Source organism: Nitrospirillum guaranorum, from assembly GCF_034653275.1.
In the GTDB taxonomy this organism is placed as follows: domain Bacteria; phylum Pseudomonadota; class Alphaproteobacteria; order Azospirillales; family Azospirillaceae; genus Nitrospirillum.
Map to the genome: position 1 here is coordinate 733884 of NZ_JAYEES010000003.1, position 56480 is coordinate 790363.

A 56480-nucleotide genomic window follows, 5' to 3' on the forward strand; every position below is an offset into this window, starting at 1 on the left:
CCTTCTCCGACATCGCCAACGGGGTCAGCCGCGACTACGGCTTCTGGCTGGACGACGCCTTCGCCTCGGGCGGTTCGGCTGGGTACGACCATAAGAAGATGGGCATCACCGCGCGCGGCGCGTGGGAGGCGGTGAAGCGCCACTTCCGTGAGCTGGGCCGCGATTGCCAGACCCAGGACTTCACCGTCGTGGGCGTGGGCGACATGTCGGGCGACGTGTTCGGCAACGGCATGCTGCTGTCCAAACACATCCGCCTGGTGGCCGCCTTCGACCACCGCCACATCTTCCTGGACCCCAACCCGGATGCCGCCAGCAGCTGGGAAGAGCGCAAGCGCATGTTCGACCTGCCGCGCTCCTCCTGGGCGGACTATGACAAGTCCAAGCTGTCCCAGGGCGGTGGCATCTTCGAGCGCGGGGCCAAGTCCGTCCCGCTGTCGCCCGAGGTGCGCGCGGCCCTGGGCATCACGGCCGAGCGCCTGACCCCGGCCGAGCTGATGCAGGCCATCCTGAAGGCGGACGTGGATCTGCTGTGGCTGGGCGGCATCGGCACCTATGTGAAGGCCGGGGGCGAGAGCAACGCCGAGGTGGGTGACAAGGCCAACGACGCCCTGCGCATCGATGGCCGCCAAGTCCGCGCCAAGGTGGTGGGCGAGGGGGCCAACCTGGGCTTCACCCAGCGCGGCCGCATCGAGGCGGCGCAGGCCGGCGTCCGCCTCAACACAGACGCCATCGACAACTCCGCCGGCGTCGACACCTCGGACCACGAGGTCAACATCAAGATCCTGCTGCGCGACGTGATGGACAAGGGCAGCATGACCCTGCCCCAGCGCGACGCGCTGCTGGCCACCATGACCGACGACGTGGCGGAGCTGGTGCTCGCCGACAACTACCAGCAGACCCAGGCCCTCTCCATCGACGAGGCGGTGGCGCCGGACACGCTGGACGACCTGGCCCGCTTCATGCGGCTGATGGAAAAGGCGGGCAAGCTGAACCGCGCTATCGAGTTCCTGCCGACGGATGAGGAGGTATCGCTGCGCGCCCAGGCCCGCCGGGGCCTGACGCGGCCGGAAACGGCGGTGCTGTTGGCCTATGCCAAGATCGACCTGTACGACAAGCTGCTGAACTCCGACCTGCCGGACGATGCCAAGATGGCGGCCGACCTGGTGGAATACTTCCCGGAAAGCCTGCAGCGGCAATATCCCCAGGCCGTGGCCGGTCACCAGCTGCGCCGCGAGATCATCGCCACCGTGGCGACCAACAGCATGGTGAACCGCGTCGGTCCCAGCTTTGTGGCCGAGATGGTGGAGCAGACGGGCCTGGGCGAGGCCGACGTGGCCCGCGCCTATCACATCGCCCGCGACGCCTATGGCCTGCCGGCGGTGTGGAAGGCCATCGACGCCCTGGACAACCAGGTCCCGGCGGCCACCCAGGCGGCCATGGGCCTGGCCACGCGCCGCCTGCTGCGCCGCGCCGTGCCGTGGACCCTGCTGAACAGCACCCACCCCCTGGACATGGCGGCCGGCATCGCCCGCTTGGGCCCGGCGGTGAAGGTGTTGTCCAAGGCGCTGGCCGACATCCTGTCGCCCGACGCCGCCGCCGACCTGGCCGCCAAGAAGGACGAGCTGGAGCAGGCGGGCGTGCCGGCCGAGTTGGCCCATCATGTGGCGGCCCTGTCCGCCCTGGGGGCCGCCACCGACATCAGCCAGATCGCGGTGGAAACCAACCGGGGGGTGGAGACGGTCGCGGCTGTCCACTTCGCGCTGGGCGAACGGCTGGGCTTCGACTGGCTGCGCGGCCGGGCGGAGGCGGTGAAGACCACCACCCACTGGCAGCGCCAGGCCCTGGGGGCCATCATCGACGACCTCTACGGCCTGCAGGGCCGCCTGGCGGCCCGCGTGCTGGCGGGTGAGGGCGACGACGTCACGGCCCTGATCGACGGCTGGCTGGCCGCCAAGTCCGGCCCGGTGGACCGGATCCAGTCCCTGCTGGCCGAACTGCGCGGCGTGGCGCACCTGGACGTGGCCATGCTGGCGGTCGCCACCCGCCAGCTGCGCGGCCTGACGGCGGGCTGAGACTTACTCCGGCGTGAAATCCAAGGGCATGAGGCTGCGCCTCGTGCCCTTGGGTGCCCCCGCCCGGAGATTGAGGGCGTGGCGGCGCCACTTTCTTCGTGAATTTCAACCCCGATTCTCCGTCGCCTGCACTGTGGGCGGCGGTGTCGAACTGTCGCTTGCGCAAAGCGTGGCGACTCCATATTTATTGATTTCACATCACCTGTCCGTGCATTGCGAAGATTGTCCGGCTCGTGGTCTCGTTTCCCTGATATCCCTTGGGGAAACCGCTTCCATAGGTGAGCTTTGTCCGTGACGTCGGATTACAGGGTCCTTGAGGGCAAGCGCCTGCTGCTGGTCATTTCCGGCGGCATCGCGGCGTACAAATGCCTGGAACTGATCCGCCGGCTGAAGGAACGCGGCGTCCGCGTCCGCGCCGTTTTGACCGAGGGCGCGCAGCACTTCGTGACGCCCCTGTCCGTGGCCGCCTTGTCGGAGGAGAAGGTCTACACCGACCTGTTCTCCCTGACCGACGAGTCGGAGATGGGGCACATCCGCCTGTCGCGCGAGGCCGATCTGGTGGTGGTGGCCCCGGCCAGCGCCGACATCCTGGCGCGCATGGCGGCCGGCATGGCCAATGACCTGGCGACCACGGCGCTGCTGGCCACCGACAAGCCGGTGATGGTGGTGCCGGCCATGAACGTCATGATGTGGACGAACCCGGCCACCCAGGCCAACGTCCGCACGCTGGAGGGGCGCGGCATCCGCCGCCTGGGCCCCGCCGCTGGCGACATGGCCTGCGGCGAGGTCGGCTCCGGCCGCATGGTGGAGCCCATGGAGATCGTGGCCGGCATCGCCGCCTTCTTCGCCGAACAGAGCGCCCCCAGGCCTTTGGCCGGCCGCCGTGCCGTGGTGACCAGCGGTCCCACCCACGAACCCATCGACCCCGTGCGCTACATCGCCAACCGCTCGTCGGGCAAGCAGGGCCACGCCGTGGCGGCGGCCCTGGCGGCGCTGGGCGCCGACGTGACCCTGGTCAGCGGCCCGGTCACCCTGGCCGACCCGCCGGGCGTGCGCGTGGTGCGGGTGGAAACGGCGGCGGAGATGCTGGCCGCGTCCCAGGCCGCGCTTCCGGCGGATATCGCCGTCTGCGCCGCCGCCGTGGCCGACTGGCGCGTGGCCGCCGCCGCGGGCGACAAGGTGAAGAAGGGCCCCGACGGCCCGCCCACCCTGGCCCTGGCCGAGAATCCCGACATCCTGGCCACCTTGTCCCAGGCTGGTCCCCAGCGCCCCCGCCTGGTGGTGGGCTTCGCCGCCGAGACGCGCGACGTGCTGGCCTATGCCGCGGCCAAGCTGGCCAGGAAGGGCTGCGACTGGATCGTCGCCAACGACGTGGCGACCGGCACCGGCACCTTCGGCGGCGATGACAACCAGGTGCATCTGCTGCGCCAAGGGGCCCAGCCCGAAACCCCTCTCGTTGAGACTTGGCCGCGCCTGAGCAAGGCCGAGGTTGCGGCGCGCCTGGCCCAGGCCGTCGCCGACGCACTGTCTCCCTCCATTGCCACCTCACCAAGCAACAACCGTCCGGAACCCGTTTGATGACCGAAGCCGTTACCGTCGCCGTCACCCGCCTGCCCCATGGCCGGGATTTGGATCTGCCCGCCTACGCCACCGCCCAGGCCGCCGGCCTGGACCTGATGGCGGCCGTGTCGGCCCCGGTGGTGATCCCGCCCCTGGGCCGCGCGCTGGTGCCCACGGGCCTGGCCATTTCTCTGCCGGTGGGCTTCGAGGCGCAGGTGCGCCCGCGTTCCGGCCTGGCGCTGAAGAACGGGGTCACAGTGCTGAACGCGCCGGGCACGGTGGATGCCGATTACCGGGGCGAGGTGGGCGTCATCCTGGTGAACCTGGGGGACCAGCCCTTCACCGTCGAACGCGGCATGCGCATCGCCCAGATGGTGATCGCCCGCCACGAGCGCGCCCAGTGGAACGAGGTGGACAGCCTGGATGAGACCGCCCGGGGCGCCGGTGGCTTCGGCTCCACCGGCGTCGCCGCGACCGCCACCGGCCGGGCGGGCTGATAAAAATGGGGGAAGGGATGCTGCGGATTTCCAAGAAGCTGATGTTCGCCATCGAGGTGGTGCTGGACATCGCCTACAACGCCGGTTCCGAACCCGTGCAGTCGGGCGAGATCACCGCGCGCCAAGGTATCCCCAAGCGCTACCTGGAACAGGTGCTGCAAGCCCTGGTGCGGGCCGGCATCCTGGCCGGCGTGCGCGGTCCGCGCGGCGGCTATCGCCTGGCGCGCGAACGCCGCCGCATCACGGTGGGTGAGATCGTGCGCATCGTCCGCGCCCTGGAACAGGCCACCGATCCCATTGAAGAGGCGGTGGGGGCCGAGCTGGGCCGGCAGGTGGTGCGCCCGCTGTGGGCCGAGCTGCAGGACGACTGCATGCGCCGCCTGGACCAGACCACCATCGAGGATTTGTGCCTGCGCGCCCATCGCGCCGGCATCGAAAGCGAAGCGACCCACAAGCTGGACTTCAGCATCTAAGGAAGGGATCGAACCATGTCTGACACCGTGCCCACCGCCGCCTTTCGCGGCCGCGTTTACGACAGCATCCTGGAAACCGTGGGCGCCACCCCCCTGGTGCGCCTGAAGCGCCTGGCCGCCGCCCATGGCGTGAAGGCCGACATCATCGGCAAGTGCGAGTTCTTCAACCCGCTGTCCAGCGTGAAGGACCGCATCGGCCTGGCCATGATCGAGGCCGCCGAGGCCGACGGCCGCATCTCCCCCGACCGCACCCTGCTGATCGAGCCCACCTCGGGCAACACCGGCATCGCGCTGGCCTTCGTGGCCGCGGCCAAGGGCTACCGCCTGATCCTGACCATGCCGGAAAGCATGTCGGTGGAACGCCGCCGCATGCTGAAGCTGCTGGGCGCCGAGATCGTGCTGACCCCGCCGGCCCAGGGCATGAAGGGCGCCATCGCCAGGGCGGAGGAACTGGCGGCCGAGGCCGGCGACGCCTACATCCTGCAGCAGTTCAAGAACCCGGCGAATCCGGAAATCCACCGCCGCACCACGGCCGAGGAAATCTGGGCCGATACCGCCGGCGGCGTTGATTTCCTGATCTCCGGCGTGGGCACCGGCGGCACGCTGACCGGTGTCGCCAGCGTGATCAAGGAGCGCAAGCCCAGCTTCAAGGCCGTGGCGGTGGAACCGGAGGACAGCCCCGTCCTGTCCGGCGGCCTGCCGGGCCCGCACAAGATCCAGGGCATCGGGGCCGGCTTCGTGCCCGACATCCTGGACACCCACCTGATCGACGAGGTGCTGCGCATCTCCAACCAGCGCGCCTTCGAGACGGCGCGCGAGGTGGCCAAGCTGGAAGGTGTCGCCGTCGGCATCAGCTCCGGCGCCGCCCTGGCCGCCGCCCTGGAACTGGGTGCCCGCCCGGGGAACGAGGGCAAGCAGATCGTCGTGATCCTACCCAGCTTCGCCGAACGCTACCTGTCCACCGGCCTGTTCGACGGCCTGGAGTGAGGGTCAAGGGGGCCGGTCACAGCGCCGGCCCCTTTTTGCCCGCTACTTTCCAGCCCGTTTCACCTAGGCCCCGACTGGGGCCGCCGGAGCAAGCACCGAAGGGCGGAGCGAGGACAAGCCAAGGGGCGGATGCCCCGCCGGCGTCTGAGGCAACTCAAAACTCCGGCGCCTGAGGCAAATATATGGACTTCAATAACTCACAGATCGAGCGCTACTCCCGCCACATCATCCTGAAGGAGGTGGGCGGGGAGGGGCAGGCCAGGCTGCTGGCCAGTTCCGTCCTGGTGGTGGGCGCCGGCGGCCTGGGCGCCCCCCTGCTGCTGTACCTGGCGGCGGCCGGGGTGGGACGCATCGGTATCGTCGACGACGACACGGTCGACCTGTCCAACCTGCAGCGCCAGGTGGTGCACGACATGGCCTCGCTGGGCCAGGCCAAGGTGGACAGCGCCGCCGCCCGCCTGCGCGCCATCAACCCCGACGTGGTGGTGGAGACGCACCGCATGCGCCTGGACCCCCACAATGTCCGGGACCTGATTCGGGCCTATGACATCGTGGCCGACGGGTCGGACAATTTCGCCACCCGTTTCCTGCTGAACGACGCCTGCTATTTTGAGCGCCGCACCCTGGTGTCGGCCGCCATGCTGCGCTTCGATGGCCAAATCTCCACGTTCAAAGCGTATCTGGATAAGGCCCACGAGGGCCATCCCCATCCCTGCTACCGCTGCGTCTTTCCCGAACCGCCGCCGCCGGGCCTGGTGCCCTCCTGCTCCGAGGCCGGGGTGCTGGGCGCCCTGGCCGGCACGGTGGGCTCCCTGCAGGCGCTGGAGGTTTTGAAGGAGCTGCTGGGCATCGGCGACAGCCTGTCCGGCCGCCTCATGCTCTATGACAGCCTGGGGGCTTCCTTCCGCACCGTGCGGGTGAAGCCCGACCCCGACTGCCCCCTGTGCGGCAGCCATCCCACCATCACCGCCCTACCGGGCGAGGCCACCATCACCGCCCTGCCTGGTGAAAAGGGGCCGGGGGAAGGGACGGCATGACGACCACGCAACCGGGGCTGTCCATCGTGCTGCGCTCGGGCGGCTTCGACCGGGTGCACTACGCCCTGGTCATGGCCACGGCGGCGGCGGCCATCGGCCGGCCCACCCTGCTGTTCGTCACCGGCCGCGCCCTGCGCCTGTTGCTGGCGGACGACGGCTGGACGGGCCTGGACCCGGCGGACGACGGCAGCACCGCCGTCGAGCGTGAGCGGCGGTTCGCCGAGACCAACGTCGCCACCCTGGCGGAGTTGACGGAGTCGCTGGACCCCCTGGGGGTGCGCGTCATGGCCTGTGAGATGGGCTGGCGCGTGCTGGGGCTGGACAAGCCGGCCCTGCGTCCCGATGTGACGGTGGAAACGGCGGGTGTGGTGACGCTGTTGCAGGCGACCCCGCCGGGCGCCCATCTTATCCACCTGTGATCCGCCCAGCCTGAGAGCGCCCCGCCATGCCTGAATTGCCCGAGGTCGAAACCGTGGCCCGGGGCCTGGCCCTGAAGATGGAGGGCCGCACGCTGGTGCGCGTGGCCCAGCACCGCCCCAACCTGCGCACACCCTTCCCGCCCGGCTTCGTCCAGCGCCTGACGGGCCGGCGCGTGGCCGGCATCGGCCGACGGGCCAAGTATGTGCTGGTGCGGCTGGACCCCGTTTCAGGCTCGGGGGAGGACACCCTGCTCATCCACCTGGGCATGTCGGGCAGCATGGTGGTCAGCCGGGGACCGGCGGGCGCGCCCGGGGCGCACGACCATGTGGTCATGGAAACGGACGACGGCGCCGTCGTCACCTTCAACGACCCCCGCCGCTTCGGCCTCATGGACCTGATCGCGGACGGGCAGGTGGACAGCCACCCCCTGCTGGCCAAGCTGGGGCCGGAACCCTTGGGCAACGCTTTCGACGCCGACACCCTGTCGGCCCGCCTGGCGGGCAAGATGACGCCCATCAAGGCGGCGCTGCTGGACCAGCGCGTGGTGGCCGGCCTGGGCAACATCTATGTCTGCGAGGCGCTGTTCCGCTCCGGCATCAGTCCGGAACGGTCGGCGGCCAGCGTGGCGGGCAAGGACGCCCAGCGGCTGGTGCCGGCCATCCGCGACGTGCTGACCGAGGCCATCGCGGCCGGCGGTTCCTCCCTGCGCGACTATGTCCAGTCGGACGGCGAGCTGGGCTACTTCCAGCACTCCTTCGCCGTTTATGGACGGGAGGGCGAGGCCTGCCCCGGTTGCGACTGCGACGTGGCCCGCACGGGTGGCGTGCGGCGGGTAGTGCAGGCCGGCCGGTCCAGCTTCTTCTGCGCGCGGCGGCAGCGCTGACGCATGCGGCCTTGGCCGTTGATGGGGGGCCCGCCATGCGTCACCTTACCGCCTAAGATCTCATTCCCGGCCCCTCTTGGCCGCCCCTGGCCCTCCGCGTGAGCCCTGAATGCGCCTTGCCCTCGCCGCCGCCGTTTCCATCACCCTGCTGCTGGCCCCCCTGCTGCTGGTGGCGGGCCCGGGGCGCGCGGGACCGGTGGAGCCGGGGTTCGTGCCGGGGGTGGAGGATTTGCCCCTGATGCCGGGCCTGACGGCGCCCGCCAACGCGGCTGTGGTCTTCGATCAACCGGAGGGCCGCATCGTCGAGTCGGCGGCCCAGGGCGACGTCAGCGCCGCCGCCATCACCGCCTTCTACGCCCAGACACTGCCGCAGCTGGGCTGGCACCCGGCCGGCGACGGCCGCTGGGCCCGCGAGGGCGAAAGGCTGGAGATCACGGCGACCCGCGACGGCATGGGCGGCCGGGGCGAAACCATGGTGCGCTTCACCTTGCGCCCACAGTAGGCCCGCTTTTGAAATGCGCCCCAAGGGAAAGGGTGTTTTTAAAGTAAAAGACCCACGATCTTGGGTGTTGACGATAGAATCGCCCATATCTGGTTTTAGACTCGTTGAATCCGGGGGGCGGGGATGCCCAAAGCAGGGGCGTGCTCGCCGGATTTTGGTCTAGTCTGGCTCGGTTTTTAGGGCCGTGCCGCTTGACGGTTTCGTGGGGAGGGGGTATAAGCCCGGCCTTCCACGGCAAGGGTCGTGTTCGAAAAGGGTTTGTCATGGCTAATCATAAGTCCGCTGAAAAGCGTATCCGTCAGACGGAAGTCCGTACCGAAGTGAACCGGGCCCGCGTGTCCCGTATCCGTACCTTCGTGAAGAAGGTTGAGCTGGCCCTGGAAGCCGGCGACAAGGCCGCCGCCGCCGAGGCGTTCAAGCTGGCCCAGCCGGAAATGATGCGTGGCGTCTCCAAGGGCGTGATGCACCGCAACACGGTGTCGCGCAAGATTTCCCGTCTGTCTCTCCGCATCAACGCTCTGGGCTGATAAGCCGGCCGCGCCGATCGCGCGGACCCTCGGGGGCCGGCGCATGAGGCGGGGTCCCAGCTCTTGACCGTGGATTGGATGGGGCCGCGTCCTGCCGGACACCGGCGGGGGCGCGGCCTTTTCCTTGTCCGCCCGTCGTTACTGCGTTCACCCTCACCTATTCTTCCAGAATAGTCCGAAGGGCCGGTGCCGGGCGGCGGGCGCGAGCATCATTCGGTCTTTTTTGCTTGTTCCCTTTTCGAGCCTATTGCGAGTCCCGGACGGCCCGACTAGCATCTGCGGATGTGCGGGGTCGTTCTCCTCGATGAAGTAATCAAGCGGCGGAAACGCCCGCGCAGACCGATGGCAGATATACTTTGATGATGACGCTTGGCGCTCTACATCACTCTGGCGTTGGTAGATTTCTGAATCTTTGAAGAAGATCATGCGTCTACGGGAGATTCTTTAAAACGAATCCCGTAAGGTGCGCGGTTTTGTTTGCGTGTATGGGTTTTGGTCTGCCTGGTATTTCAGCGGAATGGTGCCGGACGGGGCGGGGGCGATGCCTCAAACCCGGTGCCGGCAAACGTTCCGGTGGGAGGAAAGGCGGTCACGGAACCAGCCGGGACAGGGCCGACGACAGGGGCTGACGAAGCGGGGTTAGGGCGGCGTTGGAAAAGGCGGGACCTTGGGTGGTCCGCCGCCTTTGCCCATCATCGTCCGTCGTGCCGGCGTCCAACCGGCTCCCATGCCTTCGTTCGGCTCCAGGCTTGTCGCCCGGACCTCCGGCCTTCATGAGGCGCCTGTCGGGGTGATGCATCCCGGCATGACCTGCCTCATGGGGGAACCGGACTTTCCCGGCCCAAGGTTCCGGTCCGATTTGATCCGGTTGTCAGGCCGGCTGTCGTTGGCCGGTGTGGTCTTATTGATTTCCGGGTCCGGAAGGCGTTGGGGCAGGAGCGAAGCGGGAATGTCGGTTCAGGCATCTCTGGATCAGCAATGGGCGCGCATCAGCGGGCGCCTGAAGGACGAGGTGGGTGAAACCGCGTATCGCAGCTGGCTGAAGCCGCTGACCGTTGAGGATTTCATCGGCGGCCAGGTGCGCATCGTCGTGCCCACGCGCTTCATGCGCGACTGGATCCGCACCCACTACGCCGATCGTATCCGCGCCCTGTGGACGGGGGAAAATCCCGGCGTCCAGTCCGTGGAAATCGTTGTGGCCCCGCCGCGCAACGACGCCTCGCTGGGCGGCGCCCTGACCACCTCCCCGCGCGCCGTCGCCAACGCCACCGCCGATGCCGGGGCGCTGGCGGAGACCGGTATCGATCACCTGCCCACATATGACGAGGTCGAGGCCTCCGCGTCCCTGAACGGCGGCCTGAACGGGGCGGCCGAGGCGCCGGCCCTGCCCGCCTTCATCGCCGGCAACGGCCTGGGGGAGGAGCGGGATGACGTCTCGGCCCTGCTGGACCCGCGCTTCACCTTCGAGAATTTCGTGGTGGGCAAGCCCAACGAACTGGCCTTCGCCGCCGCCCGCCGCGTGGCCGACGCCAACGCCGTCACCTTCAACCCGCTGTTCCTGTACGGCGGCGTGGGCCTGGGCAAGACCCACCTGATGCACGCCATCGCTTGGCACATCCGCAAGAAGGACCCCGCCCGCCGGGTGATCTACCTGTCGGCGGAAAAGTTCATGTACCAGTTCATCCGGGCGCTTCGGTACAAGGACACCATGGCGTTCAAGGAGCAGTTCCGCTCCGTCGACGTGCTGATGATCGACGACGTGCAGTTCATCAGCGGCAAGGACAGCACCCAGGAAGAGTTCTTCCACACCTTCAACGCCCTGGTGGACCAGAACCGCCAGGTCATCATCTCCGCCGACAAGAGCCCATCGGACCTGGAAGGCATGGAGGAGCGCCTGCGCTCCCGCCTCGGCTGGGGGCTGGTGGCCGACATCCACCCGACGACGTATGAGCTGCGCTTGGGGATTCTGCAGTCCAAGGGCGAGCAGATGCGGGTGCAAATTCCGCAGAAGGTCCTGGAGTTCCTGGCCCACAAGATCACGTCCAACGTTCGTGAGCTGGAAGGCGCGCTGAACCGCATCGTGGCGCATGCCGAGCTGGTGGGCCGCGCCATCACCCTGGAAAGCAGCCAGGAAGTGCTGCACGACCTGCTGCGCGCCAGCAACCGCCGGGTGACCATCGAGGAAATCCAGAAGAAGGTGGCGGAGCACTACAACATCCGCCTGGCGGACATGAGCTCCGCCCGCCGCGCCCGCGCCGTCGCCCGCCCGCGCCAGGTGGCGATGTATCTGTCCAAGCAGCTGACCGCCCGCTCCCTGCCCGAGATCGGCCGCAAGTTCGGCGACCGCGACCACACCACCGTGATGCACGCCGTGCGCAAGGTGGAAGAGCTGTGCGCCACCGACCCGACCTTCTCCGAAGACGTGGAACTGCTGCGGCGCATGCTGGAAGGCTGACACCCCTTCCATTCCCGCCTGTCTCCGTCCCCTTGTCTTTGCCCCCCGTCTCCAGCCCCCCGGGCCCCCCTTTCGGACAGGGGCGACTCGGCCTTCCGGATGCCTCTGGAATCGGTCGAAAACGCTGTCGCCGCGCGGGGCTTGTGCTATGGTGACCACCCCTTTTTCCAGGCCCTGTGGGGGGGCCTCGGGGGGGATTCAAGGCAAACAATCGCCGCGCCTCACAGGGGCGACGGGTCAGCACAAGCGGAACGGCATGAAGATCACCATCGAACGCGCGGCTTTGCTCCGGTCTCTCGGTCATGTTCAGAGCGTGGTGGAGCGTCGGAACACCATTCCGATCCTGTCCAACGTCCTGCTGAAGGCGGAAAACGGTGAGCTGGCGCTGACCGCCACCGACATGGATCTGGAGATCGTGGAATCCGTGCCGGCCGACATCGCGCGCCCCGGTTCCGCCACCGCCCCCGCCCACACCCTGTACGACATCGCCCGCAAGCTGCCGGACGGCAGCCAGGTGGAACTGGACTTCACCGCCGACACGCTGACCCTGCGCTCCGGCCGGTCGCAGTTCCGCCTGGGCGCCCTGCCGGTGGAGGATTTCCCCGTCATGGCCGGCGGCGACACCGGGCACCGCTTCAGCCTGTCGGCCAACGACCTGAAGATGCTGGTGGATCGCACCAAGTTCGCCATCTCCACCGAGGAGACGCGCTACTACCTGAACGGCATCTACCTGCACGCTTCCAAGGCCAAGACCGGGGCCGCCGAAATCCCCGTGCTGCGCGCCGTGGCCACCGACGGCCATCGCCTGGCCCGGGTGGAGATGGCCCTGCCGGACGGCGCCGCCGGCATCCCCGGCGTGATCATCCCGCGCAAGACCGTGATCGAGGTGCGCAAGCTGCTGGACGAGGCGGCCGACCGCATCGAGGTGCAACTGTCCGACACCAAGGTGCGCTTCGCCTTCGACAGCATCGTGCTGACCAGCAAGCTGATCGACGGCACCTTCCCGGACTATGAGCGCGTCATTCCCACGGGCAACGACAAGGTGATGGAGGTCAACGCCGGCCAGTTCGCCGCCGCCGTCGACCGCGTCGCCACCATCTCCACGGAAAAGAGCCGCGCGGTGAAGCTCAGCCTGGACCGTGGCATCCTGACCCTGTCGGCCTCCAGCCCGGAAGCGGGCTCGGCCACGGAGGAGATCGAGGTCAGCTACGACAACACCGCGCTCGAAATCGGCTTCAACAGCCGCTACCTGCTGGACATCACCCAGCAGATCGAGGGCGAGGGCGTGCGCTTCACCCTGGCCGACGCCGGCTCGCCCACCGTGGTGCGCGACGTGGCCGACGGGTCGGCCCTTTACGTCCTCATGCCGATGCGCGTTTGAGGTCCTGGGGTCCCCGGGGCGGCGGTAGCGGTTGCTGGCCAATATGGGCGCCATGTCCACAGAAGAGCCGCCCCTGACGGGGGAGCCGGAGGGCACCCCTCATGAGCATGAGGGGGCGGCGCCCGCGGTCATCCCCGGGGCCGTGTCCACGCCGCCGGTGGCGGCGCTGGCGGTCACGCGGCTGACCGTCACCCGCTTCCGCTCCTACGCCCAGGCCCGCCTGACGCTGGACCGGCGGCCGGTGGCGCTGACCGGCCCCAACGGCGCCGGCAAGACCAACCTGCTGGAGGCGGTGAGCTTCCTCGCCCCCGGCCGTGGCCTGCGCCGCGCCAAGCTGGGGGATGTGGAACGGCTGCAGGCCCCGGGCGAAACCTGGGAGACGCCGGGCTGGGCCGTGGCGGCGGAGGTGTGCACACCGCTGGGCGTGGTGGAGATCGGCACCGGCCGCGACCCCGCCGGCGCGCCGGGCAGCGAGCGCCGCGTGGTGCACATCGACGGCCGGCCGGCCAAAAGCCAGATGGCGCTGGCGCAATATGTTTCCTGCGTTTGGCTGACGCCGCAGATGGACCGCCTGTTCGTCGAGGGGGCCGCCGGCCGCCGCCGCTTCATCGACCGGCTGGTGTTCGGCTTCCATCCCGAGCATGCCGGCCACCTCAGCCGCTTCGAACAGGCCATGCGCGACCGCATCCGCCTGTTGCGCGAGGGGGGGACCCCTCCTGGCTGACGGTGCTGGAGGACCAGATGGCCACCAACGGCATCGCCGTGGCCGCCGCCCGCCGCGACGTGACGGCCCGCCTGGGCGCCGCCTGCCGCCGGGGCGTGGGGCCCTTCCCGGCGCCCGGCCTGGCGCTGACCGGCACCCTGGACACATGGCTGGCCGACCGGCCGGCGGTGGAGGCGGAGGACGCGCTGCGCCGAGCCCTGGCGGAGGCGCGGCGGATCGACGCGCACGCCGGCACCACCACGGTGGGCCCGCACCGCAGCGACCTGGCCGTGACCTACCTGGCCAAGGGCATGCCGGCGGATCTGGGCTCCACCGGCGAGCAAAAGGCCCTGCTGATCGCCATCGTGCTGGCCAACGCCCGGTTGATGGCGGCCGAGGGCGGGGCGCCACCCCTTTTGCTGCTGGACGAGGTGGCCGCCCACCTGGATGCGGAGCGTCGCACCGCCCTGTTCCAGGAGGTGCTGGCCACCGGGTCGCAGGCGTGGATGACGGGCACCGACGCCGCCACCTTCGCCGAACTGGGGGCCGCCGCCAACCACGTCCGGGTGGTCCCGGACGACACCGGCGGCGGCGTGGTGGTGGGCGCCGGATAGGCCCCTGGCGCTTTCGAGAGTCCGCGGAATGGGGGGCAGCGATCCCCCTTGGTTATGACGGTTTTGCCCCTGGGCGACGCGATATCTGGTAGAGTGTATCCATGGCACAAGAAGCTCTGACGACCCCCGACTCCGCCGCCGAGGATTACGGCGCCAGCTCCATCAAAGTGCTGAAAGGCCTTGATGCGGTGCGCAAGCGTCCCGGCATGTACATCGGCGACACCGACGATGGTTCCGGCCTGCACCACATGGTGTACGAGGTCGTGGACAACGCCATCGACGAGGCGCTGGCCGGCTATTGCACCCGGGTGGACGTCATCCTGAATCCCGACGGTTCGTGCACCGTGCGCGACGATGGCCGTGGCATCCCTGTGGACATCCATGCGGAGGAAGGCGTGTCGGCGGCCGAGGTCATCATGACCCAGCTGCACGCCGGCGGTAAGTTCGACCAGAACAGCTACAAGGTCTCCGGCGGCCTGCACGGCGTGGGCGTGTCCGTCGTGAACGCCCTGTCGGAAATCCTGGACCTGCGCATCTGGCGCCAGGGCCGGGTGTGGGAGATGCGCTTCGCCCATGGCGAGGCGCAGGCGCCGCTGGCCAACACCGGCGCGGCACCGCTGAAGGCCGACGGCCGCCCCCTGTCGGGGACGGAGGTCACCTTCCTGCCGTCCAAGGCCACCTTCACCAAGACCGAGTTCGACTACCAGACGCTGGAACACCGCCTGCGCGAGCTGGCCTTCCTGAACTCCGGCGTCACCCTGTACCTGACCGACGCGCGGGGGGTGGAGCCGAAGTCCTGCGAGCTGCATTACGAGGGCGGGCTGGAGGCCTTCGTGCAGTGGCTGGACCGGTCGAAGACGCCGCTGCACAAGCCAGGCATCGCGCTCCGCGCCGAACGGCAGAGCGACCTGGGCGGCACCATCGGCGTGGAAGTGGCGCTGCAGTGGAACGACAGCTATCACGAGAGCACGCTGTGCTTCACCAACAACATCCCGCAGCGTGACGGCGGCACCCACCTGGCCGGTTTCCGCGCGGCGCTGACCCGCACGCTGAACAACTACGCGAACGAATCCGGCATCGCGAAGAAGGAGAAGGTGAACCTTTCCGGCGACGACATGCGCGAGGGCCTGACCTGCGTGCTGTCGGTGAAGGTGCCCGATCCCAAGTTCTCCAGCCAGACCAAGGACAAGCTGGTCTCCTCCGAGGTCCGCCCCGTGGTGGAGGCGGTGGTGGCCGACGCCCTGGCGACCTGGCTGGAAGAGCACCCGGGCGATGCCAAGCGCATCATCGGCAAGGTGGTCGAGGCCGCCGCCGCGCGTGAGGCCGCGCGCAAGGCGCGGGAACTGACCCGGCGCAAGGGCGCCCTGGACATGGCCTCGCTGCCCGGCAAGCTGGCCGACTGCCAGGAACGCGATCCGGCGCTCAGCGAACTGTTCCTGGTCGAGGGTGACTCGGCCGGCGGCTCCGCCAAGCAGGGCCGCTCGCGCCAGTTCCAGGCCATCCTGCCCCTGCGCGGCAAGATCCTGAACGTGGAGCGCGCGCGCTTCGACAAGATGCTGTCCTCGGCCGAGATCGGCACCCTGATCGCGGCGCTGGGCACCGGTATCGGGCGTGAGGAGTTCAACGCGGAAAAGGCGCGCTATCACAAGGTCATCATCATGACCGACGCCGACGTGGACGGCGCGCACATCCGCACCCTGCTGCTGACCTTCTTCTACCGCCAGATGCCCGAGCTGATCGAGCGCGGCTACCTCTACATCGCCCAGCCGCCGCTGTACCGTGTGAAACGCGGCACGGCCAAGGAACGGTACCTCAAGGACGACCGGGCCATGGACGATTACCTGATCGGCCAGGGGCTGGAAGACGTCGCCCTGGTGGGCGCGGCGGGTGTCCAGCGCGAGGGCGGTGAGCTGCGCGACGTGGTGGAGCAAGCGCGTTCCGCCCGCCACCAGCTGCAGGCCCTGACCCGCAAGGTGGGCAACGCCGCCGTGGTGGAACAGGCGGCCGTGGCCGGCGCCCTGTCCATGACCCTGCTGACCGATGACGCGCGCGCCGATGACCTGGCCCGCGTGGTGGCGGCACGCCTGAACCGCATCGAGGCCCAGGCCGCGCAGGCCGCCGGCAATGCCGGCGAGGGCGCCACCGTGGGCGTGGGCGCCTGGCAGGGCGAACGCGCGCGCGAGGGCGGCCTGATGCTGTTCCGCACCAGCCGCGGCGTCACCCACCGCCACATCCTGGACGCCGACGTGCTGAAAAGCGTGGAGGCCCGCCGCCTGGACGCTATGGCCGACTTCCTGAAGACGGTCTTCACCGACGCGGCCACCCTGACCTACCGCGGCCGCACCACCCGCACCATCGTCGGCCCCACCGGCCTGATGGACGCGGTGCTGGAACAGGGCCGCCAGGGCCTGTCCATCCAGCGCTACAAGGGCCTGGGCGAGATGAACCCGGACCAGCTGTGGGAAACCACGCTGGACCCCAAGATCCGCTCGCTGCTGCAGGTCAAGGTCACCCACGTCGATGAGGCGGAAGAGGTGTTCTCCACCCTCATGGGCGACATCGTCGAACCCCGCCGCGACTTCATCCAGGAAAACGCGCTGAAGGTGGCGAACCTGGACGTGTGAGGCGGCGTAAAAAAAGAAAATCAAACGTACCCCGTGGCGTGTGGGACCAACGTTCCGCCCCACGGGGGCCGGCATATGGGGCGTTTCATCAAGTAGCGGCTGTGTGAGGACCGGACGCCGGCGATGGCGTGTTCTGGCCGTTTTCCATGTGCGAAGGGCGTGGGACCGCGCACCGGGCCGCACCGACAAAGCCTGAGGGGGACCTGATGATCACGGGTGAGATCAAGCGCCAGATCGACGACATCTGGAACGACTTCTGGACCGGGGGCGTGTCCAACCCGCTGGCCGTGATGGAGCAGATCACCTACCTGCTGTTCGTCCGCCGCCTGGATGAGATGCAGATGGTGGAGGAGGCGAAGGCCGCCGCGCTGAAAAGGCCGGTGGAACGCCGCATCTTCCCCGAGGGCGCGGACGACGACGGCGTTGCCTATGACCGGATGCGCTGGTCGCGGTTCAAGTCGCTGGAGCCGCGGGCGATGTTCGACCTGGTGGACCGCCACGTATTCCCATTCCTGCGCACCTTGGGCGGCGACGCCTCCAGCTTCGCCACCCATATGAAGGACGCGCGCCTGGGCATCCCCACCCCGGCCCTGCTGGCCAAGGTGGTGGAAAAGCTGGACCGGGTGCCGATGGAGGACCGGGACACCAAGGGCGACGTCTACGAATACATGCTGGGCAAGATCGCCAGCGCCGGCCAGAACGGGCAGTTCCGCACCCCCCGGCACATCATCGCCACCATGGTGGAACTGATGGCGCCCACGCCGGACGACGTCATCTGCGACCCCGCCGCCGGCACCGCCGGCTTCCTGGTCCAGGCCGGGGAATATCTGCGGCGGGAGCATCAGGCCCTGTTCCGCGACCCGGCGACGCTGAGGCACTTCCATACCCACGCCTTCAACGGCTTCGACTTCGACCCCACCATGCTGCGCATCGCGTCCATGAACATGGTGCTGCATGGGGTGGAGGGGGCGACCATCGCCTATCGTGACAGCCTGGCGGAGGAACATGGGCAGGATGCGGGCGCCTATTCCCTGATCCTGGCCAACCCGCCCTTCGCCGGGTCGCTGGACTATGAGTCCTGCGCCAAGGACCTGCAACGCATCGTCAAGACCAAGAAGACGGAACTGCTGTTCATCGCCCTGTTCCTGCGCCTGCTGCGCACCGGCGGCCGGGCGGCGGTGATCGTGCCGGACGGCGTGCTGTTCGGGTCCAGCAAGGCGCATAAGGAGATGCGCCGCATGCTGGTGGAGGATCACAAGCTGGACGCGGTGATCAAGCTGCCGTCCGGCGTGTTCCGCCCCTATGCCGGTGTTTCCACCGCCATCCTGTGCTTCACCCGCACCGACAGCGGCGGCACCGACCAGGTCTGGTTCTACGACCTTCAGGCCGATGGCTTCACCCTGGACGACAAGCGCACGCCCCTGCTGGCGGAGGACCGCCAGGGCCCGGCGCCCGAACGCCCCCTGACGGCGGAGGAGTTCCAGAAGAACAACCTGCCCGACCTGGTCACCCGCTGGCAGGACCGCGACGGCGATGAGAAAAAGCGCCCGCGCACGGCCCAGAGCTTCTGCGTGCCCAAGGCGGAGATCGCGGCGGCCGGCTATGACCTGTCGCTGAACCGCTACAAGGAGGTGGCGCACGAAGCCGTGGACCACGCCAGCCCGGCGGAAATACTGTCGGACCTGAAGAAGCTGGAGGCCGAGATCGCGGAAGGGACCCGGCGGCTGGAGGAGATGCTGGGATGAGTGATTGGCTCCAGGAATCTTTCAGTGACTTGTTCGTTGATTTATCGAGCGGTCATCGAAAGTTGAAAACAGAAGAGTACTTAACTTCTGGTCGGGTTCCGATTGTAGATCAAGGGGCCAATTTTATATGTGGTTATTGTAACGAAGAAGAAGCCGTAGTCCAGGTGGAGAAACCCGTCATTGTCTTTGGGGATCATACCCGGCACTGGAAATATGTGGACTTTGATTTCTGCGTTGGAGCCGATGGCGTAAAAATATTCAAGCCTTGTGACCGACTTGACTCACGTTTTGCATACAGGGCGCTCTGTAACCTCGACATCGAAAGCGCTGGGTACAGTCGGCACACTAAGTTTTTGCGCCGTAAAGTCATTAACTTTCCGACCAATATGAAAGAGCAGCGGCGGATCGCGGCTATCCTTGACCAGGCCGACACACTTCGCCGTCAGCGCCGCGTTGCGCTGGAGCGGCTAGATGAACTGCCTCGCCACTTGTTTGCACACACCTTTGGTGACCCCGTTGCCAATAAGCAAGGCTGGCACCGCTTGCGCCTTGGTGACCTTCTGGAGGCCATCGACAGCGGGTGGAGTCCCAATTGTCTGGACAGGCCGGCGGAAGCGCATGAATGGGGAGTGCTTAAGCTTGGGGCAGTTACACGATGTATATTTGATGAGAACGAGCAGAAGGCACTTCCCTCTACCGAAAAGCCGCGACCAGACCTGGAAGTCAAAGCAGGTGACATTCTCTTTACGCGCAAGAACACTTATGACCTTGTCGCCGCTTGCGCTCTCGTTGGTGATGTGCGTCCGCACTTGATGCTGCCCGATCTCATTTTCCGGCTTCGCCCGAGGCAGGACGCACTAATCAATTCATTCTATATGCAACAGCTCCTTACCTATCCTACCAAACGGAAGGAAATACAGAAGCTTGCCGGCGGTGCAGCAGGTTCAATGCCGAACATTTCCAAAGGGCGCTTGCTGGCTGCGGAAATTGAGGTCCCCCCCTCGACCTCCAACGCGCCTTTGCCGAGCGCGTGCGGGCCATTGAGGTGCTGAAGGCCCGGCATCGCGCCCATCTGGCCCAACTCGACGCCCTGTTTGCCTCCCTGCAACACCGGGCGTTCCGGGGAGAGTTGTAAAGGCGCGCGTCGGTGTCGTGGCGGAACAGGCAGCGGTTTCGCGCAGTTGTGCGGTTGAACAAGTCTCAGACGTGCGCGTGTCCGTTTGCGGCATCTTTCGGATGGGGTAACCTGCGCGGGAGCAGGAGAGCCGCCGCATGTCCCACTTCGATTTCCTTCGTACCGAGTTCGCCGAGTTGCACGCCCTCGCGGCGCGGGCGGAGCGGCTGGTGCGCGCCGATGCCCGGGCGGCGTGCTTCTATGCCCGGCTGACGTTGGAGGGGATGGTCAAGTGGCTGTACCGGCATGACCGTGCGCTGCGTCCGCCCTATGACACCCACCTGGACGCGCTGCTGCACGCGCCGGAGTTCCAGGACCTGCTGGGCCAAGCCCTGCTGACCAAGGCCAAGACCGTCAAGCAACTGGGCAACAAGGCGGCGCATGATGCGCGGCCGGTGCCGCCGGACGCCGCCGTCGGCGCGGTGCGGGAACTGTTCCACCTGTGCTATTGGCTGGCGCGCAGCTATGGCCGCACGGGACGCCCGGCCCCGAACCTGGCCTTCGACGCCGCCGCCCTGCCGCGCCCGGCCGCACCCGGCGCCACGGTGTCCCTGGCCGAGCTTCAAGCCACCACCAAGCGGCTGGAGGAGGCCGAGCGGGCGCGGGAAGAGGCGGAGCGCGCCCGGCTGGCCTCCGAGGCGGAGCGGGAGAAGCTGAAGGCGGAGATCGCGGCGGCGCAGGCGGAGGTCGCCCGCGTCAAGGCCGCCAACATGGCCGTCCCCGACCCGCATGATTATGATGAGGAGGCGACGCGCGACACCTTCATCGACCTGCTGCTGCGCGAGGCGGGATGGGCGCTGGACCAGGCGCGCGACCGGGAATATCCCGTCACCGGCATGCCGAACGCCACCGGCCAGGGTTTCGTCGATTATGTCCTGTGGGGCGAGGACGGCAGGCCGCTGGCGGTGGTGGAGGCCAAGCGCACCCGCAAGGATGCCCGTGTGGGCCAGCAGCAGGCCAAGCTGTACGCCGATTGCCTGGAGGCGATGACTGGACAGCGCCCGGTGATCTTTTTCACCAGCGGCTATGAGCATTGGCTGTGGGACGACCGCCGCTATCCCCCGCGTGCCATCCAAGGTTTCCTGACGCGGGAGGAACTGGCGCTCGCCATCCAGCGGCGCACCGACTTGAAGCCGCTGGCGGAGGTGGAGATCGACCGGGCCATCGCCGGCCGCCCCTACCAGACCCGCGCCATCCGCCGCGTGGCGGAGGCGTTCGAGACGGACGGGCGCCGCCGTGCCCTGCTGGTCATGGCCACCGGGGCGGGTAAGACCCGTACGGTGATCGCGCTGGCTGACCTGCTGATGCGGGCCAACTGGGCCAAGCGGGTGCTGTTCCTGGCCGACCGGCAGGCGCTGGTGAAACAGGCGGTGAACGCCTTCAAGCGGTTCCTGCCCTCCGCAGCGCCGGTCAACCTGCTGGAGGACAAGGCGCAGGTCGGCCGCGTCTATGTCTCGACCTACCCCACGATGATGACCCTGATCGACCAGGCGATGGACTCGGCCAACCCCGGCCGCAAGCGCTTCGGCCCGGGCCATTTCGACCTGATCGTCATCGATGAGGCGCACCGCTCCGTCTACCGTAAGTACGGCGCCATCTTCGACTGGTTCGACGCCGCCCTGGTCGGGCTGACCGCCACGCCCAAGGATGAGGTGGACCGCGACACCTATCGCCTGTTCAGCCTGCAATCCGGCGTGCCCACCGACGCCTATGGGCTGGATGAAGCGGTGGCGGACCGTTACCTCGTCCCGCCCAAGGCCGTCTCCGTCCCCCTGCGGTTCCAGCGCGACGGCATCCGCTATGACGACTTGGCCGAGGAGGAGAAGGACGCCTGGGACGCCGTTGAGTGGGAGGAGGACGGCACCGTCCCGCGCGAGGTCGACCCCGCCGCCGTGAACAAATGGCTGTTCAACGCCGATACCGTGGACAAGGTGCTGCAACACCTGATGACCCACGGGCTGAAGGTCGCGAATGGGGACCGGCTGGGCAAGACCATCATCTTCGCCAAGAACCATCACCATGCCCGGTTCATCGTGGAGCGGTTCGATGCGAACTATCCCCACCTGCGCGGCAGCTTCTGCCGCGTCATCGACAACCAGGAGCCCTATGCCCAGACCTTGATCGACGATTTCAGCGCGCCGGGAAAGGCGCCGCACATCGCCGTTTCCGTGGACATGCTGGACACCGGCATCGACGTGCCGGAGGTGGTGAACCTGGTCTTCTTCAAGATCGTCCGGTCCAAGACCAAGTTCTGGCAGATGGTGGGCCGTGGCACGCGCCTCTGCCCCGACCTGTTCGGCCCTGACCGGGACAAGGACTCCTTCCTCATCTTCGACTTCTGCCAGAATCTGGAGTTCTTCAAACAGAACCCGGACATGGCCGATGGCGCCTTGGGCGAAAGTCTCGGTGGGCGGCTGTTCAATGCCCGGCTGGACCTGCTCGTGGAACTGGACCGGCGCCTGTCGGCGGAGGACGCGACGGGGGCGCCCATTGGCCTTGCCGAACCGGCGGTGCCGTTCATCCACCAGGGCGACCCGGCGCCGGACCAGGGGGAAAAGCTGGGGCGGCTGCGGACCGACACCGCTGATCGTCTGCGGTTGGAGGTGGCGGCCATGCCATTGGAAAACTTCATCGTCCGTCCGCATCGCCGCCTGGTTGAAATCTATGGTGGCGCTTGGGCCTGGGCCCGTTTGGGGCCGGAGGAGGTGCATGCGCTGCGGCCGCTGGCCGGCCTGCCTTCAGGCCACGAGGATGGGGAGCCGGAGGCACGGCAGTTCGACCTGCTGATCCTGCGGACCCAGTTGGCGCTTCTTCAAGCGGATCGGGGCTTCATCGCCCATCGGCGACGCATCACCGATATCGCCAGCCTGCTGGAGGAGTTGGCGAACGTTCCCATGGTGGCCGCCCATCTCGCCTTCATCCAGGAGATCCAATCCGATGACTGGTGGCAGGACGCCACCGCGCCGATGCTGGAGACTATCCGGCGCCGGCTGCGCGACCTGGTCAAGCTTATCGAGGTGAAGAAGCGCCCCATCATCTATACCGATTTCGAGGATGAGATCGGGACGGGGCAGGAGATCGAGCTACCGGGCGTGCCGGTTGGAACCGACATGGACCAGTTCCGCAAGAAAGCCCGCGGTTTCTTGCGCGCCCATCAGGACCATATCGCCATCGCCAAGCTGCGCCGCAACGAACCGCTGACGCCCACCGACCTGACGGAACTGGAACGCATGTTGATTGCGGAGGGGGCGGACACCGGCCGGTTGGATCGCATTCGCGCCGACGGGGGCCTGGGCCTTTTCGTACGCTCCCTGGTCGGGTTGGACCGCGAAGCGGCGAAGCAGGCTTTTGCCGCCTTCGAGGCCGGCAAGAACCTGACCGCCAATCAGCTGGAATTCCTGACCATGATCATCGACCACCTGACCGAGCGCGGGGTCATGGAGCCATCAGCGCTGTATGAAAGCCCCTTCACCGACATCAATCCGCTGGGGATAACCGGCATATTCGGTGAAAGCGGCGCGACCGAACTGATTTCCATCATCGAGTCGGTTCGCCAGCGTGCCGTCGCTTGATCGTCCCATCCCTGCCGCCCCGGGACGCGAATCCCGGGGCGCTTCTGTTGGCGCGGGGCGTCACGCCAGGCGCAGATCCACGTCGATGTTGCCACGCGTGGCCTTGGAGTAGGGGCACAGCTGGTGCGCCTGCTCGATCACCTGTTGCGCCACGGCGCGGTCCAGGCCCGGCAGGCTGATGCTCAGGCGGGCCTGCAGGAAGAAGGTGTCGCCGCCCTTGCCCAGGTCGACCTCCGCATCCACGGCGATCTCGGCCGGCAGGCTGACCTTCAGCACCTGGGCGGCGCGGTTCATGGCGCCGATGAAGCAGGCGGACCAGCCGGCGGCGAACAGCTGTTCCGGGTTGGTGCCGGGGCGGCCGGAACCCGGGGGCGACAGGGTGATGTCCAATTGGCCGTCGCTGCTGCGGGCATGGCCGTTGCGGCCGCCCCGGGTGTGGGTCTTGCCGGTGTACAGGACGGTGTCGATGGTGCTCATGGTTCGGGTTCCTTCAGGAAGGGCGGATGGGGGATTTTAAATCGTGCCCGATCTAATCGGATAATCGGAAGATGCTCCGAGTGATGGTCGTTGTCAACATGTCCGATTAGATCGGATACGATTTTCTTTAAAAGAAAAACACCCCTCCGAGGACAGGTGGTGAACCCGGCTCGAAGGGGCGCTGGTTAGAGACTGGAGGAAAGGGGGCTTCAGCCGTGACGGCGGGCGTAGGCCAGTTCCGCCGCCAGTTCGGCGACGATCTGGGCCGCCGGCAGGAAGCGGGCCAGCGGCGCGCCCTGGCCCGCCCACTGCGCGCCATAGCCGGTGTCCCCGGCGGCCTTGGCGGCGGTGTTCAGGGCCTTGCCGGCATCGTAGGTCACCGGATAGGCGGGTATCGCGTCCGGCGGCAGGCTTTCGCCCAGGCGCGTGAAGGCGTTGGCCAGGCTGCGCGCCGGACGGCCGGAAATGGCGCGGGTCATGGTGGTATGGTGGGCCGCCCCGCTCTTCAGCGCGGCGCGATAGCCGGCGTCGGCGGCCGATTCGTCGGCCCCGACGAAGGCGGTGCCCAACTGCGCCGCGCCGGCACCCAGGGCCAGGACGGCCGCGATACCGGCGCCGTCCATGATGCCGCCGGCGGCGATGACCGGCACGGCCAGATCTCGGGCCAGCAGGCGGGTGAGGGCGATGGTGCCCAGCCGGTCGTCGGGGGCGTCCGGATCGAACACGCCCCGATGGCCGCCGGCCTCATGGCCCTGGGCCACCACCGCGTCCATACCGGCCATGACCGCTTGTCGCGCCTCGTCCAGGTTGGTGGCGCTGGCGACCAGGGTGATGCCGGCGGCGCGCAGGGCGCGGACGCGGTCGGCGTCCGGCAGGCCGAAATGAAAGCTGACCACGGCCGGCCGTTCCTCCAGCAGCATGGCCAGCATGGCGTCATCACGGAGGAAGGTGGGGTAGATCTCCCGCAGTTCCGCCGGCGGGGTGGCACCGAAGCGGTCGAACAGCGGACGCAGATGGTCGACCCAGGCGGCCTCGCGGGCGGCATCGCGCCGGGCCGGCTGGTGGACGAACAGGTTGACGCCGAAGGGGCGGCTGGTCCGCTCCCGCACGGCGCGGATCATGCCGCGGGCCTGGTCCGGCGTGCTGGCGCCCAGGCCCAGGGAACCCAGGGCGCCCGCCCCCGACACCGCCGCCGCCATGGTGGGGGTGGACACGCCGGCCATGGGGGCCTGGATGAGCGGGATCTCGATCTTCAGCAGGTCCAGCAGGCGGCCTGCGGCGGCGGGGGTGGACATGGGATGTCTCCTATCCGGAACGGCTGCGGAAAAGATATACCGGGAATGCCTCATTTGACATTCCTGGTCGTGCCCTCAGGTCATGCTGTTAGATCGTGGGGATCAACCGATGGCCGCCTTGCGCCGCCGGTACTCGGGCACGGGCAGGCCGCCCCAGCCCCAGTTTTCCAGCGGCACCTCCTCGATGACGACGAAGGTGCTGTCCAGCGGCTTGCCCAGGATCTGCAGCATCAGCTCGCTGGCCCCCTTGATCAGGGCGGCCTTCTGCTCCGCCGTGGTGACGTCGGCGCCGGGCGCGGTGCCTTCGCGGGTGATCTGGATGGTGATGACCGGCATGATGGATCTCCCGTCTTCGGACGTCAGTGGCCGGCGCTCTGGCCGCCGTCGACATGCAGGATCTCGCCCGTGACGAAGGGGGCGCCGTCCAGGTAAAGGATGGCGTTCACGATGTCGGCCATCTCGCCCATGCGGCCCACCGGATGCTGCTTGCCCAGCCAGTCGTGGGTGGACGGGTCGTGCATCGGCGTCTTGATGATGCCGGGGGAGACGGCGTTGACCCGGATGCCCCGGCTGGCGAACTCGATGGCCAGCGACTTGGTGGCGGCGTTCAGACCGCCCTTGGTCAGCGAGGCCAGGACCGAGGGCACGCTGGAATTGGCGTGGTCGACCAGGCTGGTGGTGACCTGCACCACATGGCCGCCGCCGCCCTGCTTCAGCAACTGCGCGATGACCAGCTGGGTGATGTGGTGGAAGCCGTTCACGTTGGTGGACAGGACGCGGGCATAATCCTCGTCCGTGTAGTCGGTGTAGGGCTTGGCGATGAAGATGCCGGCGTTGTTGACCAGGCTGTCGATGCGGCCGAAGCGCTCCAGCGCCGTGGCGACCACGCGCTCCGCCGTTTCGCGGCTGCCGATGTCGCCGGCGACGGTGGCCACGTTGGGGTCTTGCGCGGGCTGGATGGTGCGCGAGGTGGCGACGACACGGTAGCCCTGGGCGATGAGGCCGGCGACGGTGGCGGCGCCGATACCCTGCGAGGCGCCGGTGACGATGGCGACTTTGCCAGTGGTGCTCATGATGGGAACTCCTTCGGGATCGGTTGCGGGCGGCCGCCTGGTCGGCGGCGGCGCCCTGTGGATGACCCGAAAGATGCGCCCCGCCCGGTTGCGGGTGAACGCCCGGCCGGCGGCAGACATTCGTTCGCCGCGCGGAAGAGTGCCGTGTTTAAAGGGACTTAAGCGGCGGCGGGCACAGCTGGGCGAAATGGGCCCGCAGGCGCGGCACGGCGTAGTCGACGAAGGCGCGCACCTTGGGCACGGACAGGCGCCCCGGCGGCGCGATCAGGTGCACCGGCACCGGCTCATGCTCGTCGCGGTCCAGGATGACCCTCAGGCTGCCGGCCGCCAGTTCCGCCGCGATGTGGTAGGAGAACAGGCGGGTCACGCCCCGCCCCTCCACCGCCGCCGCGGCCGCCGCCCGGATGGTGTTGACCACCAGGCGGGGGGTGAAGCTGACGGTGCGGGGCACGGCCGACCCGGGCGCCGGCGGGAAGCTCCACGTCTCCAGGCCGAAATGGGTCATGGCCACGATGGCGTGGCGCGCCAAGTCGGACGGCTGTTCGATGGCCGGATGGCTTTCCAGGTAGCGGGGGGCCGCCGCCACCACCCGCCGCACCTCCCCCACCCGGGTGGCGACCAGGGCCGAGTCCGCCAGGTGGGAGATGCGCAGGGCCAAATCCATGCCCTCGTCAATCAGGCTGACCGGGTGGTCGATCATGTTCAGGCGGACGGACACTTCGGGATAGGCGTCCATGAAGCCCGCCAGGATGGGGCCCAGCACGTTCTCCCCCGCCGCCACCGGGGCGGTGACGGTCAACAGGCCGCGCGGGGCCGAGCGTTCGCCGGCGGCCAGCATGTCGGCCTCGTCCAGTTCGGCCAGCACGCGGCGGCAGGCGGCGGCATACCGCTCCCCCGCCTCGCTCAGGTGCAGGGATCGCGTGGTCCGGTGCAGCAGGGCCGTTCCCACATGCCCCTCCAGGAAGGCGATGGCGCGGCTGACGGCCGCGGCGGAGCGGCGCATGCGGCGGGCGGCGCCGGCCAGGCTGCCCTCGTCCACGGCGGCCACGAACACCTTCATCGCGTCGATACGGTCCATGGGCAAGGCTCTGGCAGGCGGGTGGGGCAGGCGGGTGGGGCGGGCGGGCGGGGCGGGCGGGCGGACGGTTCCGCCACGATAGGGCCGGAACGCAACGGTTGGAATGGGGCATCGCCCGGGGCCCTTATGCTATGGATGCGCCCGACGCTTTCGTCCCTTGGAGCACCGTGCCGCCGTGACCTACCTGATCCTGTTCATCGTCCTGGCCTTCGCCTACCGCTTCGCCATGCTGGCGGTGTCCATCCGGCATGAGAAGGCGCTGCGCGCCGCCGGCGCCGTGGAACATGGCGCCCGCAACACCCTGGCGCTGACCATCGCCCACATCGCCTTCTACCTGTCGGCGACGGTGGAGGGGCTGGTCCGCGCCGCGCCCATCGACGCCGTCAGCGGCTTCGGCTTCGCCATCTACCTGTTCGGCGCCGCCATGCTGCTGGTGGTGGTGCGGTTGCTGGGCCGGCTGTGGACGGTGAAGCTGCTGATCGCGCGCGACCATCAACTGGTGACCCACCCGCTGTTCCGCCTGGTGCGGCACCCCAATTATTTCCTGAACATCCTGCCGGAACTGGTGGGTTTCGCCCTGACCCTGCACGCCTACTGCACCCTGGTCGCCGGCCTGGTCGTCTATCTGGTGCCCTTGACCATCCGCATCCGGCAGGAGGAGCGGGCCATGCGCGAGACCTTCGCCGCCTATTGATCCGGCGCGCCGGGAAAAATCGCTGGACCCGGGGGCTCGCCAACCCCACCTCAATGGGCACAAGACCGTTGGGGATGGGATCAGAGGAACAGCATGACCGTGGGCGATGCCCCCAACACCCATGCGGCCAACACCCACGCGGCCGACATCCACGCCGCCGATGCCCCCCGTCCCCATAAGGTTTCCGATATCCTGCAGGCCCTGGCGGCGGATGAGGGGCGGGAACGGGTGGCCATCGGCGATCTGCTGACGGCGCTCAGCGACCGGGCGGTGGGGGCGCTGATCTTCGTCTTCGCCGTGCCCAACGCCCTGCCCATGCCGCCCGGCACCTCCGCCGTGCTGGGCCTGCCGCTGGTGTTCCTGACGGCGCAGCTGGCCCTGGGGCGCAAGCCCTGGCTGCCCCGCTTCATCTCCAGCCGGTCGCTGGCGCGCAAGGATTTCGCCGCCATGATGGCCAAGGTGGCGCCCTGGCTGGCCAAGGCGGAGCGCATGCTGAAGCCCCGCCTGGGCGCGCTGGCGCGCCCGCCGGCGGAACGCGCGGTGGGGCTGGTCTGCTTCCTGCTGGCGCTGGTCCTGTTCCTGCCCATACCGCTGGGCAACATGCTGCCGGCCGTGGCCATCAGCCTGGTGGCCCTGGGGGTGCTGGAACGGGACGGGGTGTGGGTGCTGCTGGGCCTGGGCACGGCGGCGGCATCCGTGGCCATCGTCTGGGGCGTGCTGGTGGCCCTGCTGAAAAGCGGGCTGTTCCTGCTGGAACATACACTGGGGATATGAACCGGCGGCCCCGGGCTTTGCCTCGCGCCGCGGTAGCCCGCGACCGGCTTAAGAGGTGCCGGCGGCCGACTTCTCGATGCGGCTGATGTGGTCCAGGCCAGGCAGGATTTCCGACCGGACGAATTCCACCCGCTTCATGGGGCCGCCGCCGCCGTGGGGGAAGCGGGCCTTCCACAGGGCCATCTTCACCGCTAGTCCGCACAGCACGCCGCCGATGGTGACATGGTGGGCGGACAGCTGGGCGCGCACGGAGCGGAAGCTGTCGGCGTTGATGTCGTGCCAGAAATCCTTGCTGCGCCGGTCGAAGGCCTCGAACCGGCCGGTGATGGAGGTGGTGATGCCCGTCAGCATGCGCATGACGTCGCCGATCATCTTCATCAGCAGGCGATCGCGGGTGATCATCTCGCTCTTGGTCGCCTCGTTCACCCAACCCATGAAGCGCTGCACCTCCGGCACCAGGCCGTCCAGGCAGCTGCGGAAATAGGCCAGCGACAGGAACACATCGCCGTATTCCTCCAGGAAGTTGGGGATGTCCTGCAGCTGGATGTTCAGCTTCTGCGACAGCAGGGTCAGGTTGCGCAGCGCCTCTTCCCGGTCGGGGTTGGCCAGCAGTTGGAACAGGTCGGCGATGTCGTTGATGGGGCGCTGCTCCGACCCGTAGACCTGCTGGATCAGGGGCAGGGTGAAGTCGCGCATGTAAGTGGTCAGTTCCAGCCGCTTGCCGGCGGACAGGCGCAGGTAGTTGACGTCCTCCACCGGGATGCCCAGGCGGCGCAGCTCGATGCGCAGGCTGTAGACGTCATAGCTGTTCAGTTGGGTCAGCCGGTGGATCTGCGCCATGTCGGCGCGCATTTCCTTGGCGTGCGACGGGTACATGGTGGCCAGGTGTTCCGGGTTGACCTGGCCGCTGCCGGCCGACCGGTCCTGGAACACCTCCACCACCGTCTCCAGCCGCGCGTTCTTGATCAGCCGCGCCCGCTTCAGGCCCGGCGTCTGCACCGGGATCATGCCCAGCGGCAGGATGTGCAGCGCGTCACGGTCGTCATCGGCGAACAGGCCTTCATCGCCCGACGACGAAATCGTGGGCGGGAATTCCTCGGCGGCGGCCTCGCTGTCGGAAGGGGCGGGTGAAGACGTCAACGGGGCGGGATCCGGGAGGACGGCGGGGTAGCGGTAACGGCGTCCTGTATCGGCCGCCTCGACCCTGCGTCAGGTATAGACGACGGGGGGTGTGGTCAAGGGCGCCCACGCAAGGATTGGGACGCCGCCGGACATGTCCGCCCTGTGTGGCCCGCCCTGTGTGGCCCCATCCTGACTTGGCCATCCCCGACTTGGGGCCCTATTTGGACGATACCCCACCCCCCTGGATATTTGCGCGGGGGCCTTGGCCTCGCATACAGTGGACCACAGGTACAAGGTGTGGGCCTTGGGATCATTTCTCCAATGAGCTGCTTTGTGAACAAATGGGCCGGGTCGGTGCCATGCGCCAGTCGGTGATGGGCGCCCTTGCCGGCTTGGCGGCCTTGCAACTGGGGCTGGCGGTCACGGACATGCGGACGGCCTGGATCCAGGCGCGCGACGCGCGGGACGGCCACGCCCTGGTGCTGGCCGCGCGGGGGCTGGCCGGCGCGCTGGATATCCAGTCGGCGCAGTGGACGGCGTCATACCTGGCCTTGCAGGCGTCGGGGCCTTTGCCCACCCCCTCTGCGGCCACCCCTTCCGCGGATGATCTGGCGGAACAGCGGCGGCGGGCGGACCAGGTCTTGGACGCGGCGCTGGAGGCGCTGCCCCCTGATGCCACAACTGCCAATGCCGCGCTGGACAACGCGCGCCTGCGGCTGGCCGGGGTACGCCAGGAGCTGGCGGGGCTGCGCCGGGCGGTGGACCAGATGCTGCACCAAGCCGGCGGCGACCGCGACCCACCCCTGCTGCGCAGCTGGTTGGCGGGGGAAAGGGCCCTGGCCACGGCCGAGGGCCGTTTGGCGGGCGAGGTCGTGGCCACCGCCGCCCGCAGCCTGCCCAGCGCCGACGCCGTCCTGGCCGGCGACGCGCTGGCGGCCCGCCGCGACGCCGATCTGGCGTGGACGGATGCCCTGACCCAGCCCCCTTCCGCCATGACCGTTCCGCTGCTGGACTGGCCCGCGCCGTCGCGGCCCGACGATGGCCTGGCCGCGGCCATGGCGCGTTTCACGGCCGCCTTGAATGATCGACGGGCGCCGGAGGAGGTGGTGGCGGCGCTCACCGCCATCGGCGCCGTGGCCGGCGGCGCGTTGGATCGCTGGGCGGCGGTGCCCGCTCCCGCCGCCGGCTGGGCGGCGGTGAAGGCGGGGGCGCCGCTGACCCTGGCGGCTCTGTTGACGCTGGCCATCATGGTGACCCTGCGCCGGGGCGTGTTCCTCGCCGTGTCGCGCACCGCCCGGCTGATGCGTGATCTGGCGGAGGGGCAGGTGTCCCAGGCGCCGGTGCTGCTGCCGCGCCTGGGGCGCGATCCCCTGGTGGCGGAACTGCATTCGGCGCTGGCGCTCTATTGGTCCCACGCCCGCCGCATCGAACGCGAGACCCAGCGCCGGGAACGGGCGGAGCGGCTGCTGACGGTGGAACGCAAGGTGTTGGGCATGACCGCCGGGCGCGCGCCGCTGTCGGCCGTGCTGTCGGCGCTTTGCTCCGGCATGGAGGCGGAGCTGGAGGGTGGGCTTTGCTCCATCGTGCTGGTGGATGCCGAGCGGCGCCACATCCAAACCGGCGCCGCGCCCAGCCTGCCGGCGGCCTTCGTGCGCGCGGTCGACGGGGCGGAGGTGGGTGCGGCCGTGGGGTCCTGCGGCACGGCCATCCACCGGGGCGAGCCGGTGATCGTCACCGACATCGCCAGCGATCCACTGTGGCAAGAATTCCGGGATATCGCGGCAGAGGCCGGCCTGGCCGCCTGCTGGTCCCTGCCCATCCTGGCCGGCGACGGTCATCCCCTGGGCGCCTTCGCCGTCTATTTCCGCACCCCCCGCTCGCCCGAGGGCTGGATGCTGGACCTGGCGCGCCGGGCCAGCCGGCTGGCCACCGTCGCCATATCGGCGGAGCGGGCTGCGGAAGAGGTGGAACGGGCCAAGGCCGCGGCCGAACTGGGCAACCGCACCAAGACCGAGTTCCTGGCCAACATGAGCCATGAGCTCCGCACGCCCCTGAACGCCATCATCGGCTTCGCCGAGGTGTTGGAGAACGACCTGCGCCGCGTACCCGACCAGGCGACCAACACGGGCTATGCCGCCGACATCGTGGCCAGCGGCCGCCACCTGCTGGCCATCATCAACGACATCCTGGACGTCTCGAAGATGGAGGCGGGCAAGGTCGAGCTGCGGGAACGGGTGTGCGACGTGGGCGCCCTGGTGGCGGGGTGCGAGCGCATCGCCCGCGCCCGCGCCATGGAAAAGCGAATCGACCTGGTGGTGGCCATGGCGCCCGGCCTGCCCCCGCTGTTGGCGGACGACGTGAAGATCAAGCAGATCCTGCTGAACCTCCTGTCCAACGCCGTGAAGTTCACCGACCCGGGCGGCACCGTGTCGCTGACCGCCACCATCAATCCCGAGGCCCAGTTGGTCATCGCCGTCACCGACACCGGCATCGGCATCGCGGCGGAGGACCTGTCCAAGGTCTTCGTTCCCTTCCAGCAGATCGACAACGTCTACGCCCGCACGACGCAAGGCACGGGCCTGGGCCTGTCGCTGTCCAAGGGCCTGGCCGAACTGCACGGCGGCCGGCTGGACATCGCATCGCAACTGGGCCAGGGCACCACCGTCTCCCTCGTCCTGCCCAGCCAGCGCCTGCTCACGGGCGGTGCCGGCGACGACGGCCGTCCCGGCTTGTCCCCCGGCGTGATGGCGGCGGCGTTGGCGGACAAGGGCGCGTAAGGCGTTACGCGGCCGCCGGCGCCCGGCGATCGAGGAAAGGTCGAACGAAAAGACCCGAAAGCGCAGGGCTTCCGGGCCTTTCCCCCGTCGCTTCCGCGACGGACCAGGTATCGAAGAACCTTAGATGTAGTAGGACGCCAGCGGCGAGAAGCCGTTGAAGTTCACCGCCGAGTAGGTGGTGGTGTAGGCGCCGGTCGCCAGGATGTCGACCTTGTCGCCGATGCGCAGGTCCACCGGCAGGCGGTACTCCGTCTTCTCGTACAGCACGTCGGCGCTGTCGCAGGTGGGGCCGGCCAGGATGACGGGCTCGGCGGCGCCGCCGTCATGCGGGGTCTGGATCTTGTACTTGATGGCCTCGTCCATGGTTTCGGCCAGGCCGCCGAACTTGCCGATGTCCAGGTAGACCCAGCGGCGCTCGTCACGGTGCGACTTGCGCGAGATCAGCACCACCTCAGACCGGATGACGCCGGCGTTGCCCACCATGCTGCGGCCCGGCTCGATGATGGTCTCGGGCAGGCGGTTGCCGAAGTGCTTGCGCAGCGAGGCCTCGATGGCGTTGCCATACTCCCCCTCGCTGGGGATGTCCTTCAGGTAGCGGGTGGCGAAGCCGCCGCCCAGGTTCACCATGCGCAGCATCACGCCCTTCTCTTCCAACGCATGGAAGATCTCGGCGGTCTGGGCCAGGGCCTTGTCCCACTGGGTCAGGTCGCGCTGCTGCGAGCCGACGTGGAAGGACACGCCGTAGGGCACGACGTTCATGGTAGAGGCGGCCAGCAGCAGCTCTGTCGCCATCTCCGGCTCGCAGCCGAACTTGCGCGACAGGGGCCAGTCGGCGCCCTCGCCCGAGGTCAGGATGCGGCAGAAGACGCGGGCGCCGGGGGCGTGCTCCGCGATCTTCTCCAGCTCTTCCATGCTGTCGAAGGCGAACAGGCTGATGCCCAGGGCGTGGGCGCGGGCGATGTCCGACGCCTTCTTGATGGTGTTGCCGAAGCTGATGCGGTCGGCGGTGGCGCCGGCGGTCAGGCAGTACTGGATTTCCGGGATGCTGGCGGTGTCGAAGCAGGACCCCCGCTCGACCAGCAGCTTCAGGATTTCCGGCGCCGGGTTGGCCTTCACGGCGTAGAAGATCCGGGCCTCGGGCAGGGCGTCGTGCAGGTTGGCGTAATTGTTGGCGACGACGTCCAGGTCGACCACCAGGCAGGGCGTGGCGGGCGTGTTTTCAGCGAAAAAACGAGCGATCTTCTCGGTCATCGATGACTCCGAGGCCAAAAGGCATATCAGGGGATGGATCGGGAATGGGGGCTTAACCGGGCAATGGCCCGGGTCCGTTCAAGCGTGCCAATAAAGCGGCCGGCCCGAACGGGTCAGATACTGGAGATATGCCCAGGCGGCGCGAGGAGCGCGCAAACCACCGGCCCGGTCTGGCTGCAGACCGCCTGATCATGGCCCATCCGACTCTGCTTCAGAGTGGGGGCGGGGGATCGAGGAAAGGCGGGCGCATGCCCACCGACAACAACATCAACCATCGTAGCCTCCAATTCGCCGCCTTGCTTAAGGGACGGACGAGGATACGCGTTACGTCGTTGCATAACCCGTGGGCGGAACCATTCCGCCCGGGGCCATAGGCACGTGCGCTGCGACTGAGCGCTATATAAGATGGAAAACCGGGGTTGCACAGCGATTTTTTTTGGTGGGCGCCGCCCCTGCGACCTCATGGCCGAATCTCCCGCACCGCATGGCATTCCTCTCTAATTCCGCTTGGCGCCCCGCGGGTTCCAGCCTGGATGCCGCCGGCGGCACAAATCTCAATTTCGCCATTTTTGCGGCCCAAATTGGCCATGTCGCGCTGGCCTTATGCGCATAGAGGACGACGCGACATGATCCCCTGCCGGGGTCGGAAGCACTCCCGCCCGGTCTCCCCCGACCGGCCTACCGGAGGTGTCCTCTCCAGCCTGCCCCGGCTGGTCTACCAAACGGCCACCGCACCTGCCCCCCGCGGTGGCCGTTTTCTTTTTTGGCCGCCTCAGACGCCGGGCGCGGGCATCCGCCCGCTGAGCTTGCCTTCCCTTTGCGGTCCGCCTCGCTTTCCGGAAAGGTCCGGCGGCCGCCCTCTTACGGAGACAGGGGCGTGGCCTACACTGGCGTGAGGGGGAGTCTCACGCCGTTGATTCCGGGCGCCGCTGAATTGGGCAATTGATCCAGCGCTTTGTTGGATTGCCGCCGCCGGCCTATAGTCGGGTCCCTTTCGACTCCGGCTGCAGGGCCCATGACGTCCCCCTCACTCTTCACCGGCCCCTCACTCTTCACCGGCCAGGATTTGCTGTGCCTGCGCGGCGGGCGCCTGGTGTTCCAGGACCTGGACTTCCAACTGGCGGCCGGCGGCTGCCTGACCCTGGTGGGACCCAACGGCAGCGGCAAGTCGACGCTGCTGCGCCTGATGGCCGGTTTGCTGAAGCCTTTGCGCGGCACCATCGCCTGGGACGGCGTGGCCTTGGGCCAGGATCCGGAGACGCATCGGGCCCGCCTGCACTATGTCGGCCACCTGGACGCGGTGAAGGCCAGCTTCACCTGCCGTGAGATGCTGGCCTTCTGGGCCGGCCTGCGCGGCGGCGGCGCGGTGGACGCGGCCCTGGCGGCCTTCGCCATCGACACGATCGCCGACGTGCCGGGCCGTTTCCTGTCCGCCGGTCAGCGCCGGCGCCTGTCGCTGGCCCGCCTGGTAGCGGCCCCGGCACCCCTGTGGCTGCTGGATGAGCCCACGGTGGGCCTGGACCGCGCCTCCGTCGCCCTGCTGGAGGACGCCATCGCCCGCCACCGCGCCCAGGGCGGGCGGGTCGTGCTATCCACCCATATCGACCTGGCGACTCCGGAGGGCGAGGTCCTGGACCTGGCGGCTTTCGCCCCGGTCGAGGACGATCAGGACGGGGCGGAGGACGCCGCCTGATGCTGCGCCTCATCCTGCGTGACCTGCGCCTGGTGCTGCGCCAGGGCAGCGACGCCACCGCCGCCCTGATGTTCTTCGTGCTGTGCGTGGTGCTGTTCCCCTTCGGCGTGGGGCCGGAGCCCAACGTCCTGACCCGCATCGCCCCCGGCGTGCTGCTGATCGCGGCCCTGCTGGCGGCGCTGTTGTCCATGGAGCGGCTGTTCCAGGGCGACTTCGAGGACGGCAGCCTGGAACTGCTGCTGCTGTCGCCGCTGCCGGCGGAGGGGGTGGCCGTCGCCAAGGTGGCGGCCCACTGGCTGGTGACGGGCGTGCCCCTGATGCTGGTGGCACCCCTGCTGGCGCTGCTGCTGCGCATGCCGGGGGACCAGTTGGGCCTGCTGGTCGGCACCCTGGCCCTGGTCACGCCGCTGCTCAGCCTCATCGGCGCGGTGGGGGCGGCGCTGACCCTGGGCGCCCGGCGCAGCGGCGTGCTGCTGCCCCTGCTGGTGCTGCCGCTCTACATCCCCGTGCTGATTTTCGCCGCCGCCGGCCTCGACGCCGGACTGTCCGGCCTCTCCCCCCGCCCGCACCTGCTGTTGCTGGGCGGCATGCTGTGCGGCGCGCTGGTGCTGGCGCCGCTGGCCATCGCCGCCGCGCTGCGGGCGGCGCATGAGTGATCGGGGCCGCGCCCGAATTGGACGTTGACCAACAATTCGCCCGCTACACCATTGGGCCTGATCCATATCAATTTACAGTGTATCCCGATGGCAAAGGCTGGAGGGCGTGATACATAACGGGGGCCATGCATCGCTTCGCCAACCCCGCCCGTTTCCTGAAGATCGCCAACGCCGTGCTGCCGTGGGCGGCGGGCCTTTCGGCGGTCTGTTTCGCGGCCGGGCTGTACCTGGGCCTGTTCGCGTCGCCGCCGGACTACCAGCAGGGCGACACCGTGCGCATCATGTACATCCACGTGCCCGCCGCGTGGATGAGCATGTTCACCTACAGCACCATGGCCGTGGCCGCCGCCGCCGCGCTGGTGTGGAAGCATCCGCTGGCCGAGGTCTATGCCAAGGCGGCCGCGCCCTTGGGCGCCGGCTTCACCGCCCTGTGCCTGCTGACCGGCTCCCTGTGGGGGGCGCCCATGTGGGGCACGTGGTGGGTGTGGGACGCGCGCCTGACCAGTGTGCTGGTGCTGTTCTTCCTGTACCTGGGCTACATGGCGCTGGTGGACGCCTTCGACGATCCGGCGCGCGGCGCCAAGGCCGGCAACATCCTGCTGCTGGTGGGGGCCGTGAACGTGCCCATCATCAAGTTCTCGGTGGAGTGGTGGAACACCCTGCACCAGCCGGCCAGCGTCTTCCGACTGGGCGGGCCCACCATCGCCGCCAGCATGCTGTGGCCCCTGCTGCTGATGGCCGTGGCCTTCCAGAGCTATTTCTTCGCCGTGGTCATCCTGCGCATCCGCGCCGGCCTGGCCGCCCGCCGGGTTCAGACCCTGCGCCTGGGCCAGGCGAACTGAGAGGGGCTTAAGGGGCGCGCCGATGGGACAAGAAGACCAGCGGCGATCGTTCCGGCGGCGTGATAATTTAGCGATTGCGCCAACGTCGCGGCCCCGTGGGGGCCGCCAGGCTTTGAGAGTGTGATGGACGGGTTCCTGTCGATGGGCGGATACGCCGCCTATGTCTGGTCATCCTACGGGGCCGCGGCCGTGGTCCTGGTGGGCCTGCTGGTGCTGAGCCTGACCGGCCTGCGCCGGGTGGAACGCACCCTGGCCACGCTGGAGGCGGCCAAGCCCCGCCGCAGGCGCGAGCTGACGGCGGGCTCCCCACCCACCGGCGCCCCGGTTGTCGAGACTTCAGCCGGAGGGGTGCCATGACCCGCAAACGCCGCCGCCTGATGGTCCTGGTGTTGGCCCTATTGGGCCTGGGCACCGCCACGGCGCTGACCCTGTCGGCCTTCCGCGACAACATCGTCTTCTTCTACAGCCCGTCGGATCTGGCGGCCAAGCCGCCGGGGGCGCGCACGGTGCGCATCGGCGGGCTGGTCGAGGCCGGTAGCCTGAAGCGCGAGGGCGGCATGACCGTCACCTTCCAGGTGACCGACACGGCCAAGTCGCTGCCCGTCACCTACACCGGCATCCTGCCCGACCTGTTCCGCGAGGGGCAGGGCGTGGTGGCGGAGGGCAAGCTGGGCGCCGACGGCGTGTTCACCGCGACCGAGCTGCTGGCCAAGCATGACGAGAAGTACATGCCGCCCGACGTGGCCGACGCCCTGAAGCGCGCCGGCCATCCCGGCAAACCCGGTGACGCGCCTGTCGCGGCGGGGGAGGAGCACCAGACCTCCACCCTGCGCACCAATCCCTGAATGATGATCCCGGACGACCGCCCATGATCCCCGAGCTTGGACACTACGCGCTGGTTCTGGCGCTGGTCGTCGCCCTGGTGCAGTCGGTCATCCCCCTGTGGGGCGCGGTGCGGCGCGACGCCGCGATGATGGAGGTGGGGCGCACGGCGGCGTACTGCCAGTTCGCGGCGTTGGCGCTGGCCTTCGGCGCCCTGACCTATGCCCACGTCGTGTCGGATTTCAGCGTGCTGAACGTGGTGGAGAACAGCCACACCGACAAGCCCATGCTGTACAAGGTGGCCGGCGTCTGGGGCAACCATGAGGGCTCTTTGGTCCTGTGGGTCTTCATCCTGGCCCTGTTCGGCGCGATGGTGGCCGCCTTCGGCCGCAACCTGCCGGCCTCCTTGCGGGCGCGGGTGCTGGCGGTGCAGGGCATGATCGGCGTGGGCTTCCTGTGGTTCATGGTCGCCACCAGCAATCCCTTCACCCGGGTGGATCCGGCACCGCTGAACGGCCACGACCTGAACCCGCTGTTGCAGGATCCGGGCCTGGCCTTTCATCCGCCCTTCCTCTACCTGGGCTATGTCGGTTTCTCGCTCTGCTTCTCCTTCGCCGCCGGCGCGCTGATCGAGGGGCGGGTGGACGCCGCCTGGGCGCGCTGGGTGCGGCCCTGGGCCCTGATCGCCTGGTCGTCGCTGACCCTGGGCATCGCCATGGGGTCGTGGTGGTCCTACTACACCCTGGGCTGGGGCGGCTGGTGGTTCTGGGATCCGGTGGAAAACGCCAGCCTGATGCCCTGGCTGGCCGGGACGGCGCTGCTGCATTCCGCCATCGTGGTGGAAAAGCGCGACACGCTGAAAAGCTGGACCATCCTGCTGGCCATCGTCACCTTCACCCTGTCGCTCATGGGCACCTTCCTGGTGCGCTCCGGGGTGCTGACCTCCGTCCATGCCTTCGCGTCCGACCCGGCGCGCGGCGTCTTCATCCTGGCGCTGCTGGTGGTGGCGACGGGCGGCGGCCTGCTGCTTTACGCCCTGCGGGCCCCCATCCTGAAGGCCGGCGGCCTGTTCGCCCCCATCAGCCGCGAGGGCGGGCTGGTGCTGAACAACCTGCTGCTGTCCACCGCCTGCGCCACCGTCTTCCTGGGCACCCTCTATCCCCTGTTCATGGATGCGGTCGGCGGGGGCAAGATTTCCATCGGGCCGCCCTTCTTCAACGCCACCTTCGTGCCCCTGATGGTGCCGGTGGTGGGGGTGATGGCCCTGGGGCCGCTTCTGTCATGGAAGCGGGCGGACCTGGCCGGCGTGCTGGGGCGGCTGAAGATCGCAGCCCTGGCGGGTGTGCTGGCCGCACTGGCCGGCCTGTGGCTGGCGGGCACCAAGCCGGTGCTGGCCGTGCTGGCCCTGGGCCTGGCCGGCTGGGCCGTCATGGGCGCCATGGTGGACGTGGCCGACCGCGTCCGCCTCTTCCGCATGCCCCTGGGCGACAGCCTTTCCCGCGCCCGCCATCTGCCGCGCGGCGCCTGGGGCACCGCCATCGCCCATGCCGGGCTGGGCGTGGCCGTGGCCGGCATGGTCGGCACCTCCGCCTGGACGACGGAGGCCATCCAGGTGCTGCACGTCCGCCAGTCGGTGGACGTGGCCGGCTACAGCTTCCACCTGGACAGCGTGGCGGAGGCGCCGGGCCCCAACTACACCGCGCGGCGGGCCCAGCTGACCGTCACCCGCCACGGGGATTTCGTGGCCACGCTGGCGCCGGAGCAGCGCTTCTACCCCGTCACCCGCATGACGACGACGGGGGCGGCCATCCACACCAATTTCTTCAGCGACCTCTACGCCGTGGTGGGCGAGCCGGCGCCGGACGGCACCGGCTACAACACCCGCTTCTACCGCCATCCCCTGGTGCCGTGGATCTGGGTGGGCTCCATCCTGATGATGGCCGGCGGCTTGGTCAGCCTGTCCGACCGCCGACTGCGCGTGGGCGTGCCGCTGAAGCGTGCCGTGCCCCGCGCCGCCGCCGCCGTTCCGCCGGCCCCCGCCGAATAAGGTCCCCCACATGCGCCGCCTGATGTTCCTGATCCCCCTGGTGCTGTTCCTGGGCCTGGCCGGCTGGTTCGCCGTGCGCCTGAAGCAGATCGACCGGGGCGACACGCCCGACCGCCTGCCCTCCGTCATGATCGACAAGCCGGTGCCGGCCTTCGACCTGCCGCCCCTGGTCGAGGGGCAGCCGGGCGTGGCCGCCCGGGATCTGGGGCCCAGCGCGGGTGAAAGCGGTAAAGTCCGGCTGGTCAACTTCTGGGCCAGCTGGTGCGCGCCCTGCCGGTCGGAACACCCCATCCTCATGCGCCTGGCGGGGCAGGGGGTGGACATCCGCGGCATCGACTACAAGGACAAGGCGGCCGACGGCCAGGCCATCCTGGCCCGCGACGGCAACCCCTACGCCGCCGTGGCCCGGGACGAAAATGGCCGCACCGCCATCGATTTCGGCGTCTACGGCGTGCCGGAAACCTATGTCATCGACCGCCAGGGCCGCATCCGCTACCGCCAGGTGGGGCCCATCACCCCGCAGGATTTGCAGAACCGCATCCTGCCGCTGATCAATGAGCTGTCGAAATGAGGCGGGCGCAAAGGATACATGCGGTGTCTGATCGTAACCGCTCAAACACCGCCCCTCAGGCGCCGGGCGCTCGCATCCGCGGGCTTGGCTTGTCCTCAGTTTCCAGTCCACTCCGTTCCCCGGAAACTTCCGGCGGCCCCGGTTGGGGCCTACAGCGGCACAAGTTGAAACTTCGTGCCGCTGACGCGAAGCGGGCATTGGCTGCGCTGGTCCTCGCGGCCACGCTGCTGTCCGGCCCCCTGGCCCGCGCCGTGCAGCCGGACGAGATGTTGGCCGACCCGGCCATGGAGGCTCGGGCGCGCGCCATTTCCAAGGATTTGCGCTGCCTGGTCTGCCAGAACCAGTCCATCGACGACAGCGACGCGCCCCTGGCCCGCGATCTGCGCCTGCTGCTGCGCGAGCGGCTGGTGAAGGGCGATACGGACGCCCAGGCCGTGGCCTACCTGACCGACCGCTATGGCGACTACGTCCTGCTGCGCCCGCCGGTGCGGCCGGCCACATATCTGCTGTGGTTCGGGCCCTTCGTCCTGCTGGTCGGGGGTGGCGGCATCCTGCTGTGGCGGGGCCGGCGCGGGTCGTTGGGGGCGGAGGCGGTGGCGCCGCCCCTGACGGCGGAGGAAAAGGCCCATTTGGCCCTGCTGATGCGTGATGAGGACGAAGGGAAGGGGCGGCCATGATGGCGTTCTGGATCGCCGCCGCCCTGCTGACGGCGGGTGTCCTGCTGGCGCTGCTGCGCCCGCTGATGGTGGCGCGCAAGGCGGAGGCCGGTGGCTCGCCCGAGGTCGACATCTATAAGGATCAGCTGGCGGAAATTGAGCGCGACGTGGCGCGCGGCCTGCTGACCGACGACCAGGCGGCCGCAGCACGGACGGAGGTCAGCCGGCGCCTGCTGGCGGCCGACGCGCGCGCGAAGTCGGCACCGGCGGCGCCCGCGATGCCGGCGAAGCCTTCCCGCAAGCTGGCCACGGCGCTCATGGCCGCCGTGCCGCTGCTGGCCATGGGCATCTACCTGCGCCTGGGCAGCCCCGACCTGCCGGGTCAGCCGGCGGGGGCGCGCACCGACCAGACCGCCGGCGTGCAGGCCCAGGCGGTGTTGAAGACCCTGCTGACCCGGGTCACCGAGAACCCCAGGGATCTGGAGGCGTGGAAGGCCCTGGCCACCGCCCAGGGCATGACCGGCCAGAACGACAAGGCCGCCGCCTCCTGGGCCAAGGCCGTGGACCTGGCCCCGGACGACGCCAACCTGCAGGCCTCGCGCGCCGAGGCGCTGGTGCTGTCGGCCGATGGCGTGGTGGGGCCGGAAGCCAAGCAGGCGCTGGCCAAGGCCCTGGCGCTGAACCCCAAGGAACCCCGCGCGCGCTACTACGACGGCTTGGCCGTGCGCCAGGCGGGCGACCTCAAGGGCGCCATCACCCGCTGGTCCGCCCTGCTGTCGGAAAGCCCGGCCGATGCCCCCTGGGTGCCCTTCCTGCGCGGACAGCTGGGTGAAACGGCGACCGAGGCCGGCATGGACCCGGCGGCGGTGACGCCGCAGCCCCTCCCGCCCGCAGGGCCCCCGGCTGGTCCGCCCGTCGGTCCGGCGCTCAACGCCACCGCGCCCGGCCCGACGGCGGACGACATCGCCGCCGCCTCCACCCTGTCCAGCGGCGATCGCAACGCCATGATCCAGGGCATGGTCCAGCGCCTGGCCGACCGGCTCAAAACCCAGCCCGACGATGCCGAGGGCTGGTCGCGCCTGGCCCGCGCCTATCGTGTCCTGGGGCAGAACGACAAGGCGGCGGAGGCCGAGGCCAACGCCAAGCGCTATGGCGGCGGCACCGCCGGCGCGCCCGCTGGCGCCGTTCCACCCGGCATGCCCGACCCCGCCACCATGACGCCGGAACAGCGGTCGGCCACGGTGAAGTCGCTGTTGGCCCAGTTCCAGGCGGCGGCGGAGAAGGAGCCGGACAAGCCAGAGGGCTGGGCACGCCTGGCTCAGGCCTATGAGGCGACGGGCGACGTGGCCAAGACGCGGGAGGCGTGGGCCAAGGCCGTGGCCGCCGCGCCCGACGATGCCGAGATCAACCTGGCCTACGCCCGCGTGCTGCTGCCAGCCGACGGCGGCCATCCGCCGCCGGCCTTCTTCACCGCCCTGCGGGTGGTGCTGAAGTCCTCCCCCAACAACCCCCAGGCCCTGTGGTACCTGGGCCTGGACGCGGTGGAGGGGGGACGCAAGGCCGAGGCCAAGGATCTGTGGGGGCGTCTGCTGCCCCTGCTGCCCGAGGGCTCCGACGATCGCAAGGAGCTGGAGGGACGGCTGAAGGCGCTGGGCTCCTGAGTCGTTTAGCGGCTTGATCCTACAGGGGTAATCCCAAGGTGCGGCGCGGGGTGCGGCTGGTGCGACACCCTATCCCTCGGGTTGGTGCCAAGGGCGGTGCAAACCACAGGTGAATGACCTAAAGTGCGGGTATTGCCCCGTTTCGCCGGCGCCGCCCTATCCTTGCGGCATACGGCCCCGTCTCAGGATCCCCTTTCCGCGATGAACGAATCGTCCCCCTTGCCTTCCGCCGCCGGTCTGGCCGGCGTGGTGGATGAGCATCTCCGGTGGATCGGTCAGTGGCACCGCGCGGCCTTCTTCAACTTGGGCGATGGCGCCCCCCTGCCCACGCCGGTGGCTTTCCCCGCCTGGGTGCGCGGCGCTTCTGGCAGCGAGCTGGCGGACCAGCCGGCCATCGACCGCCTGATCTCCCTGCACGACCAGATGCACCGCATGGCCCGTCTGGTGCACATGCGGGCCTGCGAGGGCCAGCCGCCGTCGCTGGCCGCCTACGAGGCGGTGATCGAGAAGTTCGACGAGTTCATGCTGCTGCTGCGCCGTATCGAACGGGCGTTCAGCGTGGCCGGCAGCGGCATCGACCCGCTGACCGGCCTGCGCAACCGCACCGGCCTGCGCGAGGAGATGGAGCGCGAGGTCAACCGCTACCGCCGCACCGGCCGGCCGTTCTGCGTGGCGCTGTGCGACCTCGACAAGTTCAAGTCGGTCAACGACACCTATGGGCATGAGGCCGGCGACCGCGTGCTGATGGCAGCGGCCGGTGCGGTGAACCAGGGCATCCGCAGCTTCGACGAGGCCTTCCGCCTGGGGGGCGAGGAAATCCTGATCCTGCTGAAGGACGCCACCATCATGGACGGCTACGCCGTGGTGGAACGGTTGCGGCAGGATATGGAGACGCTGTCGGTCGCCATCGGCGGCGGGCGCGCCATCCGCTTCACCGCCAGCTTCGGCCTGGCCGAGGCGCGGCCGGACTGCGATCCGGAGGACTTGGTGGCGGAGGCCGACGCCGCCCTCTACACCGCCAAGCGCCAGGGCCGCAACCAGGTGGTGCGCGCGACCCCGCCGGTGTGAGCCGGGCCTGGCGACACATGCGCCCCCATCCCGCGTCCCGGCCCCGCATCTTGGCCCCGCGCACCTGCCATGAGGCTTGACCGCTTGGTCAGGATCGCCCGCCTGGGGTAACCGGTCGCCTCATTCGGGCGGTCGGACCCCGTTCCTCGCGTCGCCATGGTGGCGCTTGGCCGCCGGGTCCGCTAGCTTGGAACCAATTCCACCGCTTATATCCCTGGTCCTGCCGCCCATGCGCACCGTCCCCGAATTCCCCAACCTGTTCATCGCCGACCATCCGCTGATCCAGCACAAGCTGTCGCACATGCGGGACAAGCGGCGGTCCACCATGGGCTTCCGCCAGCTGCTGCGCGAGATCGCCCTGCTGATGGGCTATGAGCTGACGCGCGACCTGCCGTTGACCACGGAACGGATCGAGACGCCGCTGGTGGAAATGGACGCGCCTGTGATCGAAGGCAAGAAGGTCGCCGTCGTTCCCATCCTGCGCGCCGGCCTGGTGATGGCCGAGGGATTGCTGGAGCTGATGCCCGGCGCGCGCGAAGGCCACATCGGCCTCTACCGCGACCATGAGACCAAGCAGCCGGTGGAATACTTGGTGAAGCTGCCGGCCGCGGCCGGCCGCACCTTCATCCTGGTCGATCCCATGCTGGCCACCGGCAACTCCGCCGTGCACGCGGTCGACGTGCTGAACCGCCACGGCGTGGCCGATGACCAGATCCGCTTCATGGCCCTGGTGTCGGCGCCGGAAGGCGTGCGCGTCTTCCACGACGCCCATCCGGAGGTGAAGGTCTACACCGCCGCCCTGGACAGCCACCTGACCGACGACGCCTACATCGTTCCCGGCCTGGGTGACGCGGGCGACCGGTTGTTCGGGACGAAGTAGCATCGGGCCCTTTGAAAGGCGCCGGTGGGCCTACGCTCACCGGCATTTTCATTCGTTTACTGATTTCGCCCCGTTTTCGATCTCCGCCAGGCAATGGGCGCAGACACAACTCCGACCAGGCAGCGCGTCGTAGGCTGCCTCGAACCTTTCCATCCGACCGTCGGTCGACACGACAATGTCTTGGATGGGCAACTGGCTTAGGCTGCTGAAGGTTTCGAACCCAAGGACATTGTAACACTCCTGGCAAACCAGCAGGGTGTTCAGGATGGTAAGGCGATGGCCGGTGGGTGCCTTCCCGTCGCCGATCTGGCGGGCGATATGTCCGCAGGTCTCGACGAATCCGCCGCGTCCGTGCTTTTCATAAATCAAGATGCCCATTAGCGCGGTCCTTACTCCGCCGGCGGGATCACCAGGATCTTGTCGATGCGGCGGCCGTCCATGTCCACCACCTCGAACCGGTATCCCGCGTGGCTGATGCCTTCGCCCACGCGGGGCAGGTGGCCCAGCTTGAACAGCAGGAAGCCAGCCAGGGTCAGGTAATCGCCCCCATCGCGCAGGCCCGGCAGATCCAGGACGTGCGACGCCTCATCGATGTCCATGCGGCCGTCGATCAGCATGGACCCGTCCTCGCGCCGCACGAACTCATCCTCGTCGACGTCGTGCGCCTCGGGCAGATCGCCGGCGATGGACTCGAGGATATCGGTCAGGGTGACGATGCCCTCGGCGCTGCCGTACTCGTCCACCACCAGGGCCATCTGCTGGCCGGAGGAGCGGAACAGTTCCAGCAGGCGCATGACCTGGGTGCCGTCGTGGACGATCAGGGCGGGGTTGGCCAGCTTGCCCAGATCCGGCGTCTCGCCCGCCAGCACGGCGTCCAGCACGGCCTTGGCGTGCAGCACGCCCACCACCTCGTCCAGGCTGCCGCGGCAGATGGGGAAGCGGCTGTGGTGGCTTTCCTGGATTTCCTTGGTCAGCTGGTCGACGCTGTCGTTCAGGTCCAGCCACATGACGTCCAGGCGCGGGGTCATGATGGCGCGCGCCGGCCGGTCGGACAGGCCCAGCACGCCTTCGATCATGCGCTTCTCCTCCGGCTCGAACACGCCGGCGGCGGTGCCCTCCGCGATCAGGCTCTTCACCTCTTCCTCGGTGACGGCGTTCTCCGGCTTGCCGGCGGCGCCGAACAGCTTCAGCACCAGCTCGGTGGCGGCCCCCAGGAACCAGGCCACGGGCGATGCCACGCGCGACAGGCCCAGCAGGAAGGGCGCGGTCAGCACGGCGATGCGCTCGGTCGCGAACAGGGCCAGGCGCTTGGGCACCAGTTCGCCCACGATCAGCGACAGCAGGGTGATGCACACCACCACCAGGGCCACGGCGATGCTGTCGGCGTGCGGCGCCAGGGCCGGGATGGTCGCCAGGCTTTCCGCCAGCGGGCCCGACAGGGTGGCGCTGCCGAAGGCACCTTCCACGATGGCGATCATGGTGATGCCGATCTGCACCGTGGACAGGAAGTGCGAGGGGCTTTCCTGCAGGGCCAGGGCCGTGCGGGCCCCGCGTTGCCCCTTCTCCGCCAGCGCGGTCAGCCGGCTGCGCCGGGCGGACAGGACGGCCAGTTCGGACATGGCGAAAAAGCCGTTCAGCAGGATCAGCAGAACCAGGATGGCGACTTGCAGGTAAAGCATCAGGGCGGCGTCGGAGCCTGTCGGGAAAGGAAGGTACACGCGGCACGATAGCATGGACGGACAGTCTGTCGCGTCCCACCATCACAGGGGCGCCTAAGTTTTACGGCTTATGCCTTCAAAACGGCGGCGGGACCAGGGGCGCGGCCATGACGTTTTCGCGACCATCGCCCCGTCCGCCGCAAGCGTCTTGATTCCCGTGCGGACTCGTATTATCTCCGCTAGCACTCACCGGGGTTGAGTGCTAACAGCAGGCTCGACCCCATCGCTTTTGCCTTTTAAGGGAGAGACCCTATGAAGTTCCGTCCGCTGCACGACCGCGTGGTGGTGCGCCGCGTCGAGAGTGAGCAGAAGACCGCCGGCGGCATCATCATCCCCGACACCGTCAAGGAAAAGCCCCAGGAGGGCGAGGTCGTCGCCGTGGGCCCCGGCGCCCGTGACGAGCAGGGCAAGCTGATCGCCCTGGACGTGAAGGCTGGTGATCGCGTGCTGTTCGGCAAGTGGTCCGGCACCGAGGTCAAGATCGATGGGGGCGAATACCTCATCATGAAGGAATCCGACATCCTGGGCATCGTCGCCTGATTGGATGACCGGGCTGGCTGACCCTGCCGGGTCGCCGCCCTGTCGTGTTCCCCTCAAAGCCATCGCGGGCCTCACGAGGCCCCGGAAATTCAAGGAAGAGAGATTATGGCTGCCAAGGAAGTGAAGTTTGGCGTCGACGCCCGCAACCGCATGCTGCGCGGCGTGGACATCCTGGCCGACGCCGTGAAGGTGACCCTGGGCCCCAAGGGCCGCAACGTCGTCATCGAGAAGAGCTTCGGCGCCCCGCGCATCACCAAGGACGGCGTCAGCGTCGCCAAGGAGATCGAGCTGTCGGACAAGTTCGAGAACATGGGCGCGCAGATGGTGCGCGAAGTGGCCTCGAAGACCAACGACATCGCCGGTGACGGCACCACCACCGCCACCGTGCTGGCCCAGGCCATCGTGCGCGAAGGCGCCAAGGCCGTGGCCGCCGGCCTGAACCCGATGGACGTGAAGCGCGGCATCGACCTGGCGGTGACCGCCGTCATCAACGACATCAAGGGCCGCTCCAAGAAGATCTCGACCAACGCCGAGATCGCCCAGGTCGGCACCATCTCCGCCAACGGCGAGGCCGAGATCGGCGAGATGATCGCCCGCGCCATGGAAAAGGTGGGCAACGAGGGCGTCATCACGGTGGAAGAGGCCAAGAGCTTCGACACCGAGCTGGAAGTCGTCGAGGGCATGCAGTTCGACCGCGGCTACCTGTCGCCGTACTTCGTGACCAACGCCGACAAGATGACGGCCGAGCTGGAAAGCCCCTACATCCTGCTGCACGAGAAGAAGCTGGGCAGCCTGCAGCCCCTGCTGCCGGTGCTGGAAGCCGTCGTGCAGTCCGGCCGTCCGCTGCTGATCGTGTCGGAAGACGTGGAAGGCGAGGCGCTGGCCACGCTGGTGGTGAACAAGCTGCGCGGCGGCCTGAAGATCGCCGCCGTGAAGGCCCCGGGCTTCGGCGACCGCCGCAAGGCGATGCTGGAGGACATGGCCATCCTGACCGGTGGCCAGGTCATCTCCGAAGACCTGGGCATAAAGCTTGAGAACGTGTCGCTGGACATGCTGGGCACCGCCAAGAAGGTGGTGATCACGAAGGACGCGACCACGATCGTGGACGGCGTTGGCGCCAAGGCCGACATCGAGGCCCGCATCGGCCAGATCAAGGCGCAGATCGAGGAGACCACCTCGGACTACGACCGTGAGAAGCTGCAGGAGCGTCTGGCGAAGCTGGCGGGCGGCGTTGCCGTCATCCGCGTCGGCGGCGCCACCGAGGTCGAGGTGAAGGAGCGCAAGGACCGCGTTGACGACGCCATGCACGCCACCCGCGCCGCGGTGGAAGAGGGCGTGGTGGCCGGCGGCGGCACCGCCCTGCTGTACGCGACCAAGGCCCTGGACGGCCTGAAGCCGGCCAACGACGACCAGCGCGTGGGCGTGGACATCATCCGCAAGGCCCTGCAGGCCCCGGTGCGCCAGATCGCCTTCAACGCCGGCACCGACGGTTCCATCGTCGTCGGCAAGCTGCTGGACCAGTCCAGCGCCGACTTCGGCTACAACGCCCAGACCGGTGAGTTCGGTGACATGTTCGCCTTCGGCGTCATCGACCCGACGAAGGTGGTCCGCACCGCCCTGCAGGACGCGGCCTCCGTGTCCGGCCTGCTGATCACCACCGAGGCGATGGTCGCCGAGAAGCCCGAGAAGAAGGCCGCTCCGGCCGGCGCCCCGGGCATGGGTGACATGGACTTCTAATTCGTCCCCCAAGACGAATCGGAAATGAGGGGGCCGGCTTCCGAAAGGGGGCCGGCCCTTTTCTTTGACGAAGGCGCATCCGCGCCTTCGATCCTCCCTTTTCAGTCCGCTGACGCTCCCCGAAAAGGTCCGGCGGCTGCGGTCGCAGCCTAGGCGCCACGCGCCATGATGCTTCAGCCATATTTGGGTGGATGAGCTGTCATGGCCTTTCGGCGGGCTTGGCAGCGGGGGTGCGGCGGGGTTTCATCAGGGGCCCATCCAACCCCGCGTGACAGGCGGTGCGCCCATGGCCTTGCTCGACGGTTTCACCCATCACCGCATCGCCACCGGCACGGTGGACATCCATGTGGCCCAAGGGGGGCCAGAGGGCGGGGGGCCGCCCCTGCTGCTGTTGCACGGCTTTCCCGAGACGCACGCCATGTGGCGCCTGGTGGCGCCGGATCTGGCGCGACGGTACACGGTGGTCGCCGCCGACCTGCGCGGCTACGGTGACAGCGACAAGCCGGCCGACGCGGGCGACACCGGGCACGCGCTCTATTCCAAGCGGGCGATGGCGGCGGACATGGTGGCGGTGATGGCCGCGCTGGGCCATCCCCGTTTCCGCCTGGCGGCGCACGACCGGGGCGCCCGCGTGGCCCATCGCCTGGCGCTGGACCATCCGGAGACGGTGGAGCGGCTGTGCCTCATGGATATCGTGCCCGGCTCCGTCGTCTACGGCACGGTGGACCAGCGGGTGGCCACCGCCTATTGGCACTGGTTCTTCCTGATCCAGCCGGCGCCGTTTCCGGAACGGCTGCTGGGCCTGGACGCGGAATTCGTGCTGGCCAGCGCGCTGCGCGGCCTGTCGCCTCAGGCGGGTCAGGGGGAGGCGTCACCGTTTCCGCCGGCGGTCATGGCGGAGTATCTGCGCTGCTTCCGCAATCCGGCGACCCTGCACGCGATGTGCGAGGACTATCGCGCCGGCGCCGGCATTGATCTGGCGCATGAGGCCGAGGATCGGCGGCTGGGCCGGCGCATCCAGTGCCCGACCCTGGTGTTATGGGGAAAAAACGGCCTGGTCGGCCGCGCCTACGACCCGCTGGCGGTGTGGGGTGAGGTCTGCCGCGATCTCCAGGGCGAGGCCCTGGACTGCGGCCACTTCCTACCGGAAGAGCGCCCGCAGGATGTCCTGCGCGCGCTCTTGGATTTCATGGGATAGGGACCAGGCTTACTTCCAGTCCCACCTAAATCCCTTCCCAGGCCGCGGCTGCGGCCGCTGGCGCTTGAGGCAACCGCTCAATGCACCCGCTGCGGTTCCATGTCGTGCTGGCGGACGGAGGCCAGCGCCACCTCGGGGGAGGCGGCCACGGCCAGCGGCGTGCCGTCGGCGGCGTGGATGGCGTAGCCCAGGATGCCCTGTGTCAGCACCGGCTTCACATAAGCCAGGACGTTCACGCCGAAGGCGGCGAAGTCCTGGGTGGACAGGTGGCGCAGGGCGTCGGGGCTCAGCGTCTGGAATTCGGCGTCGAAGCTGTCGGTCATGATGTCACTCGCTTTTCGCAACGTGAGGAAAGACAGGCTTTTGGAAGCCCTGTCAGGGTGAAGGCGGAAAGTGGCCCGATCTGGGATCAAGCGGGGTTTTTATGGGGCGGGGCTTTTATCGGGCGAAACGTCGATGGTTTGGGGCTCGGGCGTGCCCTCGCCGGCGCCGCTGATCTTGATGGTGCGCACCTTGGGCTCAGGAATCGGCCGGCGCAGGTCGATGTGCAGCAGGCCGTTGTCCAAGCTGGCGCCCAGAACCTCGATGCCGTCGGCCAGGACGAAGCTGCGCTGGAACTGCCGGGCGGCGATGCCGCGGTGCAGGTAGATGCGCGACTTGTCGTCCTGCTGGCGGCCACGGATGATCAGCTGGTTGTCCTCCGTCTGCACCTGCAGGTCGTCGAAGGTGAAACCGGCCACGGCCAGGGAGATGCGCAAGCCGTCTTCACCGACCTGCTCGATATTATAGGGGGGATAGCCCTCGGCGGCGGACTTGGAGATCCGGTCGAGCGTGCGCTCGAACTGGTCGAAACCCAGCAGGAAGGGGCTGTTCAGGAACGAGACGCGGGTATTCATGATGTCGGCAACCTCCTCCAACGAGCGAGTATGCGGGGGCGGCCTCCGCGCCGGGCTCCATCCGAACCCGGTGCCTTCGGCCCGCTGCTCGGCGGCCCGGAACGGCACCGCCTACGGGATACATGGGTACCCCCTCCCACGGTTCAAGACAAGCGCCGGCGCGCGGGTGGGCTTGAGGGCCGTGAGGAATCGGGGCGGGACATGATGCGGCGCGCACCTCCTGTGATCACCATCATGGCAGAGTGGGCGCATGCCTTTCGGTCAGGGGATAAGGACCGGATCCAGATACCCCCAGAATCTGTGGATAAGTCTGTGAAAGGGTGGTGCCGGGGCCAGGAGTCCCGGGGCTCTGCGCCCTTTGCCCAAGAAATAGGCAATAACATCAAGCTATTGAAATTAAACAATATTAACGGCAATACGTTTGCGCTACCGGGGGTATTTCCTTATCGCGAAGGGCCATGGCGGGCCCTCATTCGACCTTGACAGGCTTGTGGACCGTCAGGCAGCCGGCCCATCGTCGGGGAGCGCGGGGTTTCCTTGAGGCTAGGCCCTCCGTCAGGGGATTCGAGTCGCGGCGCCTTAGGTTTTCCCTGCCGTTGGTAGGGGTTTATCTCCGGCGTCGCGCTTGATCAACCGCCGGGGTCATGACACAAGCATTGCGATCTACCATTCTGGCTTACCGCCTTTTTCGAGGTGACCCATGCGTCGTCTGTTCGTGGCCCTTGTTCTCGGTCTGCTGGTCGTGGCGCCCGCCGGCGTTGGCGTACGGTCCGCCTGGGCCCAGTCGGGCGGCTTCGGTTTCGCCGATGAGACGCCCATCACCTTGAACGTGGCCGAGATCGAGGTGGTGAACGACTACGTGTCGCCCATGAAGCCGCCCAACATCGAATACCAGCTGCAGCTGACCCCGGCCGAGGTGGTGCGCCTGTGGGTGCAGGATCGGCTGAAGGCCGCCGGCTCCAGCGGCAAGGCCCGGGTCGTCATCAAGAACGCCAGCATCGTGGAAGTGAACCTGCCGCGCACCACCGGCGTGAAGGGGTGGTTCACCACGGACCAGTCGCAGCGCTATGACGGCCGTGTGGAGGTGGAGATCCAGGTGGACATGCCGGCCAAGGGCTATGCCGGCAGCACTTCGGTGGTGGTGACCTCCAGCCAGTCGGTGTCCGAGGACGTGACCCTGAACCAGCGGGAAAAGACCTGGTCGCAGCTGGTGCGCGACATGGCCCGCGACATGGACGCCCAGCTGGCCAAGGGCATACGCGACAACCTGTTCGCGGCTATGATTCTCTGAGTTCCTCAGGCGCCGGCAAGGCCGTTCGGCCCTTTGGCTATCCTCGCGTTTCAGTCCGCTTCGCTTCCCAAAACGCTCCGGCGGCCGCAGTCGCGGCCTAGGAAAAGGGTGATGGGACTGGCGATGGCGCAAAGGAAAAGGCCGGTGGCGCTGGGGGCGCCGCCGGCCTTTTTCATTGGTGTTGGGGCTCGGGCCTCAGAACATGCTCCCGGCCGGGCTGGGGGTGCCGATCATGGCCAGGAACTCGCGACGGGTGCTGGGGTCGTTGCGGAAGGCGCCCAGCATGCGGCTGGTGACCATGGACACGCCGGGCTTGTGCACGCCGCGGGTGGTCATGCACTGGTGCGCCGCCTCGATCACCACGGCCACGCCCAGGGGCTGCAGCACCTCGTCGATGGTGTTGGCGATCTGCGAGGTCATCTTCTCCTGGATCTGCAGGCGCTTGGCATAGACCTCCACCACCCGCGCCAGCTTGGAGATGCCGACCACGCGCGACCGGGGCAGGTACGCCACGTGGGCCACGCCGATGATGGGCACCATGTGGTGCTCGCAATAGCTCTCGAAGCGGATGTCGCGCAGCACGACCATCTCGTCGTAGCCGTCGGTCTCCTCGAAGGTGCGGGCCAGCAGCTCCATGGGGTCGGAGGCATAGCCGGCGAAGAATTCCTCATAGCTGCGCACCACGCGGTCGGGCGTGCCCAGCAGGCCTTCGCGCGTGGGGTCGTCGCCCGCCCAGCGCAGCAGGGTGCGGACCGCCTCCTCCGCTTCCTCCCGGCTGGGGCGGCCTTGGGCGACCACGGTGCGGCGTCCGTGGACCGGCCCGGCCACGATCTTGTCGGCAGGGGTGTTTTTGGCGTGGGTCACGGTGTTTCTCCCTCGGGCGGGCTGGCTTGGTTGGCGTGGGGGCTGTCTCGCCCCGGAGTCGGTTTGTGCGGTCGGGTATGTACAAGCGCCGCGCGGGGCCGTCTGTGACAGCGGCCGGGCTGCTCTTGTGGCTCTATCTACGAGCGGGCGCGGCTGTCAGTTCAGCGCCCCGCGTTCATGGGGGCTATCCAGCGAGAAGGCGGGGATGCGCACGTCGAAACGGCTGCCGTCCGTGCGCTCCATCTGATAGCTGCCGACCATGATGCCCGACGGGGTGCTCAGCGGCGTGCCGCTGGTGTATTCGAAGGATTGGCCGGGGCTCAGCACCGGCTGTTCCCCCACGACGCCGGCGCCCCGCACCTCCTGCACCCGGCCGCGGGCGTCGGTGATGTGCCAATGGCGGCTGCGCAGCTGCACCGTCTCACCGCCGGTGTTCTCGATTCGCACGGTGTAGGCCCAGACGTAGTGGCCTTCCCCCGGGGACGATTGGTCCTCCAGGAATTCGGGGCGCACGCTGACCCGGATGGCGTGGGTGGTTTCACTGTACATCGAACATGTCTTTCAGGGCGTTCTTCCCGTGTCGGCGGCCGGCGGCTGGTTCACCCAGCGCCCGGTTGGTCCGCGACAAAATCTCCTGTCCCATCCTTCTTAGGCCTGTTCGCCGCCAATCTCCAGGGTCTTGGGCCGCAGGGAGGGGCCGCAGGGAGGGGCGCCAGGGGCGGCGGCGGGGCAGGGCGCGTCCAGCAGCCCACGGGGCGCTCCAGGGCGGGGGGCTGGGGCGGCGTGCGCGGGGTGACGGTTCCAGCATTGCCGCCAGCGGGATGCCGACCCCGGCCCAGTGCGGATCAGGCCCGAAAAACACGCTTGCGCCCGGGGGGGCTTGGCCTCATATAGGCCGTCAGGTGCAACTACCGACGGCGCGTTACATGTACGCCAGCCTCCTCCTTCGACGACGATCCTCCGGTCGCCTGCCATGCGGGCGACAGGGTCGTATCACGGCCGGATGCTGACGCGTCGCCCCACTCCTGGCGACGCCCCTCGGTTCCGGTCTCTAGGCGCCCACCGCGCCATCGTTTTAGAGAACCGGGACACCCCAATCGTATGATCCTGACGACTGAGCTGCCGGCGCACGCCGGCGCCATCGAACGCCTGCTCGACACCGCCTTCGGACCGAAGCGCAAAGCCAAGACCGTTTACCGCTTGCGCCGTGGTGTCGCGCCCGTGGCCGACCTGTGCATGGTGGCGCTGGATGAAGAGGCGCCGGGCTACTCCGCCGCCCAGCCGCGCCTGGTGGCGTCCATCCGCTACTGGCCGGTGATGGCCGCCGACGGCACCATGACCCTGATGCTGGGCCCTATCGCCGTGGCCGAGGATTACCGGTCCGCCGGCCTGGGCGGCCAGCTGATCCGCGCCAGCCTGGCCCGGGCCGAGGCGTTGGGTTACGCCAGCGTCCTGCTGGTGGGCGACGCCCCCTACTACAACCGCTTCGGCTTCACCCGCCAGCCGGTGCTGGGCCTGAAGCTGCCGGGCCCGGTGGAACTGGACCGCTTCCTGGGCCTGGAGTTCATCCCCGGCTCGCTCAGCAACGCCCACGGCATGTTGGGCCGTCCCCCGGTCACCCGCACCGCCGCGCCAGCCGCGACGGCCGAAACCGCCACGGCCGAAACCGGCGTGGCCAAGCTGGCCCGCCCGCGCCGGAGGGCGGTTCGCTGAACCGTCCGGCCCCCCGGCCAATTGCAACGGCCGGGACCCATGACCGTGTCCCTCCAAGGCCGTTATGTCCCGCGTTTCCAGGCGGCACTCGCACTGCCGCTTGAACGCCGCCCCGGAAAGCCCTATAAGCTCCTTCCCGGCGCGGGTGTAGCTCAATGGTAGAGCAGAAGCTTCCCAAGCTTACGACGAGGGTTCGATTCCCTTCACCCGCTCCAGTTCCGGCCGCCGGCCATATCCCCGATAGGACCATTTCGCGGCCATCCGACGCGCGGGCCTTGAAGCCCGCCGCCTCACTGCCGCGACGGTTCCTTCCCACATTACAAGTGTGTAACCCGGTTGGGCGCTGGTCGCTTTCCCGTTGAATCGGCGGGCCAGTGGGACAATATGGAAATCGCGGCCCATGGGGGTCGCCTGGGTTTAACCTGGGATCATTCGAGGAACGTCATGGCTATTGGACCCTACAATCGTTTTGCGTCGAGCACCGGCGCTTACGACCGGGCCCTGTTCGATGAGGGCCTGCGCCAGCATATGCTGCGCGTTTTCAACTACATGACTGTCGGCCTGATCGTCACCGGCCTTGTCGCCTTCTTCGGGGCCCAGTCCCCGGCCCTGGTGGCGGCCATCTTCGGCACGCCGCTGAAGTGGGTGGTCATGCTGGCCCCGATCGGCTTCGTGTTCGCCCTGTCGGCCGGCATCAACCGCATGTCCTCGGGCACGCTGCGCACCGTCTTCTTCGCCTACTGCGCCGTCATGGGCCTGTCGCTCATGAGCCTTTTCCTGGTGTTCACCGGCGCCAGCATCGCCCGCGTGTTCTTCATCTCGGCCGCCACCTTCGCCGGCGCCTCGCTGTACGGCTACACCGCCAAGCGTGACCTGACGCAGTTCGGCTCGTTCCTGATCATGGGCGTCATCGGCCTGGTCATCGCCAGCCTGGTCAACATCTTCCTGGCCTCCAGCGCGCTGCAGTTCGCGGTGTCGGTGCTGGGCGTGCTGATCTTCACGGGCCTGACCGCCTATGACAGCCAGCGCATCAAGGAGATGTACGCCGAGTCCTGGGGTGTCGAGGCCAACACCAAGCTGGCCGTCATGGGCGCGCTGAGCCTGTACCTCGACTTCATCAACATCTTCATCTCCCTGATGCAGCTGATGGGCGACCGCCGCAACTAAGCGGAACCCATCATCGACCAAAGGGTTGAGGGGCCGTCCGGGAAACCGGGCGGCCCTTTCCTTTTGGCGCCGCCGCCGGTCATGATCGGCGGCGTCCTGTTCTCCGCCCCGGAGGTTCGCCGCCATGATCTTCCTCTACACCGATTTCGGCTGGTCCGGCCCTTATGTCGGCCAGATGCGGGCGGTGCTGGCGGCCCGCGCGCCGGCGGGCACAACCATCATCGACCTGATGCACGACGCCCCCGCCTTCGATCCCCTGGCCGCCGGCCGCGTGCTGGCCGCCATCCTGCCGGCCACCCTGGCGGCCCTGCCGCACACCACCGTGCCGGCCGTCTTCCTGGCCGTGATCGATCCCGGCGTGGGCACGGAGCGCCGCCCCCTGGCCGTGCGGCTGTCCGGTGGCCAGGGTCGCCCCCAGGGGCGCCCCGTCTGGCTGGTGGGCCCGGACAACGGCCTGTTCCAGCCGTTGATCGCCGACACCACCGCCACCGGCGGCCTGGCCGAGGCGTGGGAGATCACCTGGCGGCCCGACGCCCTGTCCGCCTCCTTCCACGGCCGTGACCTGTTCGCGCCCGTGGCGGCCTTGGCCGTGGAAGGACGGGAACCGGGGGACTGGGTCCGGCCCCTGGCCTTGACGGATCTGGTGGGGGCGGCGCCATTGGGTGGAACAGGGGAGGGCGGGGCCGCCGACCA

Annotated in this window: 52 protein-coding genes and 1 tRNA gene (2 of these 53 cut by a window edge); 40 read left to right on the forward strand and 13 right to left on the reverse strand. The window is 68.5% G+C overall.

The window, feature by feature from the left end; translation table 11 throughout:
- The 18 genes from UAJ10_RS12290 to UAJ10_RS12375 form a co-directional block, all read left to right on the forward strand.
- Positions 1–2072, forward strand: the final stretch of a protein-coding gene (locus tag UAJ10_RS12290; protein WP_322915620.1) for an NAD-glutamate dehydrogenase. Its footprint begins 2788 nt before the window's first position; 2072 of the gene's 4860 nt are visible here — the last part of the coding sequence; its start codon lies off the left edge, out of view; it ends in the stop codon at positions 2070–2072.
- Positions 2073–2363: 291 nt separating this feature from the next.
- The gene (gene coaBC / locus UAJ10_RS12295) at positions 2364–3650 is read left to right on the forward strand and encodes a bifunctional phosphopantothenoylcysteine decarboxylase/phosphopantothenate--cysteine ligase CoaBC (protein WP_322915621.1); all 1287 of its coding nucleotides are present in this window, start codon (positions 2364–2366) and stop codon (positions 3648–3650) included.
- On the forward strand, positions 3650–4129 hold the full coding sequence (dut, locus tag UAJ10_RS12300; RefSeq protein ID WP_322915622.1) for a dUTP diphosphatase: 480 nt from the start codon (positions 3650–3652) through the stop codon (positions 4127–4129). Before coaBC ends, dut begins: the two co-directional genes overlap by 1 nt.
- Before the next feature lie 17 nt (positions 4130–4146).
- A complete protein-coding gene (locus tag UAJ10_RS12305) occupies positions 4147–4602 on the forward strand; it encodes an RrF2 family transcriptional regulator (RefSeq protein ID WP_322915623.1) in 456 nt (151 codons plus the stop codon).
- Positions 4603–4617: 15 nt separating this feature from the next.
- Positions 4618–5589 carry a cysteine synthase A gene (cysK, locus tag UAJ10_RS12310; RefSeq protein WP_322915624.1) on the forward strand — a complete coding sequence of 324 codons (972 nt, stop codon included), beginning with the start codon at positions 4618–4620 and terminating at the stop codon, positions 5587–5589.
- 182 nt (positions 5590–5771) lie between these two features.
- On the forward strand, positions 5772–6626 hold the full coding sequence (locus UAJ10_RS12315; RefSeq protein ID WP_322915625.1) for a HesA/MoeB/ThiF family protein: 855 nt from the start codon (positions 5772–5774) through the stop codon (positions 6624–6626).
- Complete coding sequence (locus tag UAJ10_RS12320) at positions 6623–7045, forward strand: DsrE family protein (RefSeq protein WP_322915626.1); 423 nt, start codon at positions 6623–6625, stop codon at positions 7043–7045. Before UAJ10_RS12315 ends, UAJ10_RS12320 begins: the two co-directional genes overlap by 4 nt.
- A 26-nt stretch (positions 7046–7071) precedes the next feature.
- Positions 7072–7929: a bifunctional DNA-formamidopyrimidine glycosylase/DNA-(apurinic or apyrimidinic site) lyase gene (gene mutM, locus UAJ10_RS12325; RefSeq protein ID WP_322915627.1), complete on the forward strand. Its 858-nt coding sequence runs from the start codon at positions 7072–7074 to the stop codon at positions 7927–7929.
- A 109-nt stretch (positions 7930–8038) separates the two neighbouring features.
- Complete coding sequence (locus UAJ10_RS12330; protein ID WP_322915628.1) at positions 8039–8431, forward strand: hypothetical protein; 393 nt, start codon at positions 8039–8041, stop codon at positions 8429–8431.
- Between the two features lie 263 nt (positions 8432–8694).
- Entirely contained in the window at positions 8695–8958 is a 264-nt protein-coding gene (gene rpsT / locus UAJ10_RS12335) for a 30S ribosomal protein S20 (RefSeq protein WP_040846579.1), read from the forward strand.
- A gap of 949 nt (positions 8959–9907) precedes the next feature.
- The gene (gene dnaA / locus UAJ10_RS12340) at positions 9908–11413 is read left to right on the forward strand and encodes a chromosomal replication initiator protein DnaA (protein ID WP_322915629.1); all 1506 of its coding nucleotides are present in this window, start codon (positions 9908–9910) and stop codon (positions 11411–11413) included.
- Positions 11414–11669: 256 nt separating this feature from the next.
- Entirely contained in the window at positions 11670–12794 is a 1125-nt protein-coding gene (gene dnaN, locus UAJ10_RS12345; protein ID WP_322915630.1) for a DNA polymerase III subunit beta, read from the forward strand.
- 52 nt (positions 12795–12846) lie between these two features.
- A complete protein-coding gene (locus tag UAJ10_RS12350) occupies positions 12847–13518 on the forward strand; it encodes an AAA family ATPase (protein ID WP_322915631.1) in 672 nt (223 codons plus the stop codon).
- 17 nt (positions 13519–13535) lie between these two features.
- Positions 13536–14111 carry a DNA replication/repair protein RecF gene (locus UAJ10_RS12355; RefSeq protein WP_322915632.1) on the forward strand — a complete coding sequence of 192 codons (576 nt, stop codon included), beginning with the start codon at positions 13536–13538 and terminating at the stop codon, positions 14109–14111.
- A 101-nt stretch (positions 14112–14212) separates the two neighbouring features.
- On the forward strand, positions 14213–16735 hold the full coding sequence (gene gyrB, locus UAJ10_RS12360) for a DNA topoisomerase (ATP-hydrolyzing) subunit B (RefSeq protein WP_322915633.1): 2523 nt from the start codon (positions 14213–14215) through the stop codon (positions 16733–16735).
- Positions 16736–16941: 206 nt separating this feature from the next.
- Entirely contained in the window at positions 16942–18480 is a 1539-nt protein-coding gene (locus tag UAJ10_RS12365) for a type I restriction-modification system subunit M (RefSeq protein WP_322915634.1), read from the forward strand.
- Positions 18477–19532 (forward strand): restriction endonuclease subunit S domain-containing protein, encoded by a 1056-nt coding sequence (locus tag UAJ10_RS12370; RefSeq protein WP_322915635.1) that lies wholly within the window; start codon positions 18477–18479, stop codon positions 19530–19532. The genes UAJ10_RS12365 and UAJ10_RS12370 overlap by 4 nt, the downstream gene beginning before the upstream one ends.
- Before the next feature lie 220 nt (positions 19533–19752).
- Positions 19753–23226 (forward strand): DEAD/DEAH box helicase family protein, encoded by a 3474-nt coding sequence (locus tag UAJ10_RS12375; protein ID WP_322915636.1) that lies wholly within the window; start codon positions 19753–19755, stop codon positions 23224–23226.
- A gap of 60 nt (positions 23227–23286) precedes the next feature.
- Here UAJ10_RS12375 and UAJ10_RS12380 read toward each other — a convergent pair whose 3' ends face one another.
- The 5 genes from UAJ10_RS12380 to UAJ10_RS12400 form a co-directional block, all read right to left on the reverse strand.
- Positions 23287–23703, reverse strand: a complete 417-nt coding sequence (locus UAJ10_RS12380; protein ID WP_322915637.1) for an organic hydroperoxide resistance protein — start codon at positions 23701–23703, stop codon at positions 23287–23289.
- 209 nt (positions 23704–23912) lie between these two features.
- Complete coding sequence (locus tag UAJ10_RS12385) at positions 23913–24998, reverse strand: NAD(P)H-dependent flavin oxidoreductase (RefSeq protein ID WP_322915638.1); 1086 nt, start codon at positions 24996–24998, stop codon at positions 23913–23915.
- Between the two features lie 102 nt (positions 24999–25100).
- Positions 25101–25334: a tautomerase family protein gene (locus UAJ10_RS12390; RefSeq protein WP_322915639.1), complete on the reverse strand. Its 234-nt coding sequence runs from the start codon at positions 25332–25334 to the stop codon at positions 25101–25103.
- 23 nt (positions 25335–25357) lie between these two features.
- Positions 25358–26071 carry an SDR family NAD(P)-dependent oxidoreductase gene (locus UAJ10_RS12395; protein ID WP_322915640.1) on the reverse strand — a complete coding sequence of 238 codons (714 nt, stop codon included), beginning with the start codon at positions 26069–26071 and terminating at the stop codon, positions 25358–25360.
- A 148-nt stretch (positions 26072–26219) separates the two neighbouring features.
- Positions 26220–27149 (reverse strand): LysR family transcriptional regulator, encoded by a 930-nt coding sequence (locus UAJ10_RS12400; protein WP_322915641.1) that lies wholly within the window; start codon positions 27147–27149, stop codon positions 26220–26222.
- A 175-nt stretch (positions 27150–27324) separates the two neighbouring features.
- Between UAJ10_RS12400 and UAJ10_RS12405 the strand changes: the two genes are divergently transcribed.
- Positions 27325–27843, forward strand: a complete 519-nt coding sequence (locus UAJ10_RS12405) for an isoprenylcysteine carboxyl methyltransferase family protein (protein WP_322915642.1) — start codon at positions 27325–27327, stop codon at positions 27841–27843.
- A 93-nt stretch (positions 27844–27936) separates the two neighbouring features.
- The gene (locus UAJ10_RS12410) at positions 27937–28617 is read left to right on the forward strand and encodes an exopolysaccharide biosynthesis protein (protein WP_322915643.1); all 681 of its coding nucleotides are present in this window, start codon (positions 27937–27939) and stop codon (positions 28615–28617) included.
- Positions 28618–28665: 48 nt separating this feature from the next.
- On the opposite strand, the gene UAJ10_RS12415 is transcribed toward UAJ10_RS12410, so the two are convergent.
- Entirely contained in the window at positions 28666–29757 is a 1092-nt protein-coding gene (locus UAJ10_RS12415) for a hypothetical protein (RefSeq protein WP_322915644.1), read from the reverse strand.
- 341 nt (positions 29758–30098) lie between these two features.
- Between UAJ10_RS12415 and UAJ10_RS12420 the strand changes: the two genes are divergently transcribed.
- A complete protein-coding gene (locus UAJ10_RS12420; RefSeq protein WP_322915645.1) occupies positions 30099–32516 on the forward strand; it encodes an ATP-binding protein in 2418 nt (805 codons plus the stop codon).
- 120 nt (positions 32517–32636) lie between these two features.
- Here UAJ10_RS12420 and UAJ10_RS12425 read toward each other — a convergent pair whose 3' ends face one another.
- Positions 32637–33767, reverse strand: coding sequence for a type III PLP-dependent enzyme (locus UAJ10_RS12425; protein ID WP_322915646.1), 1131 nt, complete (start codon positions 33765–33767; stop codon positions 32637–32639).
- Positions 33768–34782: 1015 nt separating this feature from the next.
- On the opposite strand from UAJ10_RS12425, the gene ccmA reads away from it, so the two are divergent.
- The 11 genes from ccmA to upp all read left to right on the forward strand — a co-directional run bounded on the left by ccmA (position 34783) and on the right by upp (position 44663).
- Positions 34783–35460 carry a heme ABC exporter ATP-binding protein CcmA gene (gene ccmA / locus UAJ10_RS12430; protein ID WP_322915647.1) on the forward strand — a complete coding sequence of 226 codons (678 nt, stop codon included), beginning with the start codon at positions 34783–34785 and terminating at the stop codon, positions 35458–35460.
- Positions 35460–36116, forward strand: a complete 657-nt coding sequence (gene ccmB, locus UAJ10_RS12435; protein WP_322482564.1) for a heme exporter protein CcmB — start codon at positions 35460–35462, stop codon at positions 36114–36116. The genes ccmA and ccmB overlap by 1 nt, the downstream gene beginning before the upstream one ends.
- A gap of 125 nt (positions 36117–36241) precedes the next feature.
- Positions 36242–36958 (forward strand): heme ABC transporter permease, encoded by a 717-nt coding sequence (locus UAJ10_RS12440; RefSeq protein WP_322915648.1) that lies wholly within the window; start codon positions 36242–36244, stop codon positions 36956–36958.
- 123 nt (positions 36959–37081) lie between these two features.
- Entirely contained in the window at positions 37082–37315 is a 234-nt protein-coding gene (ccmD, locus tag UAJ10_RS12445) for a heme exporter protein CcmD (protein WP_322915649.1), read from the forward strand.
- Positions 37312–37803, forward strand: coding sequence for a cytochrome c maturation protein CcmE (gene ccmE, locus UAJ10_RS12450; RefSeq protein WP_322915650.1), 492 nt, complete (start codon positions 37312–37314; stop codon positions 37801–37803). Before ccmD ends, ccmE begins: the two co-directional genes overlap by 4 nt.
- A gap of 23 nt (positions 37804–37826) precedes the next feature.
- Complete coding sequence (locus UAJ10_RS12455; protein ID WP_322915651.1) at positions 37827–39827, forward strand: heme lyase CcmF/NrfE family subunit; 2001 nt, start codon at positions 37827–37829, stop codon at positions 39825–39827.
- A 10-nt stretch (positions 39828–39837) separates the two neighbouring features.
- A complete protein-coding gene (locus UAJ10_RS12460) occupies positions 39838–40398 on the forward strand; it encodes a DsbE family thiol:disulfide interchange protein (RefSeq protein WP_322915652.1) in 561 nt (186 codons plus the stop codon).
- A 197-nt stretch (positions 40399–40595) separates the two neighbouring features.
- A complete protein-coding gene (locus tag UAJ10_RS12465) occupies positions 40596–41075 on the forward strand; it encodes a cytochrome c-type biogenesis protein (RefSeq protein ID WP_322915653.1) in 480 nt (159 codons plus the stop codon).
- Positions 41072–42715 carry a c-type cytochrome biogenesis protein CcmI gene (gene ccmI / locus UAJ10_RS12470; RefSeq protein ID WP_322915654.1) on the forward strand — a complete coding sequence of 548 codons (1644 nt, stop codon included), beginning with the start codon at positions 41072–41074 and terminating at the stop codon, positions 42713–42715. Before UAJ10_RS12465 ends, ccmI begins: the two co-directional genes overlap by 4 nt.
- 201 nt (positions 42716–42916) lie before the next feature.
- Positions 42917–43783 carry a diguanylate cyclase gene (locus UAJ10_RS12475; RefSeq protein ID WP_322915655.1) on the forward strand — a complete coding sequence of 289 codons (867 nt, stop codon included), beginning with the start codon at positions 42917–42919 and terminating at the stop codon, positions 43781–43783.
- Positions 43784–44012: 229 nt separating this feature from the next.
- Complete coding sequence (gene upp, locus UAJ10_RS12480; RefSeq protein WP_145750921.1) at positions 44013–44663, forward strand: uracil phosphoribosyltransferase; 651 nt, start codon at positions 44013–44015, stop codon at positions 44661–44663.
- A gap of 48 nt (positions 44664–44711) precedes the next feature.
- Here the strand turns inward: upp and UAJ10_RS12485 are convergent, their stop codons facing one another.
- On the reverse strand, positions 44712–45041 hold the full coding sequence (locus tag UAJ10_RS12485; protein ID WP_322915656.1) for a hypothetical protein: 330 nt from the start codon (positions 45039–45041) through the stop codon (positions 44712–44714).
- A gap of 11 nt (positions 45042–45052) precedes the next feature.
- Positions 45053–46342, reverse strand: coding sequence for a hemolysin family protein (locus UAJ10_RS12490; protein ID WP_322915657.1), 1290 nt, complete (start codon positions 46340–46342; stop codon positions 45053–45055).
- A 291-nt stretch (positions 46343–46633) separates the two neighbouring features.
- Here UAJ10_RS12490 and groES point away from each other — a divergent pair, with 291 nt between their 5' ends.
- The 3 genes from groES (at position 46634) to UAJ10_RS12505 (ending at position 49856) form a co-directional block, all read left to right on the forward strand.
- Positions 46634–46921 carry a co-chaperone GroES gene (gene groES / locus UAJ10_RS12495; protein ID WP_322915658.1) on the forward strand — a complete coding sequence of 96 codons (288 nt, stop codon included), beginning with the start codon at positions 46634–46636 and terminating at the stop codon, positions 46919–46921.
- Positions 46922–47026: 105 nt separating this feature from the next.
- Complete coding sequence (gene groL / locus UAJ10_RS12500) at positions 47027–48658, forward strand: chaperonin GroEL (protein ID WP_145734844.1); 1632 nt, start codon at positions 47027–47029, stop codon at positions 48656–48658.
- Positions 48659–48944: 286 nt separating this feature from the next.
- Positions 48945–49856 carry an alpha/beta fold hydrolase gene (locus tag UAJ10_RS12505; RefSeq protein ID WP_322915659.1) on the forward strand — a complete coding sequence of 304 codons (912 nt, stop codon included), beginning with the start codon at positions 48945–48947 and terminating at the stop codon, positions 49854–49856.
- A 77-nt stretch (positions 49857–49933) separates the two neighbouring features.
- Here the strand turns inward: UAJ10_RS12505 and UAJ10_RS12510 are convergent, their stop codons facing one another.
- Entirely contained in the window at positions 49934–50179 is a 246-nt protein-coding gene (locus UAJ10_RS12510) for a DUF1150 family protein (RefSeq protein WP_322915660.1), read from the reverse strand.
- A 99-nt stretch (positions 50180–50278) separates the two neighbouring features.
- A complete protein-coding gene (locus UAJ10_RS12515; protein WP_145750917.1) occupies positions 50279–50752 on the reverse strand; it encodes an Hsp20 family protein in 474 nt (157 codons plus the stop codon).
- A gap of 700 nt (positions 50753–51452) precedes the next feature.
- Here UAJ10_RS12515 and UAJ10_RS12520 point away from each other — a divergent pair.
- The gene (locus UAJ10_RS12520) at positions 51453–52043 is read left to right on the forward strand and encodes a hypothetical protein (protein WP_322915661.1); all 591 of its coding nucleotides are present in this window, start codon (positions 51453–51455) and stop codon (positions 52041–52043) included.
- A 195-nt stretch (positions 52044–52238) separates the two neighbouring features.
- Here the strand turns inward: UAJ10_RS12520 and folE are convergent, their stop codons facing one another.
- Both folE and apaG read right to left on the reverse strand, forming a co-directional pair.
- A complete protein-coding gene (gene folE / locus UAJ10_RS12525) occupies positions 52239–52874 on the reverse strand; it encodes a GTP cyclohydrolase I FolE (protein WP_322917316.1) in 636 nt (211 codons plus the stop codon).
- A 189-nt stretch (positions 52875–53063) separates the two neighbouring features.
- Positions 53064–53456: a Co2+/Mg2+ efflux protein ApaG gene (gene apaG, locus UAJ10_RS12530; protein WP_040848143.1), complete on the reverse strand. Its 393-nt coding sequence runs from the start codon at positions 53454–53456 to the stop codon at positions 53064–53066.
- 552 nt (positions 53457–54008) lie between these two features.
- Here apaG and UAJ10_RS12535 point away from each other — a divergent pair.
- The 4 genes from UAJ10_RS12535 to UAJ10_RS12550 all read left to right on the forward strand — a co-directional run.
- Entirely contained in the window at positions 54009–54620 is a 612-nt protein-coding gene (locus UAJ10_RS12535) for a GNAT family N-acetyltransferase (RefSeq protein WP_322915662.1), read from the forward strand.
- A gap of 141 nt (positions 54621–54761) precedes the next feature.
- Positions 54762–54835 (forward strand) — tRNA-Gly (locus tag UAJ10_RS12540).
- Between the two features lie 229 nt (positions 54836–55064).
- A complete protein-coding gene (locus UAJ10_RS12545; protein WP_004272069.1) occupies positions 55065–55787 on the forward strand; it encodes a Bax inhibitor-1/YccA family protein in 723 nt (240 codons plus the stop codon).
- Between the two features lie 124 nt (positions 55788–55911).
- A protein-coding gene (locus tag UAJ10_RS12550; protein ID WP_322915663.1) for an SAM hydrolase/SAM-dependent halogenase family protein crosses the window boundary here: on the forward strand, positions 55912–56480 show its 5' portion. The gene runs 295 nt beyond the window's last position; 569 of the gene's 864 nt are visible here — the first part of the coding sequence; it begins with the start codon at positions 55912–55914; its stop codon lies off the right edge, out of view.

Coding starts and splice junctions, on each gene's coding strand:
- UAJ10_RS12440 (WP_322915648.1), top strand. CDS start 36,242: ATGCATCGCTTCGCCAACCCCGCCCGTTTCCTGAAGATCGCCAACGCC.
- UAJ10_RS12305 (WP_322915623.1), top strand. CDS start 4,147: ATGCTGCGGATTTCCAAGAAGCTGATGTTCGCCATCGAGGTGGTGCTG.
- cysK (WP_322915624.1), top strand. CDS start 4,618: ATGTCTGACACCGTGCCCACCGCCGCCTTTCGCGGCCGCGTTTACGAC.
- groL (WP_145734844.1), top strand. CDS start 47,027: ATGGCTGCCAAGGAAGTGAAGTTTGGCGTCGACGCCCGCAACCGCATG.
- UAJ10_RS12505 (WP_322915659.1), top strand. CDS start 48,945: ATGGCCTTGCTCGACGGTTTCACCCATCACCGCATCGCCACCGGCACG.
- UAJ10_RS12455 (WP_322915651.1), top strand. CDS start 37,827: ATGATCCCCGAGCTTGGACACTACGCGCTGGTTCTGGCGCTGGTCGTC.
- UAJ10_RS12520 (WP_322915661.1), top strand. CDS start 51,453: ATGCGTCGTCTGTTCGTGGCCCTTGTTCTCGGTCTGCTGGTCGTGGCG.
- UAJ10_RS12535 (WP_322915662.1), top strand. CDS start 54,009: ATGATCCTGACGACTGAGCTGCCGGCGCACGCCGGCGCCATCGAACGC.
- rpsT (WP_040846579.1), top strand. CDS start 8,695: ATGGCTAATCATAAGTCCGCTGAAAAGCGTATCCGTCAGACGGAAGTC.
- UAJ10_RS12485 (WP_322915656.1), bottom strand. CDS start 45,041: ATGGGCATCTTGATTTATGAAAAGCACGGACGCGGCGGATTCGTCGAG.
- dnaA (WP_322915629.1), top strand. CDS start 9,908: ATGTCGGTTCAGGCATCTCTGGATCAGCAATGGGCGCGCATCAGCGGG.
- UAJ10_RS12395 (WP_322915640.1), bottom strand. CDS start 26,071: ATGAGCACCACTGGCAAAGTCGCCATCGTCACCGGCGCCTCGCAGGGT.
- UAJ10_RS12475 (WP_322915655.1), top strand. CDS start 42,917: ATGAACGAATCGTCCCCCTTGCCTTCCGCCGCCGGTCTGGCCGGCGTG.
- UAJ10_RS12420 (WP_322915645.1), top strand. CDS start 30,099: ATGCGCCAGTCGGTGATGGGCGCCCTTGCCGGCTTGGCGGCCTTGCAA.
- UAJ10_RS12510 (WP_322915660.1), bottom strand. CDS start 50,179: ATGACCGACAGCTTCGACGCCGAATTCCAGACGCTGAGCCCCGACGCC.
- groES (WP_322915658.1), top strand. CDS start 46,634: ATGAAGTTCCGTCCGCTGCACGACCGCGTGGTGGTGCGCCGCGTCGAG.
- UAJ10_RS12380 (WP_322915637.1), bottom strand. CDS start 23,703: ATGAGCACCATCGACACCGTCCTGTACACCGGCAAGACCCACACCCGG.
- ccmI (WP_322915654.1), top strand. CDS start 41,072: ATGATGGCGTTCTGGATCGCCGCCGCCCTGCTGACGGCGGGTGTCCTG.
- UAJ10_RS12315 (WP_322915625.1), top strand. CDS start 5,772: ATGGACTTCAATAACTCACAGATCGAGCGCTACTCCCGCCACATCATC.
- upp (WP_145750921.1), top strand. CDS start 44,013: ATGCGCACCGTCCCCGAATTCCCCAACCTGTTCATCGCCGACCATCCG.
- UAJ10_RS12350 (WP_322915631.1), top strand. CDS start 12,847: ATGTCCACAGAAGAGCCGCCCCTGACGGGGGAGCCGGAGGGCACCCCT.
- UAJ10_RS12385 (WP_322915638.1), bottom strand. CDS start 24,998: ATGTCCACCCCCGCCGCCGCAGGCCGCCTGCTGGACCTGCTGAAGATC.
- apaG (WP_040848143.1), bottom strand. CDS start 53,456: ATGTACAGTGAAACCACCCACGCCATCCGGGTCAGCGTGCGCCCCGAA.
- mutM (WP_322915627.1), top strand. CDS start 7,072: ATGCCTGAATTGCCCGAGGTCGAAACCGTGGCCCGGGGCCTGGCCCTG.
- UAJ10_RS12400 (WP_322915641.1), bottom strand. CDS start 27,149: ATGGACCGTATCGACGCGATGAAGGTGTTCGTGGCCGCCGTGGACGAG.
- ccmA (WP_322915647.1), top strand. CDS start 34,783: ATGACGTCCCCCTCACTCTTCACCGGCCCCTCACTCTTCACCGGCCAG.
- ccmE (WP_322915650.1), top strand. CDS start 37,312: ATGACCCGCAAACGCCGCCGCCTGATGGTCCTGGTGTTGGCCCTATTG.
- UAJ10_RS12365 (WP_322915634.1), top strand. CDS start 16,942: ATGATCACGGGTGAGATCAAGCGCCAGATCGACGACATCTGGAACGAC.
- UAJ10_RS12390 (WP_322915639.1), bottom strand. CDS start 25,334: ATGCCGGTCATCACCATCCAGATCACCCGCGAAGGCACCGCGCCCGGC.
- UAJ10_RS12370 (WP_322915635.1), top strand. CDS start 18,477: ATGAGTGATTGGCTCCAGGAATCTTTCAGTGACTTGTTCGTTGATTTA.
- dut (WP_322915622.1), top strand. CDS start 3,650: ATGACCGAAGCCGTTACCGTCGCCGTCACCCGCCTGCCCCATGGCCGG.
- gyrB (WP_322915633.1), top strand. CDS start 14,213: ATGGCACAAGAAGCTCTGACGACCCCCGACTCCGCCGCCGAGGATTAC.
- UAJ10_RS12490 (WP_322915657.1), bottom strand. CDS start 46,342: ATGCTTTACCTGCAAGTCGCCATCCTGGTTCTGCTGATCCTGCTGAAC.
- UAJ10_RS12320 (WP_322915626.1), top strand. CDS start 6,623: ATGACGACCACGCAACCGGGGCTGTCCATCGTGCTGCGCTCGGGCGGC.
- dnaN (WP_322915630.1), top strand. CDS start 11,670: ATGAAGATCACCATCGAACGCGCGGCTTTGCTCCGGTCTCTCGGTCAT.
- UAJ10_RS12515 (WP_145750917.1), bottom strand. CDS start 50,752: ATGAATACCCGCGTCTCGTTCCTGAACAGCCCCTTCCTGCTGGGTTTC.
- UAJ10_RS12425 (WP_322915646.1), bottom strand. CDS start 33,767: ATGACCGAGAAGATCGCTCGTTTTTTCGCTGAAAACACGCCCGCCACG.
- UAJ10_RS12355 (WP_322915632.1), top strand. CDS start 13,536: ATGGCCACCAACGGCATCGCCGTGGCCGCCGCCCGCCGCGACGTGACG.
- UAJ10_RS12460 (WP_322915652.1), top strand. CDS start 39,838: ATGCGCCGCCTGATGTTCCTGATCCCCCTGGTGCTGTTCCTGGGCCTG.
- UAJ10_RS12545 (WP_004272069.1), top strand. CDS start 55,065: ATGGCTATTGGACCCTACAATCGTTTTGCGTCGAGCACCGGCGCTTAC.
- ccmD (WP_322915649.1), top strand. CDS start 37,082: ATGGACGGGTTCCTGTCGATGGGCGGATACGCCGCCTATGTCTGGTCA.
- ccmB (WP_322482564.1), top strand. CDS start 35,460: ATGCTGCGCCTCATCCTGCGTGACCTGCGCCTGGTGCTGCGCCAGGGC.
- UAJ10_RS12375 (WP_322915636.1), top strand. CDS start 19,753: ATGTCCCACTTCGATTTCCTTCGTACCGAGTTCGCCGAGTTGCACGCC.
- UAJ10_RS12330 (WP_322915628.1), top strand. CDS start 8,039: ATGCGCCTTGCCCTCGCCGCCGCCGTTTCCATCACCCTGCTGCTGGCC.
- UAJ10_RS12410 (WP_322915643.1), top strand. CDS start 27,937: ATGACCGTGGGCGATGCCCCCAACACCCATGCGGCCAACACCCACGCG.